Source organism: Shewanella sp. K8, from assembly GCF_028823715.1.
In the GTDB taxonomy this organism is placed as follows: domain Bacteria; phylum Pseudomonadota; class Gammaproteobacteria; order Enterobacterales; family Shewanellaceae; genus Shewanella; species Shewanella algae.
Window position 1 is genome coordinate 115344 of sequence record NZ_JAPEHY010000004.1, and the last position, 57671, is coordinate 173014.

53 protein-coding genes and 2 pseudogenes (2 of these 55 cut by a window edge) are annotated in these 57671 nt (G+C 55.2%); 40 read left to right on the plus strand and 15 right to left on the minus strand.

Going from position 1 to position 57671, the window contains the following annotated elements; all coding sequences use genetic code 11:
• The 5 genes from ubiB to rraA form a co-directional block, all read right to left on the minus strand.
• Positions 1-1558 carry the 5' portion of a ubiquinone biosynthesis regulatory protein kinase UbiB gene (gene ubiB, locus ON072_RS03695; protein ID WP_107110731.1) on the minus strand. The gene continues 92 nt to the left of window position 1, outside the view, so 1558 of the gene's 1650 nt are visible here — the first part of the coding sequence; the start codon lies at positions 1556-1558; the stop codon falls past the left edge of the window.
• Positions 1555-2187, minus strand: coding sequence for a ubiquinone biosynthesis accessory factor UbiJ (locus ON072_RS03700; RefSeq protein WP_044735309.1), 633 nt, complete (start codon positions 2185-2187; stop codon positions 1555-1557). Before ON072_RS03700 ends, ubiB begins: the two co-directional genes overlap by 4 nt.
• Before the next feature lies 1 nt (position 2188).
• A complete protein-coding gene (ubiE, locus tag ON072_RS03705; protein ID WP_025011572.1) occupies positions 2189-2944 on the minus strand; it encodes a bifunctional demethylmenaquinone methyltransferase/2-methoxy-6-polyprenyl-1,4-benzoquinol methylase UbiE in 756 nt (251 codons plus the stop codon).
• A gap of 271 nt (positions 2945-3215) precedes the next feature.
• The gene (locus ON072_RS03710) at positions 3216-4238 is read right to left on the minus strand and encodes a formimidoylglutamase (RefSeq protein ID WP_025888250.1); all 1023 of its coding nucleotides are present in this window, start codon (positions 4236-4238) and stop codon (positions 3216-3218) included.
• Between the two features lie 108 nt (positions 4239-4346).
• Positions 4347-4832 (minus strand): ribonuclease E activity regulator RraA, encoded by a 486-nt coding sequence (rraA, locus tag ON072_RS03715; protein WP_025011574.1) that lies wholly within the window; start codon positions 4830-4832, stop codon positions 4347-4349.
• Positions 4833-5166: 334 nt separating this feature from the next.
• Here rraA and ON072_RS03720 point away from each other — a divergent pair, with 334 nt between their 5' ends.
• The 3 genes from ON072_RS03720 (at position 5167) to ON072_RS03730 (ending at position 7147) form a co-directional block, all read left to right on the plus strand.
• Positions 5167-5409: a YgjV family protein gene (locus tag ON072_RS03720; RefSeq protein WP_028781361.1), complete on the plus strand. Its 243-nt coding sequence runs from the start codon at positions 5167-5169 to the stop codon at positions 5407-5409.
• A 121-nt stretch (positions 5410-5530) separates the two neighbouring features.
• Entirely contained in the window at positions 5531-6043 is a 513-nt protein-coding gene (locus ON072_RS03725; protein WP_025888251.1) for a phosphatase PAP2 family protein, read from the plus strand.
• Positions 6044-6052: 9 nt separating this feature from the next.
• Entirely contained in the window at positions 6053-7147 is a 1095-nt protein-coding gene (locus ON072_RS03730) for an MJ1255/VC2487 family glycosyltransferase (RefSeq protein ID WP_261752700.1), read from the plus strand.
• Positions 7148-7190: 43 nt separating this feature from the next.
• Here the strand turns inward: ON072_RS03730 and ON072_RS03735 are convergent, their stop codons facing one another.
• The 4 genes from ON072_RS03735 to ON072_RS03750 form a co-directional block, all read right to left on the minus strand.
• Entirely contained in the window at positions 7191-7571 is a 381-nt protein-coding gene (locus ON072_RS03735) for a gamma-butyrobetaine hydroxylase-like domain-containing protein (RefSeq protein ID WP_025011577.1), read from the minus strand.
• A 156-nt stretch (positions 7572-7727) separates the two neighbouring features.
• Positions 7728-8426 carry an NAD(P)H-flavin reductase gene (fre, locus tag ON072_RS03740; protein ID WP_045282594.1) on the minus strand — a complete coding sequence of 233 codons (699 nt, stop codon included), beginning with the start codon at positions 8424-8426 and terminating at the stop codon, positions 7728-7730.
• A 65-nt stretch (positions 8427-8491) separates the two neighbouring features.
• Positions 8492-9973, minus strand: coding sequence for a 4-hydroxy-3-polyprenylbenzoate decarboxylase (gene ubiD, locus ON072_RS03745; RefSeq protein WP_261752699.1), 1482 nt, complete (start codon positions 9971-9973; stop codon positions 8492-8494).
• The gene (locus tag ON072_RS03750) at positions 9970-10104 is read right to left on the minus strand and encodes a hypothetical protein (RefSeq protein WP_256873028.1); all 135 of its coding nucleotides are present in this window, start codon (positions 10102-10104) and stop codon (positions 9970-9972) included. The genes ubiD and ON072_RS03750 overlap by 4 nt, the downstream gene beginning before the upstream one ends.
• An 85-nt stretch (positions 10105-10189) precedes the next feature.
• Between ON072_RS03750 and ON072_RS03755 the strand changes: the two genes are divergently transcribed.
• The 31 genes from ON072_RS03755 to tldD all read left to right on the plus strand — a co-directional run bounded on the left by ON072_RS03755 (position 10190) and on the right by tldD (position 45884).
• Positions 10190-10699, plus strand: a complete 510-nt coding sequence (locus tag ON072_RS03755; protein WP_261752698.1) for a hypothetical protein — start codon at positions 10190-10192, stop codon at positions 10697-10699.
• The gene (locus ON072_RS03760) at positions 10696-11358 is read left to right on the plus strand and encodes an SDR family NAD(P)-dependent oxidoreductase (protein ID WP_025011581.1); all 663 of its coding nucleotides are present in this window, start codon (positions 10696-10698) and stop codon (positions 11356-11358) included. The genes ON072_RS03755 and ON072_RS03760 overlap by 4 nt, the downstream gene beginning before the upstream one ends.
• 137 nt (positions 11359-11495) lie before the next feature.
• Positions 11496-12275, plus strand: coding sequence for a thermonuclease family protein (locus ON072_RS03765; protein ID WP_234503325.1), 780 nt, complete (start codon positions 11496-11498; stop codon positions 12273-12275).
• A gap of 175 nt (positions 12276-12450) precedes the next feature.
• The gene (locus ON072_RS03770; protein ID WP_025011583.1) at positions 12451-13698 is read left to right on the plus strand and encodes a malic enzyme-like NAD(P)-binding protein; all 1248 of its coding nucleotides are present in this window, start codon (positions 12451-12453) and stop codon (positions 13696-13698) included.
• A gap of 191 nt (positions 13699-13889) precedes the next feature.
• Entirely contained in the window at positions 13890-15803 is a 1914-nt protein-coding gene (gene csrD / locus ON072_RS03775; RefSeq protein WP_062793674.1) for an RNase E specificity factor CsrD, read from the plus strand.
• A gap of 220 nt (positions 15804-16023) precedes the next feature.
• The gene (locus tag ON072_RS03780) at positions 16024-16908 is read left to right on the plus strand and encodes a hypothetical protein (RefSeq protein WP_025888261.1); all 885 of its coding nucleotides are present in this window, start codon (positions 16024-16026) and stop codon (positions 16906-16908) included.
• A complete protein-coding gene (locus ON072_RS03785) occupies positions 16905-17504 on the plus strand; it encodes a PilN domain-containing protein (RefSeq protein WP_129979912.1) in 600 nt (199 codons plus the stop codon). The genes ON072_RS03780 and ON072_RS03785 overlap by 4 nt, the downstream gene beginning before the upstream one ends.
• Positions 17501-18160: an MSHA biogenesis protein MshJ gene (locus ON072_RS03790; RefSeq protein WP_093983828.1), complete on the plus strand. Its 660-nt coding sequence runs from the start codon at positions 17501-17503 to the stop codon at positions 18158-18160. Before ON072_RS03785 ends, ON072_RS03790 begins: the two co-directional genes overlap by 4 nt.
• Positions 18161-18303: 143 nt before the next feature.
• On the plus strand, positions 18304-18447 hold the full coding sequence (locus ON072_RS03795) for a hypothetical protein (RefSeq protein ID WP_208185124.1): 144 nt from the start codon (positions 18304-18306) through the stop codon (positions 18445-18447).
• Positions 18447-20138 carry a pilus (MSHA type) biogenesis protein MshL gene (mshL, locus tag ON072_RS03800; RefSeq protein ID WP_096141129.1) on the plus strand — a complete coding sequence of 564 codons (1692 nt, stop codon included), beginning with the start codon at positions 18447-18449 and terminating at the stop codon, positions 20136-20138. The genes ON072_RS03795 and mshL overlap by 1 nt, the downstream gene beginning before the upstream one ends.
• Before the next feature lie 8 nt (positions 20139-20146).
• Entirely contained in the window at positions 20147-21058 is a 912-nt protein-coding gene (locus ON072_RS03805; RefSeq protein WP_261752697.1) for an ExeA family protein, read from the plus strand.
• Positions 21055-22380: a tetratricopeptide repeat protein gene (locus ON072_RS03810; protein WP_261752696.1), complete on the plus strand. Its 1326-nt coding sequence runs from the start codon at positions 21055-21057 to the stop codon at positions 22378-22380. Before ON072_RS03805 ends, ON072_RS03810 begins: the two co-directional genes overlap by 4 nt.
• Entirely contained in the window at positions 22377-24131 is a 1755-nt protein-coding gene (locus ON072_RS03815) for a GspE/PulE family protein (protein ID WP_028781348.1), read from the plus strand. The genes ON072_RS03810 and ON072_RS03815 overlap by 4 nt, the downstream gene beginning before the upstream one ends.
• Positions 24132-24133: 2 nt before the next feature.
• Positions 24134-25354 (plus strand): type II secretion system F family protein, encoded by a 1221-nt coding sequence (locus tag ON072_RS03820; protein WP_096141126.1) that lies wholly within the window; start codon positions 24134-24136, stop codon positions 25352-25354.
• A complete protein-coding gene (locus tag ON072_RS03825; RefSeq protein ID WP_096141125.1) occupies positions 25354-25848 on the plus strand; it encodes an MSHA biogenesis protein MshF in 495 nt (164 codons plus the stop codon). The genes ON072_RS03820 and ON072_RS03825 overlap by 1 nt, the downstream gene beginning before the upstream one ends.
• A gap of 65 nt (positions 25849-25913) precedes the next feature.
• Entirely contained in the window at positions 25914-26516 is a 603-nt protein-coding gene (locus ON072_RS03830) for a type II secretion system protein (RefSeq protein ID WP_096141124.1), read from the plus strand.
• A 34-nt stretch (positions 26517-26550) separates the two neighbouring features.
• Positions 26551-27069: a prepilin-type N-terminal cleavage/methylation domain-containing protein gene (locus tag ON072_RS03835; protein ID WP_093983822.1), complete on the plus strand. Its 519-nt coding sequence runs from the start codon at positions 26551-26553 to the stop codon at positions 27067-27069.
• A gap of 108 nt (positions 27070-27177) precedes the next feature.
• Complete coding sequence (locus ON072_RS03840; protein ID WP_167717171.1) at positions 27178-27645, plus strand: pilus assembly FimT family protein; 468 nt, start codon at positions 27178-27180, stop codon at positions 27643-27645.
• Complete coding sequence (locus tag ON072_RS03845) at positions 27635-28135, plus strand: type IV pilus modification PilV family protein (RefSeq protein WP_045282604.1); 501 nt, start codon at positions 27635-27637, stop codon at positions 28133-28135. Before ON072_RS03840 ends, ON072_RS03845 begins: the two co-directional genes overlap by 11 nt.
• A complete protein-coding gene (locus ON072_RS03850; protein WP_186265059.1) occupies positions 28135-28971 on the plus strand; it encodes a PilW family protein in 837 nt (278 codons plus the stop codon). Before ON072_RS03845 ends, ON072_RS03850 begins: the two co-directional genes overlap by 1 nt.
• Positions 28961-29434: an MSHA biogenesis protein MshP gene (locus ON072_RS03855; protein WP_123117012.1), complete on the plus strand. Its 474-nt coding sequence runs from the start codon at positions 28961-28963 to the stop codon at positions 29432-29434. Before ON072_RS03850 ends, ON072_RS03855 begins: the two co-directional genes overlap by 11 nt.
• Positions 29427-32891 carry a DUF6701 domain-containing protein gene (locus ON072_RS03860; protein ID WP_167717175.1) on the plus strand — a complete coding sequence of 1155 codons (3465 nt, stop codon included), beginning with the start codon at positions 29427-29429 and terminating at the stop codon, positions 32889-32891. Before ON072_RS03855 ends, ON072_RS03860 begins: the two co-directional genes overlap by 8 nt.
• Before the next feature lie 120 nt (positions 32892-33011).
• The gene (locus ON072_RS03865) at positions 33012-34454 is read left to right on the plus strand and encodes an inorganic phosphate transporter (protein WP_101058391.1); all 1443 of its coding nucleotides are present in this window, start codon (positions 33012-33014) and stop codon (positions 34452-34454) included.
• A gap of 208 nt (positions 34455-34662) precedes the next feature.
• The gene (locus ON072_RS03870) at positions 34663-35712 is read left to right on the plus strand and encodes a rod shape-determining protein (RefSeq protein ID WP_025011854.1); all 1050 of its coding nucleotides are present in this window, start codon (positions 34663-34665) and stop codon (positions 35710-35712) included.
• A 42-nt stretch (positions 35713-35754) separates the two neighbouring features.
• Positions 35755-36633, plus strand: coding sequence for a rod shape-determining protein MreC (mreC, locus tag ON072_RS03875; RefSeq protein WP_117200019.1), 879 nt, complete (start codon positions 35755-35757; stop codon positions 36631-36633).
• Complete coding sequence (gene mreD / locus ON072_RS03880; RefSeq protein WP_025011856.1) at positions 36630-37118, plus strand: rod shape-determining protein MreD; 489 nt, start codon at positions 36630-36632, stop codon at positions 37116-37118. The genes mreC and mreD overlap by 4 nt, the downstream gene beginning before the upstream one ends.
• 1 nt (position 37119) lies before the next feature.
• Positions 37120-37722 (plus strand): Maf family protein, encoded by a 603-nt coding sequence (locus tag ON072_RS03885; RefSeq protein WP_045282606.1) that lies wholly within the window; start codon positions 37120-37122, stop codon positions 37720-37722.
• A gap of 131 nt (positions 37723-37853) precedes the next feature.
• On the plus strand, positions 37854-39320 hold the full coding sequence (rng, locus tag ON072_RS03890) for a ribonuclease G (RefSeq protein WP_044735291.1): 1467 nt from the start codon (positions 37854-37856) through the stop codon (positions 39318-39320).
• Complete coding sequence (locus ON072_RS03895; protein WP_261752695.1) at positions 39320-43630, plus strand: YhdP family protein; 4311 nt, start codon at positions 39320-39322, stop codon at positions 43628-43630. The genes rng and ON072_RS03895 overlap by 1 nt, the downstream gene beginning before the upstream one ends.
• Complete coding sequence (locus tag ON072_RS03900; RefSeq protein ID WP_261752694.1) at positions 43554-44399, plus strand: carbon-nitrogen hydrolase family protein; 846 nt, start codon at positions 43554-43556, stop codon at positions 44397-44399. The genes ON072_RS03895 and ON072_RS03900 overlap by 77 nt, the downstream gene beginning before the upstream one ends.
• A gap of 36 nt (positions 44400-44435) precedes the next feature.
• On the plus strand, positions 44436-45884 hold the full coding sequence (gene tldD, locus ON072_RS03905) for a metalloprotease TldD (protein WP_159352778.1): 1449 nt from the start codon (positions 44436-44438) through the stop codon (positions 45882-45884).
• Positions 45885-46833: 949 nt separating this feature from the next.
• Here tldD and ON072_RS03910 read toward each other — a convergent pair.
• Together ON072_RS03910 and ON072_RS03915 are read right to left on the minus strand one after the other, a co-directional pair.
• The gene (locus tag ON072_RS03910; protein ID WP_243757051.1) at positions 46834-47358 is read right to left on the minus strand and encodes a hypothetical protein; all 525 of its coding nucleotides are present in this window, start codon (positions 47356-47358) and stop codon (positions 46834-46836) included.
• Between the two features lie 216 nt (positions 47359-47574).
• Positions 47575-47783 (minus strand): annotated as a pseudogene (locus ON072_RS03915) (IS630 family transposase); the annotation flags it as partial.
• Between the two features lie 540 nt (positions 47784-48323).
• Between ON072_RS03915 and ON072_RS03920 the strand changes: the two are divergent.
• From ON072_RS03920 to ON072_RS03945, 6 genes and pseudogenes are all read left to right on the plus strand, one after another.
• Positions 48324-48587: a hypothetical protein gene (locus ON072_RS03920; protein ID WP_261752693.1), complete on the plus strand. Its 264-nt coding sequence runs from the start codon at positions 48324-48326 to the stop codon at positions 48585-48587.
• 38 nt (positions 48588-48625) lie between these two features.
• Positions 48626-48853, plus strand: a pseudogene (locus ON072_RS03925) (alpha-amylase family glycosyl hydrolase); the annotation flags it as partial.
• A gap of 367 nt (positions 48854-49220) precedes the next feature.
• Positions 49221-50621, plus strand: a complete 1401-nt coding sequence (locus ON072_RS03930) for a TolC family protein (RefSeq protein ID WP_144438242.1) — start codon at positions 49221-49223, stop codon at positions 50619-50621.
• Positions 50611-51585 carry an HlyD family secretion protein gene (locus ON072_RS03935; RefSeq protein WP_028781331.1) on the plus strand — a complete coding sequence of 325 codons (975 nt, stop codon included), beginning with the start codon at positions 50611-50613 and terminating at the stop codon, positions 51583-51585. Before ON072_RS03930 ends, ON072_RS03935 begins: the two co-directional genes overlap by 11 nt.
• Before the next feature lie 2 nt (positions 51586-51587).
• Positions 51588-52745: an ABC transporter permease gene (locus ON072_RS03940; RefSeq protein WP_261752692.1), complete on the plus strand. Its 1158-nt coding sequence runs from the start codon at positions 51588-51590 to the stop codon at positions 52743-52745.
• On the plus strand, positions 52742-53905 hold the full coding sequence (locus tag ON072_RS03945) for an ABC transporter permease (protein ID WP_071238673.1): 1164 nt from the start codon (positions 52742-52744) through the stop codon (positions 53903-53905). Before ON072_RS03940 ends, ON072_RS03945 begins: the two co-directional genes overlap by 4 nt.
• Here the strand turns inward: ON072_RS03945 and hydF are convergent.
• The 4 genes in view from hydF to hydG are tightly spaced (each overlapping or abutting the next) and all read right to left on the minus strand, a layout consistent with a single transcriptional unit that may run on beyond the window.
• On the minus strand, positions 53865-55097 hold the full coding sequence (gene hydF / locus ON072_RS03950) for a [FeFe] hydrogenase H-cluster maturation GTPase HydF (protein WP_167717501.1): 1233 nt from the start codon (positions 55095-55097) through the stop codon (positions 53865-53867). The genes ON072_RS03945 and hydF overlap by 41 nt on opposite strands.
• Complete coding sequence (gene hydE, locus ON072_RS03955; protein ID WP_054744475.1) at positions 55090-56103, minus strand: [FeFe] hydrogenase H-cluster radical SAM maturase HydE; 1014 nt, start codon at positions 56101-56103, stop codon at positions 55090-55092. Before hydE ends, hydF begins: the two co-directional genes overlap by 8 nt.
• Positions 56100-56711, minus strand: a complete 612-nt coding sequence (locus ON072_RS03960) for a hypothetical protein (RefSeq protein ID WP_187575157.1) — start codon at positions 56709-56711, stop codon at positions 56100-56102. Before ON072_RS03960 ends, hydE begins: the two co-directional genes overlap by 4 nt.
• Positions 56708-57671, minus strand: partial view of a [FeFe] hydrogenase H-cluster radical SAM maturase HydG gene (gene hydG, locus ON072_RS03965; RefSeq protein WP_221060272.1) — the 3' portion only. It continues 491 nt past the right edge of the window; 964 of the gene's 1455 nt are visible here — the last part of the coding sequence; the start codon falls outside the window, past its right edge; the stop codon is at positions 56708-56710. Before hydG ends, ON072_RS03960 begins: the two co-directional genes overlap by 4 nt.

Here is a 57671-nt window from a genome sequence, read left to right on the forward strand (position 1 = left end):
CGTCCTGACTGAGTGAAATCGTGCCACAGATCAACAAAATTGCGGATGTGATTAACAAATAATTGCTCTTGTGCGCTTTCTGCTGGTGCTTCAGATATTTGTCCAACATCTGCTGCTGAGCTCCAAGGAGATTTCGCCCCAGCTTCAGATTGTCATATATCAGCTCCGGAAACTCTGGAAGTTTATCAGACCAGAAGGGCAATTGTGTTTGCACTTTTTTGAACATTGCCTTTGGACCGACCTGTTCGGCCATCCACTGTTCGAGGAAAGGCTTGGCCGTTTGCCACAGATCCAACTGAGGATAGAGCTGACGTCCCAAGCCTTCGATATAGAGCAAGGTCTTTTCCAGCAAGACCAACTGTGGCTGTACCACTATGTGGAAGCGGCGGGCGGTACGGAACAGTTCCAGCAGCACATGGCCGAAGGAAATCTCGTCCAGCGGCTTGTTGAACATAGGTTCACACACCACTTTGACTGCTTGCTCGAAGGCCTGAATGTCGGTATCGGCCGAAACCCAACCGGATTCCACATACAGCTGGGCGATACGGCGGTAATCACGATTGAAGAAGGCAAGGAAGTTTTCCGCCAGATAGCGTTTATCCGTGTCGTTGAGCGTTCCCATGATGCCGCAGTCCAGACCAATATAGAAAGGATCTTCCGGATGCTCGCGGGAAATAAAGATGTTGCCCGGGTGCATATCGGCGTGGAAAAAGTTATCGCGAAATACCTGGGTAAAGAAGAGTTCCACCCCACGCTCGGCCAGTAGCTTGAGGTTGGTACCCTGGGCCTTGAGCGCGGCAACGTCCGAAACCGGGATCCCCTCGATGCGCTCCATCACCATCAGCCTTGGATAGCACAGCTCTTCATAAACATAGGGAATATAGAGGGCGTTGGAGTCGATAAAATTGTTGCGCAGCTTGACCGTGTTGAGCGCTTCCAGTTTAAGGTTGAGCTCTCCCAGAATGGTAGTGCGGTAGTCTTCCACCACTTCGGCCGGGCGCAGGCGATTATCCGGGCCGAGAATGGTTTCCAGCAGATTGGCACTCTGGCTCATCAGCTGCAGGTCGGCGAGAATGTTTTGCTCTACATTGGGGCGTAATACCTTGAGAACCACAGGCTTGCCGTTGGACTTGAGTGTTGCCGTGTGCACTTGGGAAATAGATGCCGAGGCCAGCGGGGTATCGTCAAAGTCGTCAAACAGGGTTTCTATGGGGGTCTTTAGTTCGGCTTCAATGGCTTCCCGCGCCAGCTTGGAGTCAAATGGCGGGACTCTGTCCTGCAACATGGCCAATTCATGGGCCCATTCATCGCTGAGCAGATCGCGACGGGTGGAGAGCATCTGGCCGAACTTGATATAAACCGGCCCCAACTCTTGCATGGCCAGTTTCAGCCGTTCACCACCGGCCTTGGATTTATGTTTGTTACGCAGCCAGAACAGACTGCGGCGCCAGAGTTTGAAGTACCAAGGGGTCAACTTTTTCGGCAACAGCTCGTCCAAACCATAATGCAGGGCAATGCTGATAACCTGATATCCTCTCTTGATACTGGCGAAACTCATGGGCTTTTCTTGTCCTTCAAATTGGCGAGTCGTTGTTCCAGAGCGTCCGTGGCGGCCGCAAGCTCGTCAATTTTGTCGCAATGGTGAATAAATTCAAGCCGATGAGGGGCTAATCTGTACTCTTCGGTGGTTAATTGCGCCAGATGGGATTGGGTCTTGTTAAAAACCCGGCTTAAATCTGCCTTGGCTCGCTGCAGACCACTTAACAATATATGAGTCGGGGCATCGCCCAGATACCGGGACAAAGGCTCGGCAAAGTCAAACCTGACCTGCTGCAGAAAATGGCTGAATGTTTGCAGCAAGGCGAGTTCCCCTTCGATTACCAGCTTATCTTGTTTGATAAGCTCGGTGAGGCTTTCGCCTTCGCCCAGGCGGTAGAGGGTGGTGGCATCGGCCTTGACGGTAACCGCTGCCTCACCTTCATAGCTGGAAAGCACCTGAATTTTCTTGGCAAACACTAAATAAAGCGGCCAGTTCAGTTGACTGAGTTGCAGACACAGGACTTTACCGTGCAGCGATTTCAACCGGGCATATTCGCCCTCGGCTTGGTCGGTGACTTTCTCTAGCGCCATCTCCAGAGCGGCGCAGCACAGCAGCCGCCACTGGGATGTCAGGCTCAGCTCATTCATCTCAGAACTTATAGCCTCGGTGCAGAGCCACTACGCCGTCGGTCATATTGATGTAATCCACCTGCTCCAGGCCGGCATCTTGCATCATCTGTTTCAGGGTTTCCTGATCCGGGTGCATACGGATGGACTCGGCCAGGTATTCGTAGCTGTCGGCGTCTTTGGCAACCAGCTGACCCATCTTGGGCAGGATCTTGAACGAATACAGATCGTAGGCCTTACGCATGATCTCATGCTGTGGCTTGGAAAACTCCAATACCAACAACTTACCGCCTGGCTTGAGCACACGTTGCATGGAGCGCAGCGCCGCGTCTTTGTCGGTCACATTACGCAGGCCAAAGGCGATGGTGATGATATCGAAGTGATTGTCCGGGAAGGGCAGTGCTTCGGCGTTGGCCTGTACATAACTGACGTTGCCCACTATGCCCTTGTCGCGCAGCTTGCTGCGACCGACTTTGAGCATGGAATCATTGATATCCGCCAGGATAACCTGACCCTTGTCACCCACCAGGTGCGAGAACTTGGCGGTCAAATCACCGGTACCACCGGCCAGATCCAACACCTTCATTCCCGGACGGGCACCGGCGCACTCAATGGTAAAGCGTTTCCAGAATCTATGGATACCAAAAGAAGCGACATCGTTCATGATGTCGTATTTAGTGGCAACGGAATGGAAGACTCCGGCTACCAGGTCGGCCTTCTTATCGGCTTCGACAGTTTTATACCCGAAATGTGTACTCTTTGGTGAGTCTTCAGACATCAGTGTATTCCTATGACTAGCTCGTATTGCAGCGAGTGTAAGCTATTGGTACAGCTTGCTGAATCTTTGCGCGGCCAAGCTGTGATCGCCGCAGTAAAAAATGCTGTTGGCCCCCAGGCCAGACTGCGCATTAGACCACAATATCCGCCGGGGGTGAATAGCCCCAGCCGCCATAGTATTCCCTATTGCGGCTGAACTTCGCTAAGCCGTCCTGCCTATTTGAGCACAGGGCAAGCTTGGCGGTGCTAAAGCGAAAAGAGTGTGGCAGTGTTCAGACCTGTTTGGCCTGTAGATAGGCGTAAATCAGTTCGGCAAGGCACTGACCGACGGCCTTGTAGCCGGCGGCTAAACCTGCGTCGTGGCATGCCGGGGCGCCTTCGGCCAGATGCAGATAAACACTTGGGGTGTGGCGCGCCATATGGCTGACGTAATGTGCCGCATCCAACAACGGAATACCGGCAACGGTTGAGGCACTGGATGGCATCTGGGTTATGGCATCCAGATCCAGCTCTATGGCGACCGGTAGACCTGTATGACGCAGCTGGCGGGCAATGTCGCTCAGTGCCTGTTCTAAACTCAGCTCGCGACGTACCCAAATCTGCTGCAGGCTGTGCCAACTGCCTCCAAATGCCGTAAGTTGTTCCAGATTGGCTTCACTGTTTTTCAGTTCATGCAGCCCGAGCACGTGATAATGCCCCAGGGCGCCGTTGGCCGCGGCATAACTGAAACCATTGCCACTGTGGCGGCCTTCACGCAACCTGAAGTCTGAATGAGGATCCAGATTGACCGCCGCCAGCGGCTTGGATAATGCCGCCCGGGCGGCGCTGAGTAAGCCAAAGGCGTTGTTGTGGCCACCGCCGATGACGATGGGCTCAAGCCCGGCGGCAAAAACCGGAGTCAGGGCTTCGATGACCTGCTGATCCAGAGACTCCACCTCTTGTCTGAGTTGCTGACAATCATTGGCAGCATTGGCAACCGGGGTGATTTCCCCCAGCAGCAGGCATTCTTCACCACTTAAAAAGCGGTTGGACTGCAGATTAAGCAGCGCCGGCAACATGGCGGCAAAGGCCTGGTTGGCACCGCCTTGCCCTAGATTAGCCCTGGGCCCAAGGTCCTCCTTGATTCCGATAATGGCAAAACGGGCGCCTGCGGCTTTGGCCTGGGTCAGTGCATCCATATAGCTTGCCGCGCCTGGCAGCAGGCGCACTTTCTGACCCAGACGGGTTTCACCTTCTCTGGGGCTGAAAGATTGAGCCAGCTTGGCTTGCGTGATGGGGGAGAGCGGCAGTTCCATAGAATATCCCTTTCTCTGACGGGGCAAGAATAGCCTCTATTCTGGCCGAGGCTGAGCAAAAGGCAACAAAAAAGCCGGCAGAGGCCGGCTTTTGTGCAGAGGTCGTTATCAGTCGATATCCAAAGGCTCGGGAGAAAGAATCACCCCAGTGTTATCGGCATAGATATGATCGCCAGGCAGGAAGGTGACGCCACCGAAGTTCACCGGAATGTCCACTTCACCAATGGCATTGCCATCGGCACCAACAGGAATGGAGGCCAAAGCCTGGATACCTATATCCAGCTCTTCGAGGGCATCGACATCGCGCACGCTACCGTAAACGATAATGCCTTCCCAGTTGTTGTTGACCGCAACCTCGGCAATCGAGGCATCGATCAGCGCCCGGCGCAGAGAACCACCACCGTCTACCAGCAGAACCTTTCCTTCGCCATCGTCCTGCAATACATCGAGAATGAGGCCGTTGTCTTCGAAACACTTGATGGTGCTAATGGAGCCGCCAAATGAACTACAGCCACCGTAGTTGCTGAACATGGGCTCGACGACATCGACAACATCCAGGTACATGTCACAAAGTTCTGAGGTGTTGTATTCCATATTTACACTCCTGTTGAACCGCAGGGTCTGACAAGACCGCGGGATAACGCACTAAGTGCCAGTATATAAGGGATTCTTGAAAAGAAAAGTGTTATCAATCACGGTATTGCTGGATTTTCTCTCCGTTAACATTTGCGTGGTAATATTTCGTAACTCCTGTCTATATATGCAGCGTTTTTTGATGCAGCTCATTAAATAACGTATTTTTATTACAACTCTGTTGTGACTTTTGTTAGCATTGGCACCATTCAAACTTACTTAACTTTAACCTGCTTTAGGGGCACGGATCCCCCGTCAGGCTTATGGACGGCAGAGGGCCTTAATGAGGTGCCTTATGGAAGCTCTTAACACAGTTGAAATCGTTGGCTATTTTGCCTCCATCATGGTGGCTATTTCACTGATGATGAAGGATATTATCTGGCTGCGTTGGATCAACTTTACCGGTTGTACCCTGTTTGTGATTTACGGTGCAGCTATTTCTGCCTGGCCGGTAGCGGGGATGAACGCCTTTGTGGCTTGTATCAACATCTATCATTTGATCAAAATCTATCGTGGCCGGGCTACTGTCACTGCCTGATGTCATAAAAGCTTAGGGCAGGTGTCACCTGTCCGTCACACCCCTTGACTAGGCTCTTTACTGCTACACAGAACGGAGCCCTTGACCCGGCTCCTTACTGTCCACAGAAGGAGCCTCAGCCATGTTTACCTACCTTGCTGAACTCGATCTTCGAACCTTTCGCGCGCTGACACAATTTGGCCGCAAACATGATCTGGAAGCCAGCGCCCTCAAGTTTTCTGCATCGGGTAATGGTCCGCTTTACCTGTGTCTGGCGCTGCTTATGTTGCTGGAGCAGGATGGACAGCGCTTCTTCGCTTTGTTGCTGTTGGCGTATGCAGTGGAATTGCCTTTGTACCTGTTACTCAAAAATGCCATTCGACGTAAACGCCCATGTCATCAGGTTCTGGTGGGCTTCAGGGCCAGCTTTGAGCCCTCTGACAAATTCAGTCTGCCGTCCGGCCATACGGCGGGTGCCTTCGTGTTCGCCAGTGCGGTATGGCAAATTTACCCGCAGCTGGCAGTGCCGGCATTTATCTGGGCTGGCCTGGTTGGGGTTTCCAGGGTGTTTCTCGGTGTTCACTACCCTCTCGATATCTTGGCCGGTGCCCTTTTGGGCAGCAGTGCCACTCTCATAGCAGTAGTTTGGATATAAGGACTATCAATGCGGATACTTTACGGCGTTCAGGGCACAGGGAATGGCCATTTGAGTCGCGCCAGAGTAGTTGCCAAAGCCTTGGCAAAGCACGATATTCAGGTTGATTATTTCTTCAGTGGTCGCCAGCCGGAGCAGTTTTTTGATATGCAGGCCTTCGGCGATTACCGGGTCTGTTCCGGGCTGACCTTTGTGACTCAAAAGGGACGGGTCAGCATCCCCAAGACACTGATGCACAATTCCGCCGTTGAGCTTTGGCGAGACATTCGCGAGTTGGATCTCAGTGGCTATGATCTCTTGCTCAATGACTTTGAGCCGGTTTCGGCCTGGGCCGCCAGGCGTCAGGGGGTGCCCAGCATAGGCATTAGTCATCAGGCTTCCCTCAAATACCCTGTGCCCAAAGTAGGAAACTCCTGGTTCAACGACTGGTTGCTGGAAAACTTCGCTCCCGTGGATCAGGCATTGGGGTGTCACTGGCATCACTTTGGCTACCCAATATTGCCGCCCTTTGTCGATGTCAGCCGCTGCGCCGTGGAACATTCACACGATATTTTGGTGTATCTGCCGTTTGAGAGCCCACAAGCTATTGCCGAATTATTGCACCCTTTCCATGACTACCGTTTTATGGTGTATCACAGCCAGGCGGCGCCAGTTGCTTTACCTGAGCATATTCTGTGGCATGGTTTTGATCGTGAAGGCTTCAAGGCCGATCTCGCCAGTTGCGGTGGGGTGATAGCCAATGCCGGATTTGAACTGGCCAGTGAAGCCCTGACCCTGGGTAAAAAGCTCTTGGTTAAACCCTTGCTTGGGCAGTTTGAACAGCTGTCGAATGTGGCCGCCCTGGAGCTGCTGGCAGCGGCCGACAGCATGATGACGCTGGAGCCGCAAACGGTGAAACGTTGGCTCAAACGGGGTAGCCCTGAGCCGATTAACTACCCGGATGTGGGCGACCTGCTGGTGCCTTGGCTGTTGGCCGGCAATTGGCAGGACAGCCAATCGCTGTGCCGGGAGCTATGGCAGCAGGTGACATTACCCGACACCTGGTTTTCCAAGCAGGATGCCAGGGCGCTCAGCGGGCTGCCTTTGGGCTCGCTGATCCGCTAGCAAAGGTACGAATAACTCCTCGTGGAATCTGTTCGCACCTTCCTCAGTTATATTTGATATTCATGCTGATCAGGGCTTCACGGCTGCCCTTTTCGGCACGCAGCCGAGCCAGATATTGTTCCCAGAGTTCGGTGTGTTGGGTGCAGAGCTGGTGCAGTATCTGCCAGGAATAGAGGCCGGTATCATGGCCGTCGTCGAAGACCAGCTTCACCGCATAATTGCCTACCGGCTCAATGGCGCTGATGTTGACCTCTTTCTTGTGAGTCACCAGTTTTGGGTTGCCATGGCCGTGAACTTCGGCCGATGGAGAGTGAACCCGCAGAAATTCGCAGCTCAGCTGATACTGACTGCCATCATCGAAGCCTATCTCGAGCAGTTTGGATTTACGCTTCAGTTTCAGTGATGTGACTTGAGGATGACTCATGGGAACTCCATTGTGTCCGGGGTTTCTGTGTATCTGTTTATTCTATGTCAGAGCGCTGGGACTGTGCACCCCGGTGGATGAGAGCTGACACACATTAATGGTGGCAAAAAATAGCGGCCGCTGGCAGCGGCCATTATTGGATAATGATGAAGACAGTTATTTGATAAAGGCGAAGGCATCGCCGTAGAGGTGGGCTTCATCCAGTCCCATCTCGCGGAACAGCTCCCGCGCGGCACCGACCATGTCGAAACGACCGGCAATATAGATGTCATAGCCCACCAGGCTGACAAAGTCCGAGCGTATCTGCGCCAGCAGATTGGCCTGTTTCCCCTGCCAGTCGGCCTCGGCCTGTTCTACTACCGGCACGAAGTGCAACCAAGGGTGCGCTTGATGCCACTCTCTGGCGATGGCTTCGTAGTACATGGCTTCAGGATTGCGGCAGCCCCAATAGAGCAGGGTTTCAACCTTTTGCCCCAGGGCGATTTGCTGCTCTACCAGGCTCTTGATATAGGAGAAGCCTGTACCACCGGCAACTAGCAGTCTGGGCCTGACACTCTGGTGTCTGAGGAAGGCTTCGCCGCCCGGAGCTTCGATATCGATATGGCTGTTGTTTCTCAGCCGCTCGACCACTTGCATGGGATAGCTCTCGCTGACGGCTGCGCCTATGTGAAGTTCTATGAGTTCGCTGCCGGGAGCCGAAGCTATGGAGAAGGGACGCTTGTCTTTCTCACCCATTACCACACACAGGTATTGACCGGCCTTGAACTCCAGCGGTTTTTCGGGGCGCAGCAATACTTGGTACACAGCGTCATTGAATGGGGCAACTTTCTCTATCTTACAGCGGATGCTATTCATCGAACTTCCTTTTTACCTCTCTGTTGAAGGCTTATTTTAATAATGGCTAAAGCAGTTATTGCGGATTATAGGGTAGCTTGGTCTTCTATGCCCAACTGCTCCCAAATCTCGTCCACTCGCTGTTTAACCTCTTGGTCCATCACTATTGGGGTGCCCCATTCGCGGTTGGTCTCACCTTCCCACTTATTGGTGGCATCCAGGCCCATCTTGGATCCCAGTCCCGCCACGGGTGACGCGAAATCCAGATAGTCAATGGGTGTGTTGTCTATCATCACTGTGTCGCGGCTGGGATCCATCCGGGTGGTTATGGCCCAGATAACGTCCTGCCAGTCGCGGCAATTCACGTCTTCATCGACTATGACAATAAACTTGGTATACATAAACTGACGCAGGAAAGACCAGGCTCCCATCATCACCCGCTTGGCATGCCCGGGATATTGTTTGCGGATGGAGATCACCGCCATCCGGTAGGAACAACCCTCCGGTGGCAGGTAAAAGTCGACGATTTCCGGATACTGCTTGCGCAGGATAGGAACGAAGACCTCATTGAGGGCAACCCCGAGCATGGCCGGTTCATCCGGTGGTCTTCCCGTGTAGGTGCTGTGGTAGATGGCGTCTTTTCTGTGACTGATATGGGTCACGGTAAACACAGGGAAACTGTCGGTTTCATTGTAATAACCTGTGTGGTCACCGTAGGGGCCTTCCACCGCCATCTCTTCGGGATCGATATAACCTTCGAGAATGATCTCACTGGTGGCCGGCACTTCCAGATCGCAACTCAAGGCCTTGACCACTTCGGTGCGCTCACCGCGCAGCAGTCCGGCAAAAGCATATTCACTCATGGCATCGGGCACTGGAGTGACGGCGCCGAGAATAGTGACAGGGTCGCTGCCCAGAGCCACTACCACAGGATATTTTTCACCTGGGTGCTGCTGCTTGAAGTCGGCAAAGTCCAATGCCCCGCCTCTGTGTGACAGCCAGCGCATGATCAGCTTGTTCTTGCCCAGCAGTTGCTGGCGGTAGATCCCCAGATTCTGGCGTTTCTGTCTCGGCCCTTTGGTGATGGTCAAACCCCAGGTCACCAGTGGTGCAACATCGCCGGGCCAGCAGTGCTGAATGGGCAGGGCGGTCAGGTCGATATTATCGCCTTGCAACACCACCTCCTGGCAAGGAGCGTTACGCACTGTCTTGGGCGGCATGTTCAGCGCTTGCTTGAACATGGGGATCTTGGCAATGGCATCCTTGAAGCCCCTGGGTGGCTCGGGCTCCTTGAGAAACGCCAGCAGTTCGCCCACGTCCCGCAGCGCCATGGGATCATCCTTGCCCAGCGCCATGGCGACCCGCTTCGGAGTACCGAAGAGGTTCACCAGCACGGGCATCTGTTTGCCCTTGGGATTTTCAAACAGCAGGGCCGGGCCACCGGCACGCAGCACCCGATCGGCTATTTCGGTCATTTCAAGATAAGGATCAACCAGATAGCTGATACGCTTGAGTTCACCCTGACTCTCGAGGTGATCGATAAAACTGCGTAAATCCTTAAAACTCATGTGGAAATAGCCTCGCTGCCGAATGCATTAATGGCGCGCACTATAGCATTAATCCCGGCAGCGGTTAACTGCTGTCGCATGGGGGAGCAGAGACAAACAGGTGCCCCTTGGCTGAATGCACGCTGAGTCATCTTTATTTCTCCTGCGATTCACTGATGAATCCGGGCGCCAGCCGTAGTAGCATGAAAGCTGCGGGCCTTGAAGCCTGGAGGCTATATGAAACGAGCATTTTTCCTGAGTCTGATACTGATGAGTTTGCCACTGGTGGCTGCTGCCAGGGATAACTCCCATGCCGAGCGCCACTATCAGGGTGATATTCATAGAGGAGATGACAACCGCCGGCATAACCATGGCTCACGAAGTCATTGGGGCCTGTATTGGGGAGTTAACAATCCCTGGCTATCGCCCTGGCGCTACGACCCGTGGAATCGTTGGCAGTGGGATGAACCTTGGTACAGAGATCGCTGGCAGCGCCCCTATGTATATCGCAGGCAACCCAAGCCGGAGCCTGTGGTAGTGGCGCCACCACAGCGAGTAACGACTCACTTCGAAACCTTGGCCGACACAGGGAGTCGTGCCAGCCTACCGGCCAACGCCAGGGTGATACAACAAGGTAATCGCACCTTGTATCAATGGCAGGGCAAGACCTATCAATTTGACTGGCAAAGCCAAACCTATCGGCCTCTGTCACAGTCCCCATCTGAAGTCGGAGAGCAAAGCAAATGAAATTGATCACCGGAGCCAGCAGTGGCTTGGGGGCAGCGCTGGCGAGGCGTTATCATGCTGAAGGAGCGTCCTTGTTGTTAACCGGCCGCAGCGAACAGAGGTTGCAGCAACTGGCGGCAGAGCTGCCCGGTGTCAGTTGCCAAGCCACAGATTTAACCAATCCGCAAGCGATTGAGGCTCTGCTCGATACCTTGGGCGAGGCCCCCGAAATGCTGCTGCACTGTGCCGGCAGCGGCCGCTTCGGTAACCTGGAAACTCAGTCACCGGTCGAGATAAAGACCCTTATCGACAATAATCTGCTGTCTACTCTGTTGCTGCTCAGAGCCATGTTGGCCCGTTGGCGGCAAGAGTCCATGACACTGGTGATTGTCATGTCTACCGCGGCGCTGCAACCCAAGGCCGGAGAGAGCAGTTACTGCGCGGTAAAATGGGCCGTCAGAGGCATGCTGGAGTCCTTACGCTTGGAACTCAAGGGCAGCAAGATAAAACTGATAGCTGTCTACCCCGGTGGAATGGCAACCGGGTTCTGGCCCAGCAGCGGTAAATTGGTGGATACGTCGAGCTTTATGACGGCCGATGAAGCCGCAGCCATGCTCAGTCAGGCCTTGCAAAGTTGTGCCCACGGTTATGTTTCGGATATCACCTTGACCCGGGGCTAGGGGGCAGCATTAAGAGTTAAAAAAGGATTTTGACCGTGATTCCACTCAGCCAAGAGGCAATTACAGCCAAGGGAGGCGCCATGATATTTCAATGGCACAGTACTAGCTCAGGATCTGGCTTTGGGCGTCATTCATGCATGATTATATGTCTGTTGCTGCTGGGCAGTTTGCTGTCTTTGGGATTGGCGCAGGCCAGCACAAGCGGCAATCTGTGTATTCCCTATACTGCCAGCGAAAAGGTTACACTCGCCTATATCAATGATGGCGATACCCTCACACTCAAAGATGGCCGCCTGATACGCTTGATAGGTGTCAATGCCCCCGAGATAGATCATCAGTATCCCAGTCTCTCCCAGCGCTACAGTCTGGAGGCCAGGGCCTTTGTCGCCTCTAAGCTCAAAGCGGGGGACGAGCTGGCGCTGATGTTTGGCCCAACCAAGCTGGATCCCTATGGTCGCACTCTGGCCTATGTCTTTACTCCGGATGGTTTATTGTTGCAGCAGGAACTGCTGCAACAGGGTTTTGCCATGGCCAGGGTCTATCAGGAACATCCGTTTTGGGAATGCTTTGCCAAGTTGGAGCAGCAAGCACGGACTCAGAGTACAGGTTTGTGGGGGTTTGACGACTATGCGCCCAAGGCGGTTTCGGCTATCGGCCAGCAGGATTTAAATCAGTATCGGCTGGTCAGAGGTGTGGTGACAGATTTTGAAAGAAAGGGACAGTATTTGTGGCTTATTCTGGATAATAACTTCTATGTCGGCATACCTCAGGCCGGATCTGGTAATTTTAGCAACCTTTTAGCGCTGAACTCGCTTAAAAGAGCCGTTATAGTGCGGGGTAAGTTGTATTTTTCCTACAAAAAATGGCAGATAATCGCCACTCATCCATCACAGATAAGTTTGGAAAATCCCCCTTAGAAGCAAAATGCCTGACTTAAGCGGAAAATTTCTATCTCACTGTTTTAAAACAATGCCTTTTCGCGTATCTTTAGCGCCTTGTGATTTGAGTCACTGTAGAGGGAGTTCTGCAGTGATCCAGACCTGTGTTTGTACGGTTTTTACTTAATATCATTCCGCATTTCAGGATTTAAAAATGACAGATTTCCGTCAAAAAGCGCTCGATTACCATGAGTTCCCCGTTCCAGGCAAAACCGCAGTGACGCTGACCAAGCCCGCCGAGACCAGTATGGATCTGGCGCTGGCGTACAGCCCGGGGGTGGCAGAGCCGGTACGTGAAATCGCTTCCAATCCTGCCAATGCGTACAGATACACCAACAAGGGCAACACGGTTGCCGTGATTTCCAACGGTACCGCCATTCTGGGGCTGGGTAACCTAGGCCCCTTGCCATCCAAGCCGGTAATGGAAGGAAAGGCTTTGCTGTTCAAGCACTTTGCCAATATCGACGCCACAGATATCGAAGTAAAACACCGCACAGCTGAAGAGTTTATTCATACAGTCGAAGCGATTGCCGACACTTTTGGCGGTATCAACCTGGAAGACATCAAGGCGCCTGAGTGCTTTGAAATCGAGCGTGAGCTGATCGAGCGCTGCCAGGTTCCTGTGTTTCACGACGACCAGCACGGCACGGCAATCGTTACTGCCGCCGGGATGATCAATGCCCTCGAGATCCAGGGCAAGAAACTGGAAGAGGCGGTGTTTGTTTGTATGGGCGCAGGCGCAGCGGCCATCGCCTGTATGAGCATGCTGGTCAAGTGTGGAGCCCAGCGTGAAAATGTCTACATGCTGGATAGAAAGGGCGTTATCCATACCCGTCGTGAAGATCTCAACGAGTACAAGGCGCTGTTTGCCAACAACACAGACAAGCGCACGCTGCAGGATGTGATCAAGGGGGCCGACGTGTTCCTGGGGCTGTCTGGCCCTGATGTTCTCGGCGCCGAGGAAGTGGCTATGATGGCCGAGAAGCCGGTGATCTTCGCTTGCTCCAACCCGGATCCCGAGATCAAGCCTGAACTGGCTCATGAGATACGTAGCGATTTGATCATGGGAACCGGTCGCAGCGACTATCCCAACCAGGTCAACAATGTGCTCTGTTTCCCATTCATTTTCCGTGGCGCTTTGGATGTGCGTGCCAGCCGCATTAATGATGAGATGAAGATAGCCGCGGTTTATGCCATTGCTGAACTGGCCAAGGAGCCTGTGCCAGCATCTGTGTTGGCGGCTTACCCCAATGTCAGCGAGTTGAGTTTCGGCCCGCAATATGTGCTGCCCAAGCCTATGGATCCTAGATTGTTGCCCAAAGTCGCCAAGGCTGTGGCGCAAGCAGCCATAGACTCTCAGGTTGCTCAGATAGACACACTGCCGCAATACCCGGAAGTCTGATAGCTGTTTTATTCCCAAGGGGCCTTGTTTGGCCCCTTTGTTGTTTCTGCAAGGCAGACGGGGCATTTGCCGTGCTGTGCAGCTTGTCGGTTGCCTTTTGCGTATGGCTGCTGAATAATCAACAGACTGAGTTCCCGCAGTGAGGCGGCTCAACACTTAGAAGAATAAGAAGACTGGCAGGATCGCCCTCGATGAAACTCACCCGAATTCTCACAAAAAAACTCACCAGTTTTTGGCTCTTGTCGCTGACGACAGTGGCGTTTGTGTTTCTGCTCTGTGCCATGATGAGTTTCCTGCAGCTGACCTACAAGTTCCAGCAACAGAAGGTCACGGAGCTGGAAACCATGCTGACCAACCAGTACCAACCCAGCAGCAATTGGGAGCTGGAGTCCTGGCTGCCTCCCATGTTGATTGCCTACAACGCCGCCAGCTTTAAGCTCTGGCATTACGACAAGTTATTGTTTGAATATAAAGGCAATATAGGCACAGAAAACCTGGTGCGTTATCAGTCACAGCTGAAGAACAACCCGGGTATCCGCATGGAGCTGGAACTGCCGCAGCCGTTTTCCCAGCACAGACCAGGTTGGTACGAAGTCTTGATCATTCTGGTCGGCGTGGGTGCCGTGCTGGCGTTTGTCCGTTTCGGCTATCTCTGGTATTCGCGGCAACTGGAGGGGATTGAGGAGCTGGCACAGCGCAGCCGTTTAATCCTCTTGGGTGAGCATGAAAAAGCGCTGGCGATGCCGGGCAAGGGTAAGCCCAGATTGATTAACCGCGCCCTAAGTCGCTTGCTGGAAGAGCTGGCCGATGCCCAGAAAGAACGTGCCAGATTTGACAAGTTTATCCGCAGCAATACCTTCCTGGATCCCGATACCCGCATAGGTAACCGCCTGTTTCTCAAGAATCGCCTCGATGCCCTGAGCAATGAACAGGGCATGATAGCCCATGGGGTGCTCTATCTGTTGGAGCTGGAGGATCTGGATCTGCTGCAGCAACAGCTGGGAGACAGCCTGACGCTGGAGCTGCTTAGACAAAACGTCAACGGCATCAGCCAGATACTGCAGTCTCAGCCCAACAGTTTCTTTGCCCGCCGCTCCCATAACCAGTTTGCAATAGTGGTGACCCAGATTTCCCTGGCGGAGGCCGATCAACTGGCGATCCGACTGCTGAAAGTCTGCCAAAGCCAGGTGTTGCCCAAGCTGGACAACGCCGACAACTTCTATCATCTCGGCGGCGCTTACTTCAAGGTGGGCGATGGTCAGCAACAGTTGCTGGAAGAGGCGGAAATGGCCCTGAGAGCGGCTCAGCTGCAGGGGATCAATACCTGGTTTATGTATGACAAGGGCGCGGTGGATCAGGAGTTTGCCAAGGGCTCGGTGCGCTGGCGCAGCTTTCTGGAAATGGCCTTGGTCAACAAGCGTTTTCTCGCTTATACCCAGCCAGTGATGGATTGTGACGGCAAACTGCACCATAGAGAGGTGTTCACCCGGGCCAGAGATCCCGAGGGCAATCTGGTGCGGGCGACCCTGTTTCTGCCTATGGCGGTTAAATGTGGGCTGATGCCGCAAATTGAGCGCCAGACTCTGGAAAGAGTCTTGTTTGAGTTGCTGCCGAGTGAGCCGGACAAGAAGGTTTGTTTCAGCATCAACCTGAGCCTGGATTCGCTGATGAGTCGCGCCTTTATCCGTTGGCTGCGTACAACCTTGCTGGAATACCGGGATCTGACCGGCAGGTTGATCTTCGAGGTCAGTGAGGATATCGCGGCGCCCAATCAGGAGAAGATAGCCTCCAGGCTGCAAATGATCCGCAAAATGGGCGCGCGCCTGTGTGTCGATCATGTGGGGCAGCAGGTGATCAGCACCCAGTATATTCAGGACACGGGGTTCGAGCTGATTAAACTGCACAGATCCATAGTGCGGCAGATCCATTTACGGCCCGAAAATCAGCTGTTTGTTCGCAGCCTGATAGGTGGACTCTACCGCACCGAAGTACAGGTTTGTGCCGAAGGCGTGGAGCTGTTCGAAGAGTGGCAGACTTTGAGAATACTCGGCGTCAGCGCCGCTCAGGGCAGCTGGTTCAGCGAGCCTATGCCGGCCAGCGCCTGAGCAAGAGTACAAGCCTGGTATTCGTTCGACTTGTTTATCAGCATGGGTGAGCCTATCTTTAGAGCAGTTCTCAGTTTGAGAATATTTGCCTATAAAATGAAGTGATTAGTGTTTAGAATGGATACGCCAAAATATTGACTTAATTTTTAAGGTTGCAGCAAGTTGTTAACCTTAAGGCCGAGGTCAGGCCAACCACTTTCACAGGGACTCAGGGTTACCTATGACGAACAAGTCATTCATCAGTCGTCTTTTTAGCTTTGGCTCGTCCGAATCCGGCGTCGCTACCGGCATCTTCCTCGCGGCCAATCACGCCTGGGTCTTTCGCCCCGGCAGTGGCAGCCAAGGCGCACTCTGCCACAGCTATTCACTGCAAAAAGATGATTGGAATGCACTGTTTTCCGCTATCTATGCCGACTTTGGCCCCTCAAAATTGCAGTTGGCGTTGGGCTTTGGTCATTATCAACTCCTGAGCGCCGACAGGCCCAAGGTAGAAGCCGATGAGATGGCTCAAGCGCTGGTTTGGGCGGTCAAGGACATGGTCAGCACGCCGCCGGCCGATATCCATCTGGACTACTTCGAATCACCAATTAAAAGCAGTGACAAACTCAATGTGGTGGTTTGCTCCCGCAGCAGCCTATCTGCTTTGGCCCAGGGAATAGACAAGGCCGGTATGGAGTTGGTGGGGATCAGCATCGAAGAGTTACTGCCCACTAACCTCTTTGGCCAAGACCCTATGGCCAGGCTGGTGATCAGCCAAATTCCCGGGCAGGAGTTACTGCTCACTGTGGTGCGCGAGGGTGAACTCTACATGCAACGGCGCATTCGCGGATTTGCCGAACTGCATCAGACCGATGCCGAATCCTTGGGGTTCGGCGTTGCCGATACCCTCAGCCTGGAGATCCAGCGCTCGATGGACTTTTTTGAAAGCCAGCTCAGACAAGCGCCGGTAGCCTCGATTGAAATCATGGTTCAGGGGCAAACCGATGCCCTGGCGCAACTTGTGTCCAGTAACTTTAACCAGCAGGTGCGTCCGGTTAATGGCATGGATGTCGGTATGAAAATGGCTGAGCTCAGCTATCTGGAATTGGAGCGGGGTAGCAAATGAGCAAGACCCGGATCAATCTCTATTCGTCTTCACTCTTGCCTCCCAGGCTAAGGCTCAGTTTTGTTCGTTTGCTGGTTATTGCTGGCGTATTCTTGTTACTGGGACTCTCACTTATCGGCTTGGGATGGTGGCAGCAAACGCAAGTGTCCAGGCAGTTGCTTGAGGTCGAGTCGCAGCGACAGGCCTTGGAGAGCCAAAAACAACAACTGGAAGCCGAATTGGCCAAGCGTCAGCCTAGTGCCGAGCTGGTCATTGAGCTGGAGCGTCGTACTCAGGAGCGAGAGCTCAAGGGTTTACTGCTGACCGAGCTTGGGCAGCGGGAGCGCATGACGTCCAAGGGCTTTGCGCCTGTGCTGCAGGAGTTGGCCCAAGTGTCCGATGGCAGCGTGTGGTTGAGCCGCATCAAACTTGAAGAAGACAAGCTGGAGTTTGAAGGTTTCGGCCAATATCCGCAGAGTCTGCCGCGCTGGATAGACAAGCTCAAACAAACCGAGAGTCTGAGAGGGCGCTCGTTTGCTTCCATGACCATGGCTCGGGAGCCAGGCCAGCCACTGGCCTTCGTCCTGACCAGTGAAGCCCGGGAGGTGAAGAAATGAATTTCCTTCGGCGTCTGGGCCAAGCCTTTGATGGTTTGAGTCAAAGAGAAAGAGGCATGGTGGCGGGAGTCAGCCTGTTATTGCTGCTGTTTCTGCTGTATCTGCCGCTGGAGTCTTTCTGGCTGGAGCGCCAGAGCAATCTGCAACGCCTGCATGCCGGCCAGAGTAGCATCAAACTCAGTCAGCAACAGCTGGAGCTCTATCGCCAACGCCTAGCGGAAGACCCTGATACGCCGCTTAAGGCCCGCTTGGGGCAAGTCAATCGTGATATCGCCGCGTTGGATCAACAACTGGACCGCCAGATGGTCGACATGGTGCCTGCCAGCTATATGCCGTCATTGCTTACCGCCTTGCTGGAACGGGTGCAAGGAATACAGCTGACCGGCTTCAAGTCTGTCGCCCCAACACCTTTGCTGGTGGTAGGCAAAGCCGATGAACAACAGATGAATCTCTATAGTCACGGCATAGTGCTGGAGTTTGAAGGCGACTATTTCGCCGTGCTCAAGTTTGTGCAAGCGGTGGAAAACATGCCGGACAAGCTCTATTGGAAGCGCCTGGATTACCGGGTGTCTGAGTATCCCAAGGCCAGTGTGCAACTTGAGTTATACACGCTCAGCATCAATGAGGACTTTATCAGTGTGGCATCATCCAGCTAAGTGCTTAATCTTATTGGCGATGCTCTGCAGCCAGGGTCTGGCAGCAGCCAGCCTGCGGGACCCTACCATGGCCAGCCAAGGAGCAGGGAGGACAGGGCCTGATACTGAGCAGCCTGCTCAGCGGACCTCAGGGCAAGCGGGCCGTGATTAATAACCAAATCTACCGCCAGGGAGACAGGATACAAGGGGTGGTGTTAAGCCGTATCGATCAGGACAGCGTTTTGCTGGCCGATGGTCGCCGACTCTATCTGTTTCAAGCGATTACCGAGCGCAAGGAAAAACATTAATGAAAACCAGACTCGCCTATATGCTGCCGTTGTTGGCTCTGGGCCTGGCGGCCTGCCAAACCACGGATAGGCCCAACCCAGCCGCCTCCAAAGAGGCGCTGCGCGATTCCATGGCGCAGCAAAATGCCAGGGCAGCAGTGCCTCCTCCGGCCAGCTTGCCTCCCGGTGTGCAGCAAGAGTTGAATGCCGATGGTCTTCTGGCCGGGCTGGCCGCACCTATGCAGACCGAGCGGCGTTTTGATGTCTCGGCCAATGATGTCGATGCCAGGGTGTTTTTCCCGAGTCTGGTGGAAGGCACTCCCTTCAGCGTGGCTGTGCACCCACAAGTGAGCGGCAATATCTCTTTATCGCTCAAGGGCGTGACCCTGAGTGAAGCCTTGCAGGTAGTACAGGACATTTATGGCTATGAAATCAGCCGGGAAGGACGGATCCTGAGGGTCTATCCGGCAGGCCTGAGAACCGAGACTTTCCCGGTCAATTACCTCTATATGGAGCGTATCGGTCTGTCGCTGACTTCGGTCAGCTCGGGAAGGATCTCTGACAACAACAATAACAACAACAGCAATAACAACCTCAACAATAATGGCCTGAACAACGGCAATAACAGCAATTTCAGCAATAACCGTAGTAACAACAACGGCAACGACCAGAACAGCAATAACACTAACGGCACCTTCATCAGTTCCCGCACCAAGACAGATTTCTGGGGCGAGCTGCAAAAGACCCTGGAATCGATTCTCGGCAGCAGTGGCGACGGCCGCTCTGTAGTGGTCACTCCCCAGGCTGGCTTGGTTACCGTCAGAGCCAATCCGGACGAGCTGCGGCAGATCCGCAGTTTCCTCTCCACCGCCGAGAGCCATTTGCAGCGGCAGGTTATTCTGGAAGCAAAGATCCTCGAAGTGACCCTCTCCGATGGTTACCAGCAGGGGATCCAGTGGCAGGATGTGCTTGGCAGCGCTTTGGCCGACGGTAACACCAAGGTTAATTTTGGCACCAGCGAGGGCTCGTTTGGCGATCAGATCACCGAGGCCATAGGAGGGGTGACCTCTTTATCACTCAAGGGTACGGATTTCACCGCCATGATCACTCTGCTGGATACCCAAGGCGATGTCGATGTGCTCTCCAGCCCCAGGGTGACAGCGTCCAACAACCAGAAGGCGGTGATCAAAGTTGGCCGTGACGAATACTTTGTCACAGATGTCTCCTCTACCACAGTGGCCAGCACTACACCGGTGACATCGCCTGAGGTGGAGCTGACGCCCTTCTTCTCGGGAATCGCTCTGGATGTGACGCCCCAAATAGACAAAGACGGCAGTGTCTTGCTGCATGTACATCCTTCGGTCACAGATGTGAAAGAGCAGAAAAAGAGCATCAAGATAAGTGACTCTTCGTTGGATCTGCCCTTGGCCCAGAGTGAAATCCGTGAGTCTGACACTGTCATCAAGGCGCTTTCCGGTGATGTGGTGGTGATTGGCGGCCTGATGAAGAGCGAGAATACCGAAGTGGTATCCAAGGTGCCGTTGCTGGGCGATATACCCTTTATCGGTGAAGCCTTTACCAATCGCAGCAAGTTAAAGCGCAAGACAGAGCTGGTGATTTTGCTCAAGCCGACCGTGGTAGTTGATGGCACCTGGCAAAAAGAACTGCAACGCTCTCAGAGCTTGCTTGACCGATGGTATCCACAGGAATAGCCGCTTCTATGTATCTGCAGCATTTTGGCATCCAGAGCATGCCTTTTGCCCTGACCCCCAACACAGGATTTTTCCTGGGGTTGGCTCCCCATGTGGAGGCCTTGCAGGTGCTGCAGGTGGCGCTGCAAACCGGTGAAGGTTTTATCAAGGTCACCGGCGAAGTGGGAACCGGCAAAACATTGCTGTGCCGCAAACTGCTCAACGAGTTACCGCAGCAGTTTCGCTGCGCTTGGTTGCCCAATCCTTATCTGACCCCGGCAGAACTCAGGCTGGCGATTGCCGAGGAGCTGGGGATTGCCGTGAATGATATTAAAGATCAGCAGCAACTCAGTGGTCTTATCCAGCAGCAGCTGCTGGCGCTCAGTGCCCAGGGGCTCAATATTGTTTTGTTGCTTGATGAAGCCCAGGCCTTGCCGGATGAGAGTCTTGAAGCTTTGCGGCTGTTGACCAATCTGGAAACCGAGAGCCGCAAGTTGCTGCAGGTGGTGATCTTCGGCCAGCCCGAACTGGATTCGCGCCTGGCGCAGCAAGAGTTTCGACAGTTACGCCAGAGGATCACCTTCAGCTATCGCCTGCGGCCGCTGACCCGGGATGAAGTCTATGCCTATCTGCGCCACAGATTGGCGGTGGCCGGCTATCAGGGGCCGGCGTTATTCAGCGCCGCAGACAGTAAACATATCGCCGTGGCTGCCAGAGGGATCCCCAGATTGGTGAATATTTTGGCGCACAAGGCGCTGCTGCTCTGTTTCGGTGAAGGCAAACAGCAAGTGAAAACGGCGCATATCAAGGGCGCCATCAAGGATACCGAAGATGCTTCCCGTACTTCGAACTGGCGCTGGCTTTGGCCGACTCTGGCACTGCTCCTTACTTCAGTCGGCGTCTCGGTCGGGGTTTATGCCATGAAGGGAGTCTGGTTATGAGTGTGGTCAATCAGATGCTCAAGGACCTGGATAAACGCCAGCAGCCCCACAACTTAGCTCATGTGCCGGCGGGGCAGGCCAGTCAAGCGGCGGCCAATCCCTGGTGGTTGCTGCTCGGTGGCACGCTGCTTGGCATCATTCTGTTGGCGCTGGGGTTATGGCTGGGCGGTTATTTGGGAGGTGGCGGTCAAAGCGCTTCTCAAATCCAAAACCAAAGTGGTGACCGAGCAGAGCCATCGCAGACAGTGCCGTATGAGCCGGGACCCACGGGCCGTAATCGGCCGCAGCCGAAGGCAGTCTCAAGCACTGCCGATGGCAGCGATAGATTAAGTTTGGAGCCTGAGGCGCAGAACTCGGCGCTGCAACTTCCCAGCAAGAGCCTGGCCCCAAGTGAACAATCCAAAGCTCCTGATACGGGCTTGAATGCTCAAGGCTCAGCCTTTGAAACAAAAAGCCCGGAAATGTATGGCTCAGAAACAGGTAACTTAAAATCAAGCCGGGCCGATGACAGCCTTGAAACCAGTGCAGTTGCCGAACGTTTGGCAGCCAAGGAAGAACCGCTCGGGCTGGAGGCTGGACAAGAGCGGGCTCAGTCAGTGCAAATAGAAAGACCTAGTCGCGATGAAAAATCAGGCTTGGATCAGAAGCCCAGCCCCAATGAGAGTGGCCGGATATCCCAATCCACATCTGGGGCTGCCAAGCCAAGCCAGGCAAAAATGAGTGTGACTCAGGTTTCTCTGACCCCGGCAGAGCTGTCGCAAAAGAAATTACAACAGGGACAACAGGCCAAGGAGCTGGGGCAGTTGGACAAGGCGATGTCGGCCTATGCCGAAGCCTTGCGTTTGAATTATGCCAATCACAACGCCCGCCAGGAGCTGGCGGCGCTGTTTTATGGCCGCGGCGAATTGGACAAGGCGGCAGTACTGCTGCGTCAAGGCGCCGAAAATTATCCGCAGCAACCGACCTTTTGGCTGTTGCTGGCCCGGGTGCAGAAGGCTCGCAGCGAGTTGCCTCTGGCGCTCGCCAGTTTGCAACAGATAGCCGATGGCAGCGAGCTTGGGCGCGAGAAATGGCTGCTGCAGGCGGAAATTGGCCAAAGCCTCAAGGATTGGCCCTTGGTACAACAAAGTTATCTTAGCCTGATCCGGCAGGATGCCTCCCAGGGACGCTGGTGGTTGGGGCTGGCCTATGCCCAGGATGCGAGTGGTGATTATGACGCTGCCAAGGCCAGTTACCAGGAAGCACTCAAGCGCCAGGGCTTGTCCTCGGATGCCCGTGATTACATAGAAAACCGACTCGCCCAGATAGGAGGCCGCCAGTGAAACCCAAGTTGAAAATGCGCCTCGGTGATCTCCTGGTGCAGGAGCAGATTATCAGCGAGGTGCAGCTGCAAAACGCGCTGTCACAACAAAAACAAACCGGCCGCAAGCTGGGGCGCACCCTGATAGACATGGACTTTATCAGCGAGGAGCAGCTGCTGCAGTTTCTCTCGCATCAGTTGAATATTCCCTTTATCGATATCAGCAAACGCCCCATTCCTGCCGAGGTGGTCAACCTCTTGTCCGAAGTGCAGGCGCGGCGTTTTCGGGCTCTGGTGATTGAAGCCGACAAGGATTCTGTGCTGGTGGCCATGAGCGATCCTGCCGATCTGCAGGCGCTGGATGAATTGGATGTGCTATTGGCACCAAGACGCCTGAAACTGGCGGTGGTGAAGGAACAGCAGCTGTTCGATGCTTTTGACAACCTCTATCGCCGCACCGGCCACATTGCCCAGATGGCCGGCAAGCTGGAGGAAGAATACGCCGCCGATGATCAGTTCGATCTCGCCAGTCTGACCGAAGGTGACAGCGACAACGAAACCACAGTAGTTAAGCTGTTGCAGTCGATTTTCGAGGATGCAGTACAGATCCGCGCCTCGGACATTCACATTGAACCCGGCGACAAGTCGCTCAGGATCCGCCAGCGGGTGGATGGTCTGTTGCAGGAAAATGTGCTCAAAGAGGTCAATATTGCCGCAGCGCTGGTGCTCAGGCTCAAGCTGATGGCCGGCTTGGATATCTCGGAAAAACGTTTGCCCCAGGATGGCCGTTTTCATATTGAAATCAAAGGCCATCAGATAGATGTGCGTATGTCTACCATGCCCATCTATCACGGCGAGTCTGTGGTGATGCGGCTGTTGGACCAATCGGCAGGGCTCTTGACCCTGAATGAAACCGGAATGCCGCCGCATATTCTCGAGCGGGTACGGCGGCAGATAAAACGCCCCCACGGCATGTTGTTGGTCACAGGCCCTACAGGTTCGGGTAAGACAACCACTCTTTACGGCATTCTCAGTGAGCTGAACAAGGCTGAGAGTAAGATCATTACCGTGGAAGATCCGGTGGAATACCAACTGCCGCGGATCAACCAGGTGCAGGTCAATCACAAGATAGGCCTGGATTTTTCCAATGTACTGCGCACCACCCTGCGCCAGGATCCCGACATCATAATGGTGGGGGAGATGCGGGATCAGGAAACCGTCGAAATCGGCTTGCGCGGTGCCCTGACAGGTCACTTCGTGCTCTCGACCCTGCACACCAATGATGCCATTACCAGTGCCCTGCGTTTGCTTGATATGGGGGCGGCCAGTTATTTGGTGGCCAGTGCCCTCAGGGTCATCATAGCCCAGCGCCTGGTGCGGCGGGTGTGTAAGAACTGCGCCACCGATTATCAGCTCACGCCGCAGGACAGGGTCTGGCTCCAGAGTATCAGCAAGCGCGACTTTTCCGATGCCAGGCTCAGAGTGGGCACAGGGTGTCAGAGCTGCTCCGGCACAGGTTATCGCGGTCGTATTGGGGTGTTTGAGATCCTCGAACTGGATGAAACCATGATAGAGGCGATGCGCAGCGGTAATCCCCATGAGTTTGCCCGTGCCGCTTACGCCAGCGAACAGTTTACCCCGCTGGCTGAATCGGCTCTGGAATATTTACGCAGCGGCCTGACGACCATAGAAGAGGTCGCCAAGCTGGTGGAAGATGTCTCCGAGTCTCAAGTGCCGTTGGCGGCCGAGATGATGGAACGGGATGAGGTCTGATTATGCCGCTCTATAGCTACCGGGGCCGGGATGCCCGCGGTGAACAGGTCAAGGGACAATTGGATGCTGCCTCAGAGAGCGTGGCGGCCGATCTGTTGCTGGCCAGAGCCGTGATCCCGCTGGAGCTCGTTGAGCTCAAGCCAGGCCCGGATCTCAGTCTCAAAGGTTTGCTCAAGCGTAGGGTTGGCCTTGATGAGCTGCAGATATTCACCCGGCAGATGTATTCCCTGACCCGCTCCGGCATTCCTATTCTGCGAGCCATTGCCGGGCTGTCGGAAACCACCCATTCCAAACGGATGAAAGAGGCATTGCAGGATGTCTCTGAACAGTTGACCGCCGGACGGCCGCTGTCGTCGGCAATGAACCACCATCCGGATGTGTTCGACGCCTTGTTCGTCTCCATGGTTCATGTGGGAGAGAACACGGGCAAACTGGAAGATGCTTTTCTGCAGTTGTCCGGTTATATCGAGCGGGAGCAGGAAACCCGCAGACGGATCAAGTCTGCCATGCGTTATCCCATGTTTGTTCTGTTGGCGGTGGCATTGGCACTGGTGATCCTCAATATTATGGTGATCCCCAAGTTCGCCGAAATGTTTTCCCGCTTCGGTGCCGAATTGCCTTGGGCGACCCGGTTGCTTATCGGTACTTCCAACCTGTTTGTCAATTACTGGCCCTTGATGCTGGTGGCGCTGGTGGTAACTGTACTTGGGGTGCGTTATTGGCATAGAACCGAGAAGGGCGAAAAACAGTGGGATCGTTGGAAACTGCATATTCCGGCGGTGGGTTCCATAATCGAACGCTCGACTCTGGCCCGTTATTGCCGCAGTTTTGCCATGATGTTGGGGGCCGGAGTGCCAATGACTCAGGCGCTCAGCTTGGTGGCCGATGCCGTAGACAACAGCTACATGCACGACAGAATCGTCAACATGCGCCGCGGGGTCGAAGCGGGGGAATCCATGCTGAGGGTTTCCAATCAGAGCCAGCTGTTTACGCCCCTGGTGCTGCAGATGGTTGCTGTTGGGGAAGAAACCGGCCGTATAGATCAACTGCTCAATGATGCCGCCGATTTTTACGAAGGTGAGGTAGATTATGACCTCAAGAACCTCACCGCCAGGCTGGAACCTATTTTGATCGGCATAGTGGCCATCGTGGTGCTGATCCTGGCCCTGGGTATCTATCTGCCTATGTGGGACATGCTTAATGTGGTCAAGGGAGGCCGCTGATGCCAAGCCAGCATCAGGCCGAGGAAGATCTGCTGCGAACCTTCGCCAGACTGGCCGCACTGCTGCTGTTGTTGGTCATTCTGGCGGTGTTGGGAGTACGTTATTTTTCAGCCGTGGATCAGGTGTCGGCCAGAGGGTTGCAGCTTGAACACCACAGGTTGCTGAATGTATTGGCCATGGTGAGATCCCAGTGGCTGAGCCTGGGACGCCCTGAACAGATGCAACTGGATTGGCAGACGCTGGAACGACCAGAGCCTCCAGGTCAATTGGCTATGAATAAGGCCGGTTGGCCACAGGCGCCCAGCCGGGATGACAGCGGCTGTGTGGCTCTTTGGCAACAGCTTCTGGGAGGCATGCCGGATAAGGCCGTTATCCGGGTGCAGTTTCTCCACCAGGATCAAAGCTGCCGCTATATGAGCCCTGCCGGTGAGAGTCTGAGTTATCAAATGGACACCGGCAGGGTCATTTTTTTGACAGCTGATACAGATTATTGACCGAGTTGGTTTTTTATCTTAACGGAACTGCTAAAATCAGTGGCGAACAGGTGGAGGAAACCTAGATGAAACGACAGATGCAAGGCTTCTCGTTAATCGAGCTGGTGATAGTGATAGTGATCCTGGGCCTGCTGGCTGCAACCGCTATTCCGCGTTTTTTGAATGTGACAGATGATGCCGAGGATGCCAGTCTCGAAGGTGTAACAGGTGGCCTCGCCACTGCAGTCAGTTTTGTGCGCTCCCAATGGGAGGTCGATGGTCGCCGTAACAACTCGGTGATCCTCGATGGTACGACAGTGTCTCTGGATACCCGCTTCGGCTATCCGACCGGTACTGGCAATACCTCGGCCACTTCCATGGATGATGCCAGTTGCCAGCAAGTGTTCAATACCGTGTTGCAGAGTGCACCCAAGAATGTGCTTTACAGTGCCGATGCCAGAGAACAACGCTATACCGTCAGGGCCTTGGAAGGAGCAGGTGCAAGCGCCACAGCCATTAACGGCACTGTGGTAACCGGGCTGGATCTCTGCGTCTACCATCAGGTGGCATCTCTGGTGCTGAATCAAAGCTCGGGTGTGGCGACACCGGCACCGGATCTCAACACCACAGGCGCCAAGGGAATTACCTATAACCCGGGTACTGGCCAGGTATTGAGTTTCAGCAACTGATTGAATTGAATTTTTTGAACCAAAGGAAAGCGCTATGCAAAGACAACAAGGTTTCACCCTGATTGAACTGGTGGTGGTGATCATAATTCTCGGTATTCTGGCGGTGGTAGCAGCGCCCAAGTTTATCAATCTGCAATCAGATGCCAGAGCTTCGGCCCTGCAAGGAATGAAAGGGGCGATTCAAGGAGCCAACAGCTTGATTTACTCCAAAGCCGCCTTGGCCGGAGTTGAAAAGCAGCCTTCTACCACTGTGGATATCGCGGGTACGACTGCTACTACCGATGATGTCGCCATCGTTTTTGGCTATATGGCCGCGAGTCAAGCTGCATTTCAGGCAGGAATGGATGCTCGGTTTGATGCCGGCACTTCGCCAACGGCAACGGGTTCGAATGACTGGGTTATCGATGGAACTACTGATGGGCAGGTGACTATTTGGCAACGCGGTGCGCCAGCCGATGTCGCCAATCCGGCAGCCAGCTGTAAGATTGTTTACGTAGCACCTACAGCAGTCGGAGCATTACCCACTATTACACTGACAGACAATGGTTGCTAATAGCCTGTAGCTGAAAAGGCCTGCCAAGCAGGCCTTTTTTACGTCAGGATTCAAACTATTGGGCTTATTTGCCATACTTGACTGAGTATGGAATTGGCGGGAAATCATATGGCTGTGACCAAGGGGACAGGCACCCGGGGATTTACTCTGGTGGAGTTGGTAGTGACTATCATGTTGCTGGCCATACTTTCCGTCGTGGTGCTGCCAAAATTGGTATCCTCCAGCAGTTACAGCGCCTGGACGCTGCGACAGGAATTGATTGCCGAGTTGCAAAAGACCCAGATGTTGGCACTCAATAATCCCGACCGTTGCTATCGGCTCTCTATCAGCAACAGCGCCTATCAACTCAGCCACTTGACCCAGGACTGTACGAGCGTCATCCGTAGTAATAGCGTCGAAAGTCTGCCGCGTAATACCCGGATACTGCTTCAAAGTAACGGTGCTGACAGTTTTCAGATTCAGTTCGATGCTTTGGGCCGCACCAACCTTGCCTGCAGTGGCGCCTGCCTCTCTGTGGTCGCCGATGAAACCCTGACTATCGCCATAGAGTCCGAGGGCTATATCCATGAGGGCTGAAGCGCGGGGATTCACCCTGATAGAGCTGGTGATCGGCATGTTGGTACTCGGTATCGCCCTGGTGCTGTTGACCAGCGTGCTGTTTCCCCAAAGCGATCACGCGGCGCAGACCCTGCATAGAGTGCGCAGCGCCGAGTTGGCTCAGGCTGTGATCAATGAAATCTGGGGCAAGCGTTATGATGAGCATAGCGGCGCCAACGGTGGCCTGCCCGCCTGTGACGGTTTGGGCGGTGTCAGTTGTACCCAGGTTAGCGATTATGGCCCGGATGGTGAGAGTCGGGATCAGTTTGACGATATCGACGATTACCATGGCCTTAACGAGCAGAGCCTGATGCTTAATTCCAGCCTGAGTTACCTGAGTCACTACCCTGGGTACAGTCTCAGCGTCCAGGTATCCCAGTATCAAGCCAACAGCAAGCTGGTGACTGTCACGGTAACTACCCCTGCGGGCGAAGCTATCCGTTACGACGTGCTGAGGAGTAATTTCTGATGCGCAGCAGGCAGGGTAAGAGATTCATACAGATCAAAGGACAAGGTTTCGCCAAGGGCTTTACCTTGGTGGAGTTGGTCACAGTGATCCTTATCCTGGGGATTCTGGTGGTGGGTGTCAGCAGCTTTATTATCTTTGGTACCCGTATTTTTGTGGATTCTACCGCCGTCAACAGAGTGCTGGGCAGCAGTCGTTTCGTGATGGAGCGACTGAGCCGGGAGCTGCGTAATGCCGTGCCTTCCAGTCTCAGGTTGCAGTCCAGCTCTCAGCTGCAGTGTTTGGAGTTTCTGCCCATCAGTGCCAGCGGCAGCTATCTGTCATTGCCACTGGCGCCGGATGTCCAGGCGGACACTGCCACAGTGTTTGCGCCGGCAACGGCTATTTCGGCCGGTGAACAGCTATTGGTGTACCCGCTGACCAATGCGGAGATTTATGGCAGTGGCAGCAACAAGCGTCATGCCATAGATAAGGTGGTGCTCAATGGCTCACAGCTGACCTTGCAGTTTGCCGCTGCGGTTAATTTTGCCGAAGCCTCACCGGCGAAGCGCTTTTATGTGGCCGGGCAACCTGTCAGCTACTGTTTTTCTTCGGTGGATGGCAGCATTCGCCGTTATAGCAACTATGGTTATCATGCCGGTCAACCTCTGCCCGATACTATGGGCTCTGGAGCCTTGATGGCCGAAGGCTTGAGCAATGATATTGCCACCAACCCGGCGGTGCAGCTGTTGCCGGCCACTCTGGTCAACAACGCCATAGTGCAATTGCGGCCAGAGTTTTCGGTCGTCGGAGAGCATTTTCAGTATCAACATCAAGTGCAGGTGATCAATGTTCCTTAGTCGAAATTATCACTGTTATGCGCAAAAGCATCAGGGCGGCAGCGCCTTGGTGATAGCCATCTTTGTAATATTGGTGATGTCGCTGTTGGCCGTGACTCTGTTGCGGGTTGGCGGCGACGCCGATGAAAGCGTCAACCTGGAAGTCTGGGGCTTAAGGGCGCTCAACGCTGCCAACAGCGGCGCCGATGCGGCCCTGGCCAGGCTGTTTCCCTTAAGCGGCGGCACTGCCGGTTGCGCCGCCGTGGGCTCAAGCTGGACAGCGCCGGATGTGACCGGGTTTCACGGCTGCAATGTACAGCTCAGTTGCGAGACTTTGAGCCAGGACACCAGCCCGGGCAGTGCCAAGTTGTATCGTATCCGCAGCACGGCTGTATGCGAGAGCGGCAGTTGTGGTGTGGGCGCGGCAGATGACAGTCAATGCCTGAGAGTGAGCCGGGTTGTGGAGGTGGAAGCCCGTGAATAGTCGCATATTACTCTTGCTCGGGATATTGCTTGGCGGCCTGCCTGCGCTGGCACTGGCTGTGCCTCAGTGCAGTGATATATTTACCGACCCTCCGACAGGGAACCATTTCAATGATGGTTTTGTGCCGCCTGCCAATCTGCCTCCTAGCCGTGGTAATTTAACTTGTAGACAAAGTTGGTTTGACCCTCTTTTTTGTGAACAGTCACTGGCTCCGGGAGATTATGATTTTGATCGCGGTAGTTTCTCCCATGGCAGTTTCCTGAATCCAACAACAACGACCACCAGGTTATATTTCGATGACCTAGAGCTGAACAATGCCACTCTGAACCCAGGTGGAAAGGCCGAGAATCTGATCATCTATGTGCGTAACTCTTTGAGTATCAATGGTCATGACACCATAAATGCGATCTTGTATGTCGAGGGTGCAGTGCAGATAGCTGGAAATGGGTCCTTGGATGGCGCTCTGGCATCTGGGGGGGCTTTGGTGATTACCGGTAACTCGGATGTGGATATTGATCTCGGTGCAGTCGAAGACGCCGATTTTGGCGGCATGTGCAGTAATGACCAAACGCCAGTGCTGGGGTGTTTCAGCGATGACTTCAGTTCGGCTTCCCTATCGGCAGATGATTGGGCCATCAAGGTGCTGGGCAATTCAGTGCCGCCCAGCATAGTGGGTGGGCGTCTGCGTTTGACTCCTGCCCGAGGCAATCAGGCAACCTCCAGTACCTATCAGCGCTTATTTCCGGCCGAAGGCAACCTGGTAACAGTTGAATTTGATTATTACGCCTGGTCGCCCCAGAGTGGTACCGGCGGTGATGGTGTGGCGGTGATCCTTTCTGATGCGGCCGTGACGCCACAGCCGGGCAGTTTTGGTGGCGCCTTGGGTTATGCCCAGCGTAATGATGGTACCCCGGGTTTTGCCGGTGGCTGGTTGGGGGTGGCACTGGATGAATACGGCAACTTTTCCAACCCCACAGAAGGGCGTGTCGGTGGCCCGGGCTTTCGCCGTCAAGCCGTGTCTATTCGGGGCGCTCAGGCCGGTTCCTATCGATACCTGACAGGTACAGTTGCCAATATTTATCCCAAGATAGATGTGCGTAGCAGCTATTACCCCGCTCCTGGGCACAGGTATAAGATTACTGTAGATTCCCGCCAGGCCAACATGGCCATGGTGTCTGTTGAGCGGGATACAGGTGCCGGTTACCAAACTCTGGTTAGCCCATTCAATGCCCGGAGTTTTATTGGCCAAGGGAGTGTGCCGACAGATTTTTACCTGTCGCTCACCGGCTCTACCGGCGGTTCCAACAACAACCATGAGATAGACAATTTCCAGGTTTGTGCTTTGGACTCCAAGGCAGTGGGTGAGCAGGTTCATCATTTTGAGTTTGATTACAGCAGCGCACCTTTTACCTGTCGTGCCGAACCCATCACCTTGAGGGCCTGTAAAAATGCCAGCTGCTCAGAGCTCTTCACAGGTACTGTTACCGCCAATCTGAGCCCTAACCCCGTCAGTAACGGCCGTTGGTTACCGGCAAGTTCGGTGACTTTCAACGGTGGCAGTACCCAAATTCAACTGCAAAAGTTTGATCAAACGCCGCTGACACTGGGGGTTTCCTCCTCGACTCCGGCCACCCGCCCAGGCAGTGACACCCTTTGCCGAAGAGGCAGCGGTCCCTTGAGTACGGCCGCCTGTCGCCTGAGTTTTGCCGATAGTGGTTTCATTTTTGATGTGGCAGATAAGCTGGCCAACAAGCCAGAGACAGGAGTGCTTGTTAAGGCTATGAAGTCAGATGGCACAGCCCAGTGTGTACCGGCCTTTGCCGGTACCAACAAGACGCTTTCGTTCTGGAGTGAGGCGCTGTCGGCAGTTGTCGGTTCACCCAAGGTGCAACTGAAACCGACAGGCGCCCTGAGCTGGCAGGATATAGGCAGCAATCAAGCTGCCGCCACACCGCTGACCTTGGCCTTCGACAGTCAAGGCCAAAGCCGAATCGATATCAATTATGCCGATGCCGGTCGGGTCGAGCTAAATATCCTTTATAGAGGAACGACCAGCGAAGGGGATGCCGGGCTGGTGATGCATGGCGCTGATGATTTTGTCAGCTTCCCGTTGGGATTCTGTGTCGAGGTAGAGCAATACTGCCAGGCCGCGGATGCCTCCTGTGCGCCTTTTCGGCGAGCGCAGGAAAATTTCCCACTCAGCATCAGTGCCAAGGCCTGGGCGGATAATGGTAATGCCGATCTCTGTAAAAACCTCACCACACCTTCCTATCAGCAGGCAGATCTCTCTTTATGGCATAAGCTGATTGCACCGGCTTCAGGTCAACCCGGTGAACTGCAGCTGCAGCAGTATGATCATTTGCACCAGCAAACGCCTGAGAATAACCGGCTCGCTCAGGCGGTCAGTGAGGTTGGGGTGTTTGAATTTGGCGTCACGGCGCCTTTGCCCTACGAGGGCAGTGTGGCCTTCCCGAGTCTGGTGGGCAGCGCTTATTGGCAGGGACCTAGCGGCAAAACCATAATGCCCGTCGGGCGTTTTGTGCCGGCCTTTTTCCGAGTCGATGAACCCAGTTTGCTGCCGGCCTGTAATGGTTTCAGTTACATGGATCAGCCATTTGAAGTCAGTTATAAAGTCAGCGCTTTGGCACTGGATAGGCAAGTGACTCAAAATTATGTTGGTGATTTTGCCAAGGCTTACAGTCATTATCAGGCAGCCAATCAATTCGACGGAGTCGCGTTGGACAGCCGGGTTTCGGGGGGCGAGATCACTTCAGATACCTGGGTGGATGGCCTGGCTGAGTTCCAAGGGCAACTCAAGTTTGCCCGCAAGGACCCGGTTGCAACAGACGGGCCTTTCCCGCTTTTGGATATAGGCCTGGAAATTCAGGATCCGGACAAGATTGCCGAGCTGCTGGACAGCAATATGCAAAGCGATTTCAGCGGTGACTGCTCTGTGGCAGGCAGCTGCAGCGCCGTGCGTCTTGGTAGCCAAAAGATGCGTCATGGGCGTTTGCTGTTGGACAATACCTTTGGCCCGGAAACCCAAATCTTGAGCATGGCGGCGAGGACAGAGTATTGGGATGGCAGTGGCTGGCGTTTGAACGCCCTGGATAACTGCAGTGTGTTCAACACGCCGCTTGAATATCAACAGGATCAACTCACCCTGGGTTACCACTATGAACCTGCGCTCAGTGCCGGGCAGAGTATTAGCCGCTCCGCCAGCGGCGGCAACACAGTCACCGCCTTTGGCGGCGAGTTTGAACTCTTGTGGCGTGCGCTCGGAAGCTCCGGCTATCGCGGCAAGGTGACGGCGCCGCTCAAGACGCCCGAATGGTTGCAGTGGTACTGGAATTGGAATGGGCTTAATGACGGCACACTTAGCGACCCCAGAGCCAGTGCCTTCTTTGGCCGTTATCGCGGCAACGACAGGATCATCAGTTGGCGGGAAGTTAACTGAAGCCGAATAACAACAGTGTGAAGCAAATCACTAAAGCGCCAAGATGTAGATAATTTAACTTTGTCTTCAACTCACATTGAGCATAATCGACAGCCTCTGCTGTATTTGGCTGATTAAATTATGTTGGAAGCGCTTGCGGGTTTGGGGTGGATCTGGTCTTTGGGGCTGATCCTGGCTGTACTTTTTGTGTTGGCATACGAGTTTATCAATGGCTTCCACGACACCGCCAATGCGGTAGCCACTGTGATTTATACCAATGCCATGCCGGCCAGAGGCGCTGTGCTGGCCTCGGCGCTGTTCAATTTTGCCGGGGTGTTGCTGGGGGGGCTCGGTGTGGCGTACGCCATAGTGCATCTGCTGCCGGTCGGGCTCTTGTTGGACATGGACTCCTCCCAAGGCCTGTTGCTGGTGTTCTCCCTGCTGTTCTCGGCCATCGTCTGGAACCTGGGTACCTGGTTCTTCGGTATTCCCGCCTCCAGCTCCCACACTCTGATCGGCTCCATCATGGGGGTCGGTGGCGCCTATGCCTGGCTCAACGGCCAATCGCCGCTGGATGGGATCAATACCGGCAAGGCGATAGATATCATGCTCTCCTTGCTCTTGTCTCCAACCCTGGGCTTTATTCTGGCGGCGATTTTGCTGTTGGTGATGAAACGTATCTGGCGTAAGCCCAAACTGCATCGCACTCCGGCAGAGCAGATGGCGGTCAACGGCAAGAAGCATCCGCCATTTTGGGCCCGGATTACCTTGATAGCCTCAGCCATGGGGGTCAGTTTCGCCCATGGCTCCAACGACGGTCAGAAGGGCATAGGTCTGGTGATGTTGGTGCTTATCTGCATGGCGCCGGGTTATTTTGCCCTGGACTTGAACAGCCAGGGTTTCGATATGGACAAGACTCAGGATGCCAACCGGCGCATCATGGCTCTGTATGAGCGCAACCCGCAGCTGGTGGCTAACCTGGGTGAGCACGCCGCCGACAGTCGCTGTCAGGACTCGGCCATAGCTTCGATGCAAAGCCTGGATAGGCTCCTTGAGCAAGGGAGTACAGTAACAGAGTTGACCCAGGAACAGCGCCGGCAAGCCAGGCAGTTGATCCTTTGTATCGATGACAGCACCCGTAAGTTGGCCAAGCAGCCCTTGCCTGGCGCCGAGGCTACTCAATTGAAGCACTGGCGTGGTCAGCTTAACGCCATGACCGAATATGCGCCGCTATGGGTCATAGTAGCCGTTGCCCTGGCTCTGGGTTGCGGCACCATGGTGGGCTGGCGCCGGATTGTGCACACGGTTGGCGAGAAAATCGGTAACGGTGGCATGACCTACAGTCAGGGGATAGCCGCGCAGTTGACCGCCGCCGGTTCTATCGGTATCGCCAGTATGACAGGCATGCCGGTATCCACCACCCATATCCTGTCTTCGGCCGTGGCCGGCACCATGGTAGCTAACGGCTCCGGGCTGCAAAAAAATACTATCAAACAGATCCTGTTAACCTGGGTACTGACATTGCCTATGACCATAGTTTTGTCTGCCGGACTCTTTATGCTGGTGCAAACCCTTTTTGCTTAATAAGCACACAAATCATGTCAAGGGATTGGCATGATCCAAGCTTTTGGCAACTTTATCTCAGCGCATTCCGACAGCTTTTACAGATATATGCCAAAAACCCTCACGGATTAGCGAATGTTAACCCCGCGAGTCTTGTGGAATGCCGGAGGCATTGATAAAGTTAGCTGATTTTCATTTCTTCTGACTCCACAGAATACAGGCTAGTTACATGTTCAAGAAGCTGCGTGGCATTTTTTCTAACGATCTGTCGATCGATTTGGGTACAGCTAACACTCTCATTTATGTTCGTGAAGAAGGCATTGTATTGAATGAGCCTTCCGTGGTCGCCATCCGTGGCGAACGAAGCAGCTCTGGGCAGAAATCCGTGGCCGCAGTCGGTACTGAGGCGAAGCAGATGCTGGGACGTACCCCCGGCAATATTCAGGCCATCCGCCCAATGAAAGATGGGGTTATCGCCGACTTCTACGTGACCGAGAAGATGCTGCAGCACTTTATCAAGCAAGTGCACAACAACAGCTTTTTCCGCCCAAGCCCTCGGGTACTCGTGTGTGTGCCTGTAGGTGCCACTCAGGTTGAACGCCGCGCGATCAAGGAGTCAGCGATGGGCGCCGGCGCCCGTGAGGTTTACCTGATTGAAGAGCCAATGGCAGCCGCCATAGGGGCCGGACTGCCGGTTTCCGAAGCCACAGGCTCCATGGTGGTGGATATAGGTGGTGGTACCACTGAAGTGGCCATCATCTCGCTCAACGGCGTGGTTTACTCCTCTTCCGTGCGTATCGGTGGTGACAAGTTTGACGATGCCATCATCAACTATGTGCGCCGCAACTACGGCAGCCTGATTGGTGAAGCCACAGCCGAACGCATCAAGCACACAATCGGCACGGCTTATCCAGGCGATGAAGTACTGGAGATTGAAGTGCGCGGCCGTAATCTGGCCGAAGGGGTACCGAGAAGCTTTACCCTGAACAGCAATGAGATACTCGAAGCGCTGCAAGAGCCGCTGTCGGGCATTGTCAGTGCCGTGATGGTAGCACTGGAGCAGTCGCCTCCAGAGTTGGCGTCCGACATCTCTGAGCGCGGTATGGTGCTCACAGGTGGTGGTGCCTTGCTGCGGGATCTGGACCGTCTGCTGATGCAGGAAACCGGGATCCCTGTAATGGTCGCCGAAGATCCGCTTACCTGTGTGGCCCGCGGCGGCGGTAAAGCACTGGAGATGATCGATATGCACGGCGGTGACCTGTTCTCAGAAGAAAACTAATACTTTCCAGCACAGGCGGTATCTTACCGCCTTAGCTTTTCTATGAAGCCTATTTTTGTTCGCGGTATTTCAAATCAGTTCAGGTTGACACTGGCAGTGCTCATGTCGGTGATCCTGCTGGTTGCCAATGATCGTCTCGAACCTGCGAGACAGTCGCTGGCATCCTTACTGAGCCCTCTACAGTACCTGGCCAATGTGCCCGGTGAGCTGCTGGATTGGTCTGCCCAGAGTCTGGCGACCCGTGACATGCTGGAGCAGCAAAACAAAGAACTCTTGCGCCAGCAACTGCTGATGAGTGAAAGACTGCAGCGTTTTGAACACCTGCGCCAGGAAAACCAACGCTTGCGTGAACTGCTGGGCTCGCCCGTGCATATGGACTCGCGCAAGATGGTGGCCGAGGTGATGGAAGTAGCCAGCGACCCCTTCCATCACTATGTGGTGATCAACCACGGCAGCCGCAACGGCGTGTTTGTCGGTCAGCCCGTTGTGGATGCCCAGGGGGTTGTCGGCCAAGTGGTGCAGGTCAGCGAACTCACCGCCAGGGTGTTGCTGCTCTCCGACCCCAAACACGGCTTGCCGGTGCGTATTACCCGCAACGATGTGCGCCTGATAGCCAACGGTATAGGCGAACTCGATGAGATAGAACTCAGACACGTGGCCAAGAGTACCGACATCAAGGTCGGCGATTTGCTGGTGACTTCCGGGCTGGGCAACCGCTTCCCGGAAGGTTATCCGGTGGCGCGGGTGATTTCGGTTTCCCGGGACGATGGCCAGAGTTACCTTAAGGTCACGGCGCAGCCGCTGGCGGCGCTGGATCGAATCCGTTATCTGCTGCTTATCTGGCCTGAAGACCATCCCGGCGCCAAGCCTGAGTCACAAGAGCCGGCTGCAACCGACGCCAACAGTGGAGCCGAATCATGAGTCTGGAAAATGCCAATGGCCGTTTGGCGGTATGGCTGACCCTGCTGCTGGGTATGCTGCTGCAGATCATGCCGGTACCGGAAATGTTCAGCGCCTGGCGCCCCGATTGGTTGGTGCTGGTGATGATCTATTGGGCCGTGGCGCTGCCCCACAGATACAATATTCTCACCGCCTGGGTGTTGGGGGTGCTACTGGATATTCTACTGGGGGCTACCCTGGGGATCCGCGCACTGGCCATTTCCCTGGTGATCTATGTGGTGGTACTGCACTTTCAGAAGTTGCGTAACTTCCCCATGTGGCAGCAGTCTTTGGTGATCGCCAGCTTGATCTGCTTCTATCATCTGATTATTTTCTGGGCCCAGTTTGTGGTATCAGGGGCGCATTTCACCATGGAGCTATTCCTGCCTTCCCTGTCCAGCCTGGTTATTTGGCCCTGGGTCTTCTGGATACTGCGCCGCATCAGGCGCCACTACAAGGTACGTTAATATGCCGCTGATTTTGGCCTCAGCCTCCCCCAGACGCCGCGAGCTTTTGGCACAGCTGGCGCTGGGAAATCCGAACTTTGGTTTTGAGATCCTGCCCGCCGATATCGACGAGAGTCATCAAGCCGGGGAAACCCCGGAGCAGTTTGTCAGCCGTTTGGCCGAAGAGAAGGCTGCAGCAGGTTTAGCCCTGTGGTGCGGGAACCCTGAACATCAGCAAGGGTCTGATACTCTAGTGCTGGGCTCAGATACTATAGTGGTATTGGGCGACAGAATTTTGGGTAAACCCGTGGACAAGGCCGATGCCTGCGCCATGCTCAAGAGCCTAAGTGGCCGCAGTCATCAGGTGATGACTGCCGTGGCCTTGACCGATGGCAAGCACACAGAGGCGGCTATGGTGGTCACCCAGGTGTACTTCTGCGACTTGAGCGATGCCGATATTCAGGCCTATGTTGCTTCGGGCGAGCCCATGGACAAGGCGGGAGCCTATGGCATTCAGGGGCTGGGTGGCAGCTTTGTCGCCAAGATTGAAGGCAGTTATTCTGCGGTAGTGGGCCTGCCCATGGCCGAAACCCGGTCGCTGTTGCACAAGGCCGGATGTTTGTAAGCTCGCTTACACAAACTGACGAATTTTTAGCAGCTTTAACGCCCGCCAGCCGATAAAATCAATGAATTAACATCCAACAAGGGTAAATCGTGAATACCAGTCGCACAGTCAATAGCAAGGCTCCGCGGAAGATGGGGTCAGAACTGCTGATCAATGTGACGCCCACGGAAGCGCGAGTCGCATTGGTAGAACACGGTGTCCTGCAGGAAGTGCATATCGAGCGGCGTATGAAGCGCGGCCTGGTGGGCAATATCTACAAGGGCAAGATCAGTCGGGTTTTGCCCGGGATGCAGGCGGCATTCGTCGATATCGGCCTGGAAAAGGCGGCCTTTCTGCATGCCTCGGACATAGTGCCGCACACAGAGTGTGTTGCCGATGTGGAAAAGGGCAACTTCGTGGTGCGTGATATTGCCGAGCTGGTACGTCAGGGCCAGGACATCATGGTGCAGGTGGTCAAAGACCCCCTTGGCACCAAAGGCGCGCGGCTGACCACAGACATTACCCTGCCTTCCCGTTACCTGGTGTTTATGCCGGGCTCAAGCCATGTGGGCGTTTCTCAGCGAATAGACTCCGAAGAGGAGCGGGCGCGGCTGAAGAAGATTACCCTGCCTTTTGTCGACGATGACGGCGGCTTTATTATTCGCACCGCGGCCGAAGGCATAGGTGAGGATGAACTGGCGCAGGATGCTGCTTTCCTGCGGCGGGTGTGGGCCAAGGTCAGCGAACGGCGCAAAAGGCCCAAGGCCACGCTGTTGTATCAGGACTTGGCCTTGCCGGTGCGAATTGTCAGGGACTTTGTCGGTGCCGAGCTCGATCGCATTCAGGTGGACTCGGGCCACACCTTCGAGGAGCTGCTGCATTTCGCCCAGGAGTTCATGCCGGAAATTGCCGATAAGATAGAACACTACAGTGGCCCGGCGCCGATTTTCGATCTCTACGATGTGGAGAATGAGATTCAGCGGGCGCTGGAGCGTAAGGTGGAACTCAAATCCGGCGGCTATTTGATCATCGACCAGACAGAAGCCATGACCACTGTGGACATTAACACAGGAGCCTTTGTCGGCCACCGTAACCTCGAAGAAACCATATTCAACACCAACCTGGAAGCGACCCAGGCGATTGCCCGTCAGCTGCGGCTGCGTAATCTGGGCGGCATCATCATTATCGATTTTATCGATATGCTGCAGGATGAGCACAAACAAAGAGTGCTCAACAGCCTGGCCACGGCGTTGGCCAATGACAGAGTCAAGACCAATATCTCAGGTTTCTCCGGCCTGGGTTTGGTGGAGATGACCCGCAAGCGCACCCGCGAGAGCCTGGAGCATGTACTTTGTGGCGAGTGTCCTGCCTGCCGTGGTACCGGCTCGATGAAAACAGTAGATACCGTCTCCTTTGAGATCTTCCGCGAGATCATCCGCCTCAATCGCACCTATGATGCCGATGAATTCCTGATTTACTGTGCCCCTGCGGTACACGCCTGCCTGTCCGATGACGAGAACCACCTGGTGGCCGAGCTCGAAGTCTATATCGGCAAGCGTATTCGCATTCACTGCGAGCCCATGTATGTGCAGAGTAAATATGATGTGGTGATGGTCTAGTGCGGCTGTCTTTTTGCCCTCGAACCTTCGGCCGCTATTGCTGGCGCACCTTGGCCGTGACCTTGGTACTATTCGCCTTGATGGTGAGTCTCATCCGCGGGCTGTTGCCGCAACTGGATGAAGCCAAGCAGCAATTGGCCGACTATGTTGAGCGCGAATATGGCGTCGAGGTCAAGATAGGCAATCTGTCGGCCCGTTGGCAGGCTTTCGGCCCGGCGCTGACGGTTGAGGACTTGGTGTTACCGCCGCAGGAGCGTTTGCCGGTGACACTCATGGTCGACAAGGTCGATGTCAAACTGGATTTCTGGCAGAGCCTGATGACCGCCAGCCCGCAAGTGGAAGACGTGATCTTCGACGGGGTGCAATTGGCGCTGGATCTGGACCATCTGGGGCAGAAATCGACCGGCGCAGCCGAGGCCGTGAGCAAGCCGGCTCCTGCCACCAATATCGACTGGCTCTATGCCTTGCTGCTGGAGCAGTTGGACCGTTTCTCTATCCGCGATGCCAGTGTGCAGCTGTTGTCCAGCAGCCATGATTATCGCCCCATTCATCTGCGGGACCTCAGTTGGCGCAATAGCGGCAAGTTGCACCAGGGCCGCGGCGCTCTTTACCTGGATGAACAGGCAACGGCGACCGAACAACTCACTCTCAGGCTGGATCTCAAGGGCGATGGCTACAAGCCGGGCAGCATCAAGGGCCAGGCCTATCTGCAGGCGCAGTCGCTGGATCTCGGCAAGTGGGCCTCGCGCCAACCCAACCCTTATAACCCACAGGCCAAGTTGCCGCTGGAGGGGGTGGTCAACCTGGAGGCCTGGGTTGGCTTTGCCAATCGCGGCCTGGAATCCGGGGTGATCAAGCTGTTGCCCAGCTGGCTGCGCTGGTCACTCAGAGATGAGCCGCAGAAATTTGCCATAGATGGCGGTGTGATCGCCTGGCAGCCCATAGCCGACGGCTGGCGCCTGGACAGCAGTGAGCTCAAACTGGCAACCAATGACAAGCCTTGGCCCAAGTTGGAGTTCCATGCCATGGAAACCGCCGGGGTGCTTTACGGTAAACTCAATGAATTGCAACTCGATAGCCTGTTGCCTCTGTTGCCGCTGATTCCCGGCATGCCTTTGGAAGGCCTTTATAGCTGGCAGCAACTCAAGCCTCAGGGCAAGCTCGGGCCTCTGGCTATCTATCGCCCCAAGGACGGTGAACTGCAGGCCAAAGTGGCGCTGGAGCGGGTTAGCTGGCAGCCTGCCGAGTCCATTCCCGGCAGCACGCCAATCGATCTCTCCCTGGGATGGCGGGACAACTTCCTCAGCGCAGCACTGCCTAGCCAGGATTATAAACTGGACTTTGGCGATGGTTTCAAGGCGCCGCTCAGTTTTCGCGCCGATGCCTTTGAGCTGGGCTTCTCGCTCGACAGTCAAGCGCTGATGGTGCCGGCATTGCATCTGGGCAATGACGACATCAGCCTGGACGCCTCGATGCGTTTGCTGCTGGCCGATAAGCCACACCTGGCGCTGTCTTCCCGGGTCAAACTGCTCAACGCCGCCAATGCCGGGCGTTATTTCCCGCGCCATGCCATGGGCGAGTCGCTGGCCGCTTATTTGGAAGGCGCCATCAAGGCTGGTCGCAGCGATGATGCCGCCGTAGTCTGGCATGGTGAGTTGGCCGGGTTTCCCTATCAGGATCATTCCGGGGTATTTCAGGCAGGTTTCAATCTGACCCACGCCGAATATGCCTTCCAGCCTGATTGGCCGGCGGTGACAGATTTAAGTCTCAAGGCGCTGTTTGAAAATGCCCGGATGGATCTCTGGGTCAACAAGGGCAAGCTGTTGAATGTGGCGGCCGATGGCGCCCATGTCTATATTCCCAAGATGGATCACCGGAGTCTGCTGCGGGTCGAGGCGCAACTGGCGACTCAAGGCAAGGATGCTACTGAGGTGTTGCAGCGCTCGCCGCTTAAAGACAGTGTCGGTATCACCCTGGATGTTGTGCAGGTTCAGGGGCCTGTCAGTGGCAAGCTGGATCTCAGTATTCCGCTCTATGAAGGCGAAGAGGAGCAGATCCTGGGTGAAGTCCAGTTTGCCGGAGTGCCGGTTTATATCCGTGAGCCCGGGGTGCTGCTCGATAAGGTCAGCGGCAAGGTGAGTTTTCATAACGAGGTGGTCAAGGGCGAAGGCTTGAGTGCCAGCCTGTTTGGCCAGCCGTTGCAGTTTGGTTTTGATACCGGCAAGGTCAACCAGAATATGGGGCTCAATGCCAGGCTCAAGGGCCAGTGGAACCTCGCCAACTTGCCGTCCGAGCTGGACAATCCTCTCAGCGATTTTTATCAGGGCGCGTTGGATTGGCAGGGGAGTCTGAAGCTGATCTTTGATGAGATAGGCTATCGAATTCAAGCCAATGTCAATGCCGATCTCAAGCAGACAGAGTTGCTGCTGCCGCCGCCTTATCAAAAAGCCTCGGGGCAGGCGCTGACGCTCAAGGCCGAACTGCTTGGTGACAACAAGACCAGCTCCCTGGGCGTGCGTCTGGGGGATAAGGCCGAATTCTGGGGTGGCTTTGATGCCGACTCAGGTAAGGGCCTGAAACACTATGACCTGCTGCTGGGGCGCCTCTATCGCAGCGGCGATCAGTTGCAAAAACAGGATGGTCACTTACGGCTGGCCCTGGATGAGGTGGATTTTGCCCAGTGGCAGCCGCTGATCAACGCCTTTATCGGCGGTGGCAATCATGACAAAAAGGCAGCTGCCGAGAGCCAAACAGCAGTTCAAGCCCTGACTCAAGCTAAGACCCAGGCTGAGACTCAAACCGAAAGCACGGCCGGCACTACAAGCATTGCAGCCGACAAGGCTTTCTTCCCACCACTTAAGGGGATAGAGGCCAGAGTGAAACAACTTGAACTACTGGGGCAGCGTTTTACCGAGTTGCAACTCAGTGCCCGACCCGGAGAGCATGCCTGGCAGATAGAGGGACTGTCACCGGAGTTTTCCGGTCGGGTAGAGATCTACCCGGATTGGTACAGCCAAGGATTGAAGCTGGTGGCATCGCGCCTGTATCTGAATCCGATAGCTGCAGCAGCGGCTGAGCCCGATTCCAAAGCGCAATCCGAGCCCGAGCCTGAAACCAATCTACCTCAGGGCAGTGACCTGCCGCCGCTGGCGGTGGAGGTGGATGATTTCCGCTATCAGGATATGGCGCTGGGGCGTTTGTTGTTGCAAGCTAGCCCGTCTGCGACGGGCTATCAGATCCAGACTCTGGCGCTCAGCAGCGAGGATGCCAGTTTGCAGGGCAAGGGTGAATGGCTGAGCCGTGACGGTAACAACCGGACCCAGGTTGAACTCAATCTCAAGGGAGATAAATTTGATCTGTTGGCTACTCGCTTGGGACTGGATCCCGGCGTGAAAGACTCGCCGCTGGAGGTCAAGGCCGAGCTCAACTGGCTGGGGGCGCCGCTGGCGTTTAATCTGGAGAGTCTCAGCGGTAAAGTACGTTTCGATCTCGGCAAGGGGCATATCGAACAGCTCAGTGACAAGGGGGCGCGGATCTTCTCCCTGTTCAGTCTGGACTCGCTTTTACGCAAGTTGTCACTGGACTTTACCGATGTGTTTGGCAAGGGCCTGTATTACAACTCTTTTGGCGGCGATCTGAACCTGGAGAACGGGGTGCTCAAGACCACCAATACCGAGATGGACGCCATTGCCGGTAACATGAAGGTGCGCGGCTATACCGATCTGGTTACCGAGAGCCTCAACTATGATATTCGCTTTGTGCCGCAACTGGCCTCCAGCGTGCCGACTGTGGTGCTGCTCAGTACCAGCGCCTGGACCATGGGCCTGGGGGCTTTTGCCCTGACCAAGGTGCTGGAACCCGTGATTGAGATTATTTCAGAGATACGTTTCCGCTTGACCGGCACCATGTCAGAGCCCAAGCTGGAAGAGTTGGAGCGAAAGAGCAAAGAGATAGAGATCCCTGAGTCAGTACTGCCACGGCAACCCAAGTCGGCGCCTGGGAAAGGACAGACTCAAGTGCAGGACGATGAGCCTGCAGCCACGGATGCAGGCCAAGGCGATCAAGCCAAGTACAACAAAGCCAAAGTGCTTAATAGCGACCAAGAGAGGGCTGTTGAAGAGGGTGGCGCTGAGACTGAAAAACCTTTGCCTCAAGCCGATAAAGTCACGCCGCTGCCGCTCAAATCGCCGAGTGAACCCAAGACAGAAGTGCCAGTGAAACAGGAAGTCGAACATGCAAGTCAGTCTGCTACAGTGTCAGAGTTGCCGCGAGCCGGAACAGAACCTGCAATTTATCGTCTCGCAGCTTGAGACTCTTCCCTGCCAAGATAATGAACCCCAACTCGTGGTGCTGCCTGAGTGCAGCCTGCTGTTCGGCGGCCATGAGAGCATGCAGTTGGCCTGGGCCGGTGAGCCTGGGCAAAGCCCGCTAAAACGGCAGCTGGCCGAACTTGCCACCCAGTTTCAGGTATTCCTGCTGGCCGGCTCTATTCCGGTAGCCAGTGGCGATGGCCGGGTTTACAGCCGCTGTTATCTGTTTAATGATCAGGGGCAGGTACTCGGCGACTACGACAAGCTGCATCTGTTTGACGCGGAAGTGACCGACGGTACAGGCCAATACCGCGAGAGCGATACCTTTTGCCCGGGTGAGCGGATAAGCGTGGTGGATACCCCTTTTGGCCGCATCGGCCTGGCTATCTGTTATGATCTGCGTTTCCCGGATCTGTTTCGGGCGCTGCGTTTGCAAGGCGCCGAGATCATCGCCTTGCCCTCGGCCTTTACCAAGGTGACAGGCGAGGCGCACTGGGAAGTGCTGCTCAGAGCCAGGGCGATAGAAACCCAGTGTTTTATACTGGCGGCGGCGCAATGGGGCCAGCATAATCAAGGAAGCCGCGAGACCTGGGGCCAGAGCATGATAATCGACCCTTGGGGACGCATTCTGGCGCAGAAGGCCGAAGGCACAGGCTGGGTGCAGGCGCGTTTGGACAAGGCCGAGTTAGCGAGGGTACGCAGCGCCATGCCTGTAGAGACACACAATAGATTTTTGCCGCCGCAACTGGGCGACGGTAAGCGGAAATAACCAACAAGGCCACAGGGCCGGATTGAGAGAGACCCAATGCCATTTTTAACCCAAGTGGGACAGAGTTTACTGCAAGAGGGACTGCACCTCGACGATCTGCAAACTTACCTGGAGCGAATCCACCAACACCAGGTGGATTTTTCCGATCTCTATTTTCAGGGCAGCCGTCATGAAACCTGGGTGCTGGAAGATGGCATAGTCAAGGAAGGCAGTTTTCATATTGAGCGTGGTGTCGGTGTCCGAGCCATCAGTGGTGAAAAGACAGGTTTCGCCTACGCCGATGAGATAACGCCCAAAGCCTTGGCTGCCGCCGCCGATGCCGCCAGAGGCATAGCCCAGACTGGGGGCAGCTATCAAACTCAGGCCTGGAAGCGCCGCGGCGCCAAGGCGCTGTATCTGAGTGAAGATCCGATAGCGGCACTGGAAGAGGGCCGTAAAATTGCCCTGCTCAAGGAAGCGGATGCCTATATCCGCAGCCTTGATAGCCGCATCATTCAAGTGGTGGTCAGCCTGGCCGGAGTGCATGAAGAGATACTGGTAGCTGCCAGCGATGGTACTCTGGCGGCGGATATCCGGCCGCTGGTCCGCTTCAACTGCTCTGTGATCCTCGAAGAAAACGGCCGCCGTGAACGGGGCGGCGCTGGTGGCGGTGGTCGTCACCACTATCAAACCCTGATGGCTGCTGCTGATGACGGCCTGCCTATGTGTTTTGCCTTTGCCCGCGAGGCCGTGCGTCAGGCACAGGTCAACCTACAGGCGATAGACGCCCCCGCCGGTGAAATGCCTGTGGTTCTGGGCGCAGGTTGGCCTGGAGTCTTGTTGCATGAAGCGGTTGGCCACGGTCTGGAAGGTGACTTCAACCGTAAGGGCAGCAGCGCCTTCAGCGGTAAGATTGGCCAGCAGGTGGCCTCCAAGTTGGTCACTGTGGTGGACGATGGCACGCTGGAAAACCGCCGTGGCTCGCTGACCATAGATGATGAAGGTACCCCGGCGCACAAGACAGTGTTGATTGAGAACGGCATTCTCAAGGGCTATATGCAGGACAAACTCAATGCCCGCTTGATGGGACAAAAGCCCACCGGGAATGGCCGCCGCGAATCATACGCTCACTTGCCTATGCCGCGGATGACCAACACCTATATGCTGGCCGGTGAGTCGGCGCCCGCCGATATTATCAAGTCGGTGAAAAAAGGCCTCTACGCCCCCAACTTCGGTGGCGGTCAGGTGGATATCACCTCGGGTAAGTTTGTGTTCTCGGCCTCTGAAGCCTACCTGATTGAAAACGGCGAGATCACCAGTCCGGTGAAGGGCGCGACCCTGATAGGCAGCGGCCCGGAAGCCATGGGGCAGATCTCCATGGTGGGCACAGATCTTGAACTCGACAAAGGCGTCGGCGTTTGCGGTAAAGACGGCCAGAGTGTCCCGGTCGGGGTTGGGCAGCCAACGCTTAAACTGGACCGCCTGACGGTCGGTGGCACAGCCTGAGAAATGCTGTCGAATCCCTGATTCGGCAGCTTAGTTTAGCGCTGGTTCCTGCATTGCTCTTGGCAAAGTGATAGCCGCTGTGGCGGCAGAAAGTCTTGGAGCAAATGCATCCCTATTAACCTTAAACCGTTGGTGATTTTGCAGAAACAGGCTTGGCAAGGACAATTCTGCATGAACCTCCGAAAGTGAGCGTCTCAGAGAGTCTCAGACACTTTGCAGCGGGCTTCCTTGCAGCTCGGAAAGTGTTTAGGGTGTCTTGTATATTTGATATTAGCCGCTGTGCCAGCGGCATAAAGTCGTGGAGCTTCGCCCCACACCCGACCAAGAGGGGAACAACAGCAATCCCCTCTTGGATCTCCCTTGCCGCCCCACACGGTGTCGAAAGCCCCTCGGCCTAATGGCGCAAATAACTAGCGCTTCAGACGCTCATCCCTGATTCGACTGTCGCTGCTTCGGCATCCTTGCCTCAGCCACGTTATTTGCGCCAACGGCTGTCGGCGACACCGAGGGGGAAAGTCGGTGCAACTCTGCAATCATAGCGTTACTTGAAATTCCACAAACATACACCTATTTTCCAGGCATAGGCGGGACTGTGACCGTCGAAAACAGGGATGTTTTCGACGAGGCTACAGGGACGTATTCACGCCGTGTCACAGGATCGCCTGTGCGAGAGCGAACCGCAGGTGATGGGCTGCACCGTAGCCGGAAGCTCGGCCAATGCCTATTGGCGACACCTAAGGGGGAAGTTGGTGACATTCTGTAAAGTTTAAATCTACCAAAAGACAGGACAGTCAAATCTTTCTCAATACAACCTCCGGGTAATGGCATATCATGATAGCCGGGTTTAACACCATCAGAAGCCTGGTATGGTAATAAGGTGCAGCCAGTTAGACTTAAACCAATTAATGCCAATCAGCTTGCCAGCAAACAGTTAACCCGCATCAAATGACTAATCCGGTAATTGTTTGCAAAGGTCATCAAATAGCGCAAAACTTTCTGTTAGCACAGTTTGTAATTGCGTTTCGTTATAGCACCATGGCTGGTGTTGTGTACGCCAGTCTTTATCCCAGTCTATCTTTTCACCTCGCGCTAACCGCTCGGCCACGGCAATCTGTTGATAAGTTCCGCCACCAATTCGCTTATCTTCACGCCACAAGTCAAAGTTGAACACTACCCACTGCAGCATCTCCATCATAAGCCTCATATGGGGGTAGGCAAACTTTTTGGCATTTAGCTTGTAATATCCCCCTTCGCTTTTGTAAAAGCGAATCGGGTAAGGGAACTGGGCAACCAATGCCTGTCGACGCTCTGTCGGCACCTTAGGATTAAAGTCACCAGCGAGTTTAGGAAAGCGCACCAACATGGAGGCATAGCGCTCGGCAAAATCGACCTCGCGGGCAATGGTAATCACGGGTTGTGATACTTCACTCAGAATAAATTTGTGTTGTTGCTCTGTTAACATATCATTACTCATCTCGACTGTTTATGGTTTCCAGCCTGCAGGGGCTCGGCCCGAAATCTTAGCTCCCCCCTTGGGTGCAGCAATGGCCTTGTAGATCAAATCAATCCCAGGTAAGCAGGTTCCATCAGGGTTTGCGCTGTTAATTGAGCCGCTGGTAAAGAAAGACAAGACAGCCAGATCTTTTTGATGTTTCACACCCCCTCGACTAAACAACTGATCCTAATACTGCTACATTTCCGCTGTGCCGTGTCCGCTGCCAGGAAATGGTGAAACCGTTTCCATAAATCGCCATACCCTGCTGAGGCGTTTCAGCATGGTCTTGCAACTATGATTGCGCGTGACCGTTTCATGCAGCGCCAGCCATAAGCGCTCTATCTTGTTAATCCGAGGTGAGTATACAGGTGAAACAGTAGCTTGAACCTGGAATTGTGTTTGAGCCGGTAGTCCGCCTTTTTTGACCAGCTTTCCGGTTTTGTTTGGCCAGCATTCTGTTTAAAACTAAGCAGTTTCTCAATGTACTTGAATAATCTCTCGGGCCAATGTGTCTGGTCAATGTCTCAGGCTAACTTGTTGATGGGCTGTGAGGTAACAATTCATGGTGTTGATAAGCCAGTTGAGTCACATTTTGGAGTCTGGAGGGACTCGTGCAGACATACGCCCATTTCCTCGGTGCAGGTTTGCCGATACGACTGCTCGGCTTAAAGTCTGGAAACTGCTGCTATACGCAGCAGATTAGCTAAAGATCTTGGTGGGTATAACCCATTTCTCATACTTGGCGAGATAATCGTCGGCAAGCTTCACTCTTAGTGTTAGTTTCAATACAGCTTAAAAAAGACTAGGATCCAGTGGCTTGTCTGTTTTTTTACCCAGGTTTCGACAGGCCTTGCGCCGCCGCGCAGCAAGGTTAACTGGTGGCCGACAAGCGAGGATGATATCCTTTTTGCTCAGGAATTAGAGTTTTTACTCTAGGGGTGTAGATGAAATTGACCAAATTTGCCTGGTTGCTGTTGTGGTCGCTGGCGGTTCAGCCTGCGTTTGCCGCAGACTATAGTTTTGCCTCGGCCTGGCAACAGTTGCTGGAGGTGAGCGACAAGCTGGCGGCCGAAGGCCAGGAAGTCAGCCGCGCCGAGGCGCAGCAAGAGGCCGGGCGCGACCTTAATCTGCCATCGCTCAACATCAACGGCAGCAGGAAAAAGACAGGACAGCCAGATCTTTTTGATGTTTCGCACAGGCTTGACTAGGCTTTGAAATACCCATCAAAGCTCAATCGAGGTTGGTTATGACCACAGCCAGCCGCCAGTTGATAGATGCTGAAAGTACGCCCTTTTACCACGTGATTAACCGTTGCGTTAGAAGGGCATTTTTGTGTGGTGAAGATGCTCTGTCGGGGCGCAGTTACGAGCATAGACGTGGCTGGATAGTGGATAAAATCAGGCAGTTGTCGTCAATATTCTGCATCGACGTTTGCGCTTATGCGGTTATGAGCAATCACTACCATTTGGTGCTGGCATCCAAATTCATCCACGGATAAGGTCTGCTCACTATCCTTGGCTCACGCCCATAAGCCCACTCACCGCTGGCCACTTTAATTTGCGCCAACAGGCTCTCGGCAACGCCCAAGTGCAGCGCAATTCTGTAAGTCTAAATTCGTGAGTTTAGGATGTGTGTCTATTCCTCGGTGCAGGTTCGCACCTTCCTTAGTTTCAATACAGCTTAAAAAAGACTAGGATCCAGTGGCTTGTCTGTTTTTTTACCCAGATTTCGACAGGCCTTGGAGGTCTTGCGCCGCCGTGCAGCAAGGTTAACTGGTGGCCGACAAGCGAGGATGATATCCTTTTTGCTCAGGAATTAGAGTTTTTACTCTAGGGGTGTAGATGAAATTGACCAAATTTGCCTGGTTGCTGTTGTGGCCGCTGGCGGCTCAGCCTGCGTTTGCCGCAGACTATAGTTTTGCCTCGGCCTGGCAACAGTTGCTGGAGGTGAGCGACAAGCTGGCGGCCGAAGGCCAGGAAGTCAGCCGCGCCGAGGCGCAGCAAGAGGCCGGGCGCGACCTTAACTTGCCATCGCTCAACATCAACGGCAGCTATACCAGGCTGGAAAAACCGATAGAGCTGGATCTGCGCGATCTCAATCCACTCGCCTCTATGGATCCCGCCACTCTGCCACCGGCCATAGGTGGCATTATCGGCTCGCTTCCCGGCTCCATGTTTGTGACTCCTTTTACCGAGCAGGATGTGTTCCGAGCCAGCTTACAGGCGATGTGGCCGATTTATACCGGTGGCCAGATCTCTGCCGCTCAAGGCATTCAGGCGGCTCAGGTGGCTGAGAAGAAGCAGCAACTGGAGTTGGCGCGGCGTGAGCTGTTTACCACTCTGGTAGACAGATACTATGCCGTCACTGTGACCCAGGCTTTGGTACAGACCCAGGCTCAGCTGGTGGCATCGCTGGAAAAGCATTACAGCCACGCTGAAAAACTGGAACAACAGGGGCAGATCGCCAGAGTCGAGCGCCTCAATGCCCAGGTGGCACTGGATCAGGCCAAGGTCGACCTCGGCAGTGCCAAACGCCGCCATGAGATGGCGCTGATAGCCCTGTCACGCCTGCTGCACCAGACTGATATCGCCACCAAGTCGCCGCTGTTTATGGCGCCAAGCTCCCCTTCATTGCCGCAGTTGACCGAGCTGACGCTGAAGCAGCATCCAGCCTTGCGCTTGTTGGAGGCGAAAGAGACCCAGGCTCAGGGCCTGGTCGATATGGAAAAGGGAAAATACTTCCCCACGGTTTTCCTCTACGGTAATTACACCCTCTATGAAGACGACAGCCTGTTTTCCAAGGTCGAACCCGACTGGATGGTAGGCGTCGGAGTCAAGGTGCCGCTGCTGTCCCGTGATGGTCGCAGTGGCAAGGTGCAGGCGGCCAAGAGCGCCCTGCTGCAGGCCAGATACACCAAGGCACAAACCCGTCAGGATCTCAGTCTGTTGGTGGATCAAAGCTATCGCCAACTGCTGCAGGCCGAAGAGGAGGTTAATGCCTTGAACAGTTCTCTGGCGCTGGCAGAGGAAAACCTCAAGCTGCGGGAATTGGCTTTCAATCAAGGGCTGTCTACCTCCATCGACAGGGTGGATGCCGAGCTCAAACTCAGTGCGGTACGCACCAAGCAGTTGGCGGCTCAATATCGTTATGTTCAGGCCTATGCCCGCTTGATGGCGGTCAGTGGCCAGTTGGATGAATTTATCGGACGCAGTGACAAGCAGGAGATACAGGATGCGGGTTAATCCTTTGGTGGCCATAGTGGCCCTGGTAACCATAGTGGCGGCGCTGGTATATGGGCTGATCCTGGCTTACTCCCCCAAGCCACAGCTGTTGCAGGGGCAGATAGAGGCCAGGGAATACAATGTGTCTTCCAAGGTGCCGGGCCGGGTAGAGCAGGTGTTGGTGCGCCGCGGAGACAGTGTCAGTGAAGGGGATCTGCTGTTTGCTATCGACAGCCCCGAGCTCAACGCCAAACTGATGCAGGCCGAGGGTGGCCGCGATGCCGCCAAGGCGATGCAGCAGGAAGCCGACAGCGGTGCCCGTAAGCAGCAGGTTGCCGCCTCCCGCGAGCAGTGGCTCAAGGCCAAGGCCGCCAGTGAGCTGGCCAAGACCACCTTCGACCGGGTAGAAAACCTGTTCCGCGATGGCGTACTTGCCCGGCAAAAGCGTGATGAAGCCTTTACCCAATATCAGGCCGCCAAGTATACCGAGCAGGCCGCCTATGCCATGTATCAAATGACCGAAGAGGGCGCCCGGGAAGAAACCAAGGCCGCCGCAGCCGGTAATGCCCGTATGGCCGAAGGTGCAGTGAAAGAGGTCAGTGCCATACTCGCCGACAGCCAGATGCGCGCGCCCAAGGGCGGTGAAATCACCGAGGTGCTGTTGCAGGTGGGCGAGCTGGCACCCAGTGGCTTCCCTGTGGTCAGTTTGGTGGATATGACAGATGCCTGGGCCGTGTTTCAGGTGCGTGAGGATCAGCTCAAGCAGTTCAAGAAGGGCGAGCGTATGACCCTGACACTGCCGGCGCTGCAACGTAGTGTCGAGTTTGAGGTCAGCCACATCAGCGTGCTGGGCGACTTCGCCACCTGGCGGGCGACCGAGAGTGGCCACGACTTTGATATGCGTACCTTTGAAGTGGAGCTCAGGCCGCTTGAGCCGGTAGCCGATCTGCGGGTGGGCATGTCAGTATTACTTGAAAAGTCTTGATTATGAATAAGTTGCTTCGGCGAGAGTGGCAGGCTGTCTGGCGCGATCCCTGGCAGCTGGCACTGATAAGCTATCTGCCGCTTATCGGTGTGCTCTGTCTTTGGTGGTTGTTCTCCGCCGGGTTGCCCAGGCAGTTGCCGGTGGCGCTGGTGGATCAGGACAACTCCAGCCTCAGTCGTGAGCTGGGGCGTCATCTTGAGGCTAATCCTGTCACCGCTCCCAGGCGCTATCTGGCGCTGGACGAGGCGGTCGAGGCGATGCGCCGCGGCGAGGTCTATGCCTTGGTTATCTTGCCCTATGGTCTGAAACAGGAACTGCTGACCGGGCACACTCCCACCATAGACCTGCGCTACAACGGCCAGTTTTTGCTGGTGGGCAAGCTGCTGGCCAGTCAGTTGCAACTGACCCTGGCCGATGGTTTGCAGCAGGTGGCCAGGCTCAAGCAACTGGCGGCCGGTGTTAACCCGTCCCAGGTTGAGGTGCACCTCAGCCCTGTAAGCACCCAAACCACGGCGCTGTTCAACCGCAATAACAACTATGTCGGCTTCCTGGTGCCGCCTGTGCTGATAGCTCTATGGCAACTGCTGGCCATGCTGGCCTTTGCCGGCAGTCTCAACCGTGAGCTGCGCCAGGATACCTTGGGCGAATGCTTCCGCCTGGGTATGCCCTCAGTGCTTTTGAGTAAGTTTATGGTCAACGGCGCCTTTATGCTGCTGCACGGCGGCTTTATTTTGGTGCTGTTGTATCAGCTGCTGGGGCTGCCGATAGCCGGGCAACTCCTGTGGCTGCTGCCGATGCAGATCTTAATGTTGATGGGCGTTTGGCTCTGGGTGCAGGGGATTTTCTTTATGCTGGCCGACAGCGCCAGGGTGATCAGCTTTTGCACCGCGCTGTTTGCACCCGCCTTTGCTTTTATGGGCATTACCTTCCCGACCGGAGAAATGCCACTGCTGGCGCAGTGGTGGCGTCTGTTGATGCCATCAAGCCACTATATAGAGTCTCATGTTGCGTTGGTGAGCTATGGCGCCGGGCCGGCCAGCTTACTGCCTCAGGCGCTGGGTTATCTCGGCTTTCTGCTGCTGTTGATCCCCAGTTGGTTCTTTGCCCGTCGTTATGCCAGGGTGCTGCAGTCGCAGTTGCCGCTTGAGGAGACGTTATGACAGCCAAGTCCCTCTCGTTATGGCAGTTGATCTGGCTGGATTTACGCGCCTTGGTGCGTGACAAGGCGATCTCTTTGACCCTGTTTGGCGGCGTGCTCTTCTATGCCGTGCTCTATCCCTTGCCTTATCTGCATCAGGTGCCCACAGAGCAGCAGTTGGTGGTGGTGGATCACGATAACTCCTCGCTGTCACGGCGGCTTATCCGTCACGCCGATGCCAGTGCCCGTATCCAGGTTGTCGGTCGGGTCGGCTCCATCGACGAAGCCAAGGCCTGGGTCACCGATGGCCGCGCCCATGGTTTATTGGTGATCCCGTTTGATTTTCGCCGCGATCTGTTGCTGGGACGGGGCGCGACTTTGAGCTTCGGCGGTGATGCCAGTTACTTCCTGATCTATTCCGCTGTGGTAGAAGGTTTGGTGAGTGCCGGTATGGATGCCGGCAAGCAGATCCAGCTCAAGGGACTATTGGCCTCGGGCCAGAGCCCTGAGGCCGCCGCCCAGAGTCTGGCGCCGATTAAACTCAATGCCGTGCCCGCGTTCAATAAAGGTTTGGGTTATACCCCCTATGTGGTACCAGGATTGTTTCTGCTGATTTTGCACCAGACCTTGCTGATAGGCACAGGCATTCTCGGCGCCGGGCAATGGCGCCAGCCGGGCTATTGGAACCGGGTTAGCCCCTTGATGCTGGTCAGTGCCCGGGTGTTGGCCTTCGGCTTGCTCTATTGCCTGTTCAGTGCGCTCTATATTGGCTGGTGTTATTACTTCTATCAGGTGAGTCTGCAGGCGAGTCTTGGTCAGGTATTGTTGCTGATGTTGCCTTTCCTGCTGACCACTGCCAGCGCCGGGGTAGCGCTCAGCTGCCTGTTTGTCAGGCGCGAGTTGCCGACCCAGATCCTGCTGCTGGTATCCATGCCCATCCTGTTTGTCAGTGGCTTTGTCTGGCCCTTGGCACTGATCCCTGAGCCCTTGGTATGGCTGTCGCAGGTGATCCCGGCTGTGCCGGCGATTATGGGAATGCTGCAGCTGAACCAGATGGGAGCCGATTGGGCGGTTATTGCCCCCAAATGGTTACAGCTCTGGGGGCTATTGTTGCTGTTCTTCCCTCTGGCGGTTTGGGGCGTTAGTTGGCGTCGGCGTCAACTGGCAGCAGCGGCGAACTGACTCTTTCCAGCACGCCACTGGCCTTGGCCAACACCAGCCCATAGTTGGTGATGGCGACGCCGCGGCGGCGACATTCGAGAATGCGCCGCTGCATCTCCGCCCGCCCCAACATACAGGCGCCGCAGTGCACTACCAGTTTGTAGCGTTCCAAATCGGCCGGAAAGTCATGGCCGGCACAGACGCTGAACTGCAACTGTTTGCCGGTCAATTTGCCGATGGCCGCCGGGATCTTCACTCTGCCTATATCTTCATCCTGCACCTCATGGCTACAGGCCTCGGCGATTAGTACCCGATCACCATCCTCGAGCCTTTCGAGCATCTCGGCGCCTTGCAGCTGGGCCGGTAGATCGCCCTTGGCCCGGGCAAACAGGGTGGAGAAGGTGGTCAGCGGAATGCTGTCGGGTACCTGAGCGGCCACTTGTCTCACCGCCTGGGCATCGGTCACAACCAACGCCGGTGGCGTGGGCATGGCGGCCAAGGCCGTGGCCAGCTCAGACTCACGGCAGATGCTGGCAATGGCACCGTTATCCAGCGCTTCTCTGAGAACCTGCACCTGGGGCAAAATCAATCTGCCCTTGGGGGCCGCCGAATCTATCGGGGCGACCAGCAGCAGTTGCTCTCCTATGCGGTAACAGTCGGCGGCCAGCACGGGGTCGCAACGAAAATCTGCCGGCACCAGTTGAACCAGTTGCTCGACCAAGTCTTCCCGGTGTTTTGCCTCTTGGGTCGACAGGCATAAGAACTTGATGCCTTGGCCCTTGAGCCAGCGCTGATGCTCTGCGGGCAGAGGGGCCAGATCTTGCTTGTTCGCTACCACCAGGATTGGCAGCTGCCAGCTTTGCAGCAGTAACAGCCAGTCGCGGTCAAACTCATCCAACCCCTGTTCATCCAGCACATAGACGGCGATATCGGCCTGTTGCAACGCCCGGCGACTGGCGGCTATTCGTTGAAGCCCCAGGGCGCCGGTATCGTCCAGTCCGGCGGTATCTATCAGGGTAGCCGGGCCGACCGGATGCAGTTCAAAGGGCTTGCGCACCGCATCTGTGGTGGTGCCCTTGGTCTCAGAGACTATGGCACTCTGTTGGTTGGATAAGTAATTGAGCAGGGAGGATTTCCCGGCGTTGCGACGACCACACAATACTATGTGCAGTTTGACCCCGCGGGGGGCTGCATTGGGGGCCGAATTACACATTAATTTGTCTCCTGGCGTTGCCTCTGTCCGCAGAGCAATACAAGCCGCGGGCTTTAAGGCTGAGTCTGATATCGGCGAGACGCTGCTCCAGCGGGCAGCCGGAGGCATTCTTGCCGGGGTAAATAAGGTATTTGCTGCTGTCTTTCTGTGGCGTGAACGAGGGCATAAGTACATTGCAGCCGCGGCTCAGGGATTCGAGCCTGGCGCCTTTTTGCAAGGCATCCAGGGCGCTGGTGGCCGGAATGTTGGCACCGGGATTGAGTAGCCTGAGTATGGCGCAGGCTCGCTGGCACTCAAGCACATTGCCATTGGCCGTGTTTGCCAGCGGGGTTTGTGGATGGCTGACGAAGGGACCGACCGCCAACATCTCCAGTTCCATGGCTGAGAGCGCCAACAGGGCGTCGGCCAGGGCATCGCTCTTGCTGCCAGGCAGGCCACAGATAATGCCACTGCCGGTCTCATAACCCAGGCTCTTGAGGGTTTCCAGTAGCCTTAGGCGTTTGTCCAGCACTCTTCCCGGGCGCAGGCGGCTATAGAGCTCGGCATCCAGGGTTTCCAGTTTCAACAGATAGCGGTCGGCGCCGGCTTCGCGCCAGAGCGCCAGCTCACTGTGGCTGCGTTCACCCAAAGATAGCGTGATGGCCAACTGGGTTTGCTGTTTGATGGTGCTGAGGATGCGGCTTATGCCATCCTGTCGAAAGCGGCTGTCTTCACCGGATTGCAGCACCAGGGTGCCGATACCGGCTTTATCTACTTTGAGGGCCGAGTCGATGATTTCCTGATGGCTGAGCCGGTAACGCTCAATGTCGCGATTGGCGGCTCTCAGGCCACAGTAGTGACAGTCACAGCGGCAATAGCTGGAAAACTCCACTATGCCTCTGAGCCAGATCTCCTTGCCAAAGTACTGGCGCTTGACCGCATCGGCGCGGGCAAACAGCCAGTCATCGGCTTCGCCGCAGAGCAAGGCTCTGATTTCTGCTGAACCCAGATTTTCGGCCGGCTTCATGCTTGGACTCCTGCCTGTTTCAGCACTTGTGCCAGCTCATCGGCGTAGCGATACAAGGCCTGTTGCCAGGGCGTGGCAGCGACCTTGGTGCGGCCTTGCATCCGTTGCCATAGGCCCGCCGGTGGCAGCCCCAGCTCGCGGCTGTCCAACTTGAGCCACAATCCCAAAGGCGCCAGATGTGGACTATGGGCATAGTGGCCGACAAACAGTTGATCATCGAGCAATAACAGCGGCGCGCTGGCGGCCAGCTTACTGCTGACCGCCGTCACCTGCTCGGGCCAGGAGGCGGCGAGTTGCTTGCTCCACTGCTGAGATACCCGGTATTCCTCGAGGATTTCCGCCTCGGTGGACTCTGGACGCAACATTTTGCCAAACGCCAGCCCGGCTTCGCTTTGTAACTCTTGTGTCACTATTAACAGCTGCGACAGCTGACTGCTTTGCAGTCTTTGTCGCAGCAGCTGATCTATCGCCCCTTCACTGAAATTGGCATAGTGGCCGGCATGCAGGGCCACTCGCCGGGCGCGGCTCAGTGCCGACTTCAGCTGTTGTTTTGGCAGCCCGGCATAGAGTCGACAACCGGGTGCCAGTACCAGGGTACGACCTTTCACAGATAGATATCCCTCTCGCCTGCATCGGTGCGCGTGAGGCAAGCCTCGATATTGCGTCTTCTGGCGGGACTGAGTTTATCCAGCTCGGCGGCTATCAAGGCTTCGCCGGCTTCACGGGTCTGCTCGCTGGCGTAGTCGTTGAGGTATTCCTTGAAGGTGATCAAGGCGTTGGGTTGACAAAACTTGCCGATAAACTGCTGCTTGGCCAGGCCGATAAAGTGATCGCCGGTACGGCCCTTACGGTAACAGCCGGTGCAGAATGAGGGGATGGAATGGCTATGCTTGACCAGATCCAATACCACTTCATCCATGCTGCGGTGATCGCCCAGGCTAAATTGGGCCGCATCGTCTTCCTGATTGTAGCCACCTGGGGTGGTCCGAGAGCCAGCACTGATCTGTGATACCCCCAGGCTCAGGAGTTCACGTCTGAGTTCGGCACTTTCGCGGGTGCTCATAATCAGCCCAGTGTAGGGCACTGCCAGGCGGGTAATGGCCACCAGGCGTTTGAAGGTGGCGTCATCGACGACATAGGGAGGCCGCTCCGACAGGCTGGAGCCATCGGCGGGCTCAATCCGCGGGAAGGAGATGGTATGCGGGCCTATGCCGCAATCCTGCTCCAGTTGCTGTACATGGGTGAGCATGGCCAGCAGCTCGAATTTGTGGTCATAGAGACCGAACAGCACGCCAATGCCCACATCGTCGATACCGGCTTCCATGGCTCTGTGCATGGCGTAGAGACGATAGAGGAAGTCCTTCTTGCGGCCTTTGAGGTGCACCTGTTCGTAGGTCGTTCTGTGGTAGCTTTCCTGAAAACACTGATAAGTGCCTATGGCGGCCGTCTTCAGCAGCTTGAAGTCTTCTGTGTCCATGGGGGCGCAGTTGACATTGATGCGGCGGATCTCACCGCCTTTGCCTTTGCGCACGCTGTACATGGTCTTGATGGAGTCGACTATGGCGCGG

Bases quoted from the DNA above. Each gene is read 5' to 3' on its own strand.
- mreD (WP_025011856.1), top strand. From the start codon at position 36,630: ATGAGTCTGGAAAATGCCAATGGCCGTTTGGCGGTATGGCTGACCCTG.
- ON072_RS03770 (WP_025011583.1), top strand. From the start codon at position 12,451: ATGACAGATTTCCGTCAAAAAGCGCTCGATTACCATGAGTTCCCCGTT.
- ON072_RS03910 (WP_243757051.1), bottom strand. From the start codon at position 47,358: ATGAGTAATGATATGTTAACAGAGCAACAACACAAATTTATTCTGAGT.
- ON072_RS03920 (WP_261752693.1), top strand. From the start codon at position 48,324: ATGAAATTGACCAAATTTGCCTGGTTGCTGTTGTGGTCGCTGGCGGTT.
- ON072_RS03835 (WP_093983822.1), top strand. From the start codon at position 26,551: ATGCAAAGACAACAAGGTTTCACCCTGATTGAACTGGTGGTGGTGATC.
- ON072_RS03780 (WP_025888261.1), top strand. From the start codon at position 16,024: ATGACGAACAAGTCATTCATCAGTCGTCTTTTTAGCTTTGGCTCGTCC.
- ON072_RS03865 (WP_101058391.1), top strand. From the start codon at position 33,012: ATGTTGGAAGCGCTTGCGGGTTTGGGGTGGATCTGGTCTTTGGGGCTG.
- rng (WP_044735291.1), top strand. From the start codon at position 37,854: ATGGGGTCAGAACTGCTGATCAATGTGACGCCCACGGAAGCGCGAGTC.
- hydF (WP_167717501.1), bottom strand. From the start codon at position 55,097: ATGTGTAATTCGGCCCCCAATGCAGCCCCCCGCGGGGTCAAACTGCAC.
- ON072_RS03725 (WP_025888251.1), top strand. From the start codon at position 5,531: ATGTTTACCTACCTTGCTGAACTCGATCTTCGAACCTTTCGCGCGCTG.
- ubiD (WP_261752699.1), bottom strand. From the start codon at position 9,973: ATGAGTTTTAAGGATTTACGCAGTTTTATCGATCACCTCGAGAGTCAG.
- ON072_RS03825 (WP_096141125.1), top strand. From the start codon at position 25,354: ATGCCAAGCCAGCATCAGGCCGAGGAAGATCTGCTGCGAACCTTCGCC.
- ON072_RS03855 (WP_123117012.1), top strand. From the start codon at position 28,961: ATGTTCCTTAGTCGAAATTATCACTGTTATGCGCAAAAGCATCAGGGC.
- ON072_RS03830 (WP_096141124.1), top strand. From the start codon at position 25,914: ATGAAACGACAGATGCAAGGCTTCTCGTTAATCGAGCTGGTGATAGTG.
- ON072_RS03735 (WP_025011577.1), bottom strand. From the start codon at position 7,571: ATGAGTCATCCTCAAGTCACATCACTGAAACTGAAGCGTAAATCCAAA.
- ON072_RS03785 (WP_129979912.1), top strand. From the start codon at position 16,905: ATGAGCAAGACCCGGATCAATCTCTATTCGTCTTCACTCTTGCCTCCC.
- rraA (WP_025011574.1), bottom strand. From the start codon at position 4,832: ATGGAATACAACACCTCAGAACTTTGTGACATGTACCTGGATGTTGTC.
- ON072_RS03720 (WP_028781361.1), top strand. From the start codon at position 5,167: ATGGAAGCTCTTAACACAGTTGAAATCGTTGGCTATTTTGCCTCCATC.
- ON072_RS03730 (WP_261752700.1), top strand. From the start codon at position 6,053: ATGCGGATACTTTACGGCGTTCAGGGCACAGGGAATGGCCATTTGAGT.
- ON072_RS03945 (WP_071238673.1), top strand. From the start codon at position 52,742: ATGACAGCCAAGTCCCTCTCGTTATGGCAGTTGATCTGGCTGGATTTA.
- mreC (WP_117200019.1), top strand. From the start codon at position 35,755: ATGAAGCCTATTTTTGTTCGCGGTATTTCAAATCAGTTCAGGTTGACA.
- ON072_RS03765 (WP_234503325.1), top strand. From the start codon at position 11,496: ATGATTATATGTCTGTTGCTGCTGGGCAGTTTGCTGTCTTTGGGATTG.
- ON072_RS03700 (WP_044735309.1), bottom strand. From the start codon at position 2,187: ATGAATGAGCTGAGCCTGACATCCCAGTGGCGGCTGCTGTGCTGCGCC.
- hydE (WP_054744475.1), bottom strand. From the start codon at position 56,103: ATGAAGCCGGCCGAAAATCTGGGTTCAGCAGAAATCAGAGCCTTGCTC.
- ON072_RS03750 (WP_256873028.1), bottom strand. From the start codon at position 10,104: ATGACTCAGCGTGCATTCAGCCAAGGGGCACCTGTTTGTCTCTGCTCC.
- ON072_RS03820 (WP_096141126.1), top strand. From the start codon at position 24,134: ATGCCGCTCTATAGCTACCGGGGCCGGGATGCCCGCGGTGAACAGGTC.
- ON072_RS03930 (WP_144438242.1), top strand. From the start codon at position 49,221: ATGAAATTGACCAAATTTGCCTGGTTGCTGTTGTGGCCGCTGGCGGCT.
- csrD (WP_062793674.1), top strand. From the start codon at position 13,890: ATGAAACTCACCCGAATTCTCACAAAAAAACTCACCAGTTTTTGGCTC.
- ON072_RS03810 (WP_261752696.1), top strand. From the start codon at position 21,055: ATGAGTGTGGTCAATCAGATGCTCAAGGACCTGGATAAACGCCAGCAG.
- ON072_RS03940 (WP_261752692.1), top strand. From the start codon at position 51,588: ATGAATAAGTTGCTTCGGCGAGAGTGGCAGGCTGTCTGGCGCGATCCC.
- ON072_RS03850 (WP_186265059.1), top strand. From the start codon at position 28,135: ATGCGCAGCAGGCAGGGTAAGAGATTCATACAGATCAAAGGACAAGGT.
- ON072_RS03755 (WP_261752698.1), top strand. From the start codon at position 10,190: ATGAAACGAGCATTTTTCCTGAGTCTGATACTGATGAGTTTGCCACTG.
- ON072_RS03805 (WP_261752697.1), top strand. From the start codon at position 20,147: ATGTATCTGCAGCATTTTGGCATCCAGAGCATGCCTTTTGCCCTGACC.
- ON072_RS03935 (WP_028781331.1), top strand. From the start codon at position 50,611: ATGCGGGTTAATCCTTTGGTGGCCATAGTGGCCCTGGTAACCATAGTG.
- ON072_RS03845 (WP_045282604.1), top strand. From the start codon at position 27,635: ATGAGGGCTGAAGCGCGGGGATTCACCCTGATAGAGCTGGTGATCGGC.
- ON072_RS03870 (WP_025011854.1), top strand. From the start codon at position 34,663: ATGTTCAAGAAGCTGCGTGGCATTTTTTCTAACGATCTGTCGATCGAT.
- ON072_RS03790 (WP_093983828.1), top strand. From the start codon at position 17,501: ATGAATTTCCTTCGGCGTCTGGGCCAAGCCTTTGATGGTTTGAGTCAA.
- ON072_RS03840 (WP_167717171.1), top strand. From the start codon at position 27,178: ATGGCTGTGACCAAGGGGACAGGCACCCGGGGATTTACTCTGGTGGAG.
- ON072_RS03885 (WP_045282606.1), top strand. From the start codon at position 37,120: ATGCCGCTGATTTTGGCCTCAGCCTCCCCCAGACGCCGCGAGCTTTTG.
- tldD (WP_159352778.1), top strand. From the start codon at position 44,436: ATGCCATTTTTAACCCAAGTGGGACAGAGTTTACTGCAAGAGGGACTG.
- ON072_RS03710 (WP_025888250.1), bottom strand. From the start codon at position 4,238: ATGGAACTGCCGCTCTCCCCCATCACGCAAGCCAAGCTGGCTCAATCT.
- ubiE (WP_025011572.1), bottom strand. From the start codon at position 2,944: ATGTCTGAAGACTCACCAAAGAGTACACATTTCGGGTATAAAACTGTC.
- ON072_RS03760 (WP_025011581.1), top strand. From the start codon at position 10,696: ATGAAATTGATCACCGGAGCCAGCAGTGGCTTGGGGGCAGCGCTGGCG.
- ON072_RS03900 (WP_261752694.1), top strand. From the start codon at position 43,554: ATGCAAGTCAGTCTGCTACAGTGTCAGAGTTGCCGCGAGCCGGAACAG.
- fre (WP_045282594.1), bottom strand. From the start codon at position 8,426: ATGAATAGCATCCGCTGTAAGATAGAGAAAGTTGCCCCATTCAATGAC.
- mshL (WP_096141129.1), top strand. From the start codon at position 18,447: ATGAAAACCAGACTCGCCTATATGCTGCCGTTGTTGGCTCTGGGCCTG.